Source organism: uncultured Lawsonella sp., assembly GCF_947252745.1.
Classification (GTDB): Bacteria; Actinomycetota; Actinomycetes; order Mycobacteriales; family Mycobacteriaceae; genus Lawsonella.
On record NZ_CAMXWW010000002.1, the window covers coordinates 228,736 to 285,512 of the forward strand.

Annotated in this window: 50 protein-coding genes and 5 tRNA genes (2 of these 55 only partly in view); 22 read left to right on the top strand and 33 right to left on the bottom strand. The window is 60.9% G+C overall.

Annotated features, from left to right (window positions below; all coding sequences use genetic code 11):
- Nucleotides 1-46, top strand: the final stretch of a protein-coding gene (locus Q0X28_RS03190; protein WP_298576490.1) for an SMODS domain-containing nucleotidyltransferase. The gene continues 842 nt to the left of window position 1, outside the view; only the last 46 of its 888 coding nucleotides appear in the window; its start codon lies beyond the left edge, outside the window; the stop codon is at nt 44-46.
- Nucleotides 21-581 (top strand): SLATT domain-containing protein, encoded by a 561-nt coding sequence (locus Q0X28_RS03195; protein ID WP_298576492.1) that lies wholly within the window; start codon nt 21-23, stop codon nt 579-581. The genes Q0X28_RS03190 and Q0X28_RS03195 overlap by 26 nt, the downstream gene beginning before the upstream one ends.
- 196 nt (nt 582-777) lie before the next feature.
- On the opposite strand, the gene Q0X28_RS03200 is transcribed toward Q0X28_RS03195, so the two are convergent.
- Together Q0X28_RS03200 and Q0X28_RS03205 are read right to left on the bottom strand one after the other, a co-directional pair.
- Nucleotides 778-868: transfer RNA gene (locus Q0X28_RS03200), tRNA-Ser, on the bottom strand.
- Between the two features lie 63 nt (nt 869-931).
- A complete protein-coding gene (locus tag Q0X28_RS03205; RefSeq protein ID WP_298576494.1) occupies nt 932-3,421 on the bottom strand; it encodes a TIM-barrel domain-containing protein in 2,490 nt (829 codons plus the stop codon).
- A gap of 309 nt (nt 3,422-3,730) precedes the next feature.
- Here Q0X28_RS03205 and Q0X28_RS03210 point away from each other — a divergent pair, with 309 nt between their 5' ends.
- Nucleotides 3,731-4,369: a queuosine precursor transporter gene (locus Q0X28_RS03210; RefSeq protein WP_298576678.1), complete on the top strand. Its 639-nt coding sequence runs from the start codon at nt 3,731-3,733 to the stop codon at nt 4,367-4,369.
- Between the two features lie 106 nt (nt 4,370-4,475).
- On the opposite strand, the gene tgt is transcribed toward Q0X28_RS03210, so the two are convergent.
- Both tgt and Q0X28_RS03220 read right to left on the bottom strand, forming a co-directional pair.
- Nucleotides 4,476-5,774 carry a tRNA guanosine(34) transglycosylase Tgt gene (tgt, locus tag Q0X28_RS03215; protein ID WP_296239430.1) on the bottom strand — a complete coding sequence of 433 codons (1,299 nt, stop codon included), beginning with the start codon at nt 5,772-5,774 and terminating at the stop codon, nt 4,476-4,478.
- A gap of 170 nt (nt 5,775-5,944) precedes the next feature.
- Nucleotides 5,945-6,919 carry an alpha/beta hydrolase family protein gene (locus Q0X28_RS03220; protein WP_298576497.1) on the bottom strand — a complete coding sequence of 325 codons (975 nt, stop codon included), beginning with the start codon at nt 6,917-6,919 and terminating at the stop codon, nt 5,945-5,947.
- A gap of 243 nt (nt 6,920-7,162) precedes the next feature.
- Between Q0X28_RS03220 and Q0X28_RS03225 the strand changes: the two genes are divergently transcribed.
- Nucleotides 7,163-7,642, top strand: coding sequence for an META domain-containing protein (locus Q0X28_RS03225; protein ID WP_296239432.1), 480 nt, complete (start codon nt 7,163-7,165; stop codon nt 7,640-7,642).
- Nucleotides 7,643-7,781: 139 nt separating this feature from the next.
- On the opposite strand, the gene Q0X28_RS03230 is transcribed toward Q0X28_RS03225, so the two are convergent.
- The 3 genes from Q0X28_RS03230 to Q0X28_RS03240 all read right to left on the bottom strand — a co-directional run bounded on the left by Q0X28_RS03230 (nt 7,782) and on the right by Q0X28_RS03240 (nt 9,019).
- Nucleotides 7,782-7,868: transfer RNA gene (locus Q0X28_RS03230), tRNA-Ser, on the bottom strand.
- Between the two features lie 66 nt (nt 7,869-7,934).
- Entirely contained in the window at nt 7,935-8,453 is a 519-nt protein-coding gene (locus Q0X28_RS03235; protein ID WP_298576499.1) for a nucleoside deaminase, read from the bottom strand.
- Nucleotides 8,453-9,019 (bottom strand): tRNA adenosine deaminase-associated protein, encoded by a 567-nt coding sequence (locus Q0X28_RS03240; protein WP_298576501.1) that lies wholly within the window; start codon nt 9,017-9,019, stop codon nt 8,453-8,455. Before Q0X28_RS03240 ends, Q0X28_RS03235 begins: the two co-directional genes overlap by 1 nt.
- Nucleotides 9,020-9,037: 18 nt before the next feature.
- Between Q0X28_RS03240 and Q0X28_RS03245 the strand changes: the two genes are divergently transcribed.
- Complete coding sequence (locus Q0X28_RS03245) at nt 9,038-9,937, top strand: prephenate dehydrogenase (protein ID WP_298576503.1); 900 nt, start codon at nt 9,038-9,040, stop codon at nt 9,935-9,937.
- 6 nt (nt 9,938-9,943) lie between these two features.
- On the opposite strand, the gene Q0X28_RS03250 is transcribed toward Q0X28_RS03245, so the two are convergent.
- The 4 genes from Q0X28_RS03250 to Q0X28_RS03265 all read right to left on the bottom strand — a co-directional run bounded on the left by Q0X28_RS03250 (nt 9,944) and on the right by Q0X28_RS03265 (nt 14,220).
- The gene (locus tag Q0X28_RS03250; protein ID WP_296239436.1) at nt 9,944-11,749 is read right to left on the bottom strand and encodes an MDR family MFS transporter; all 1,806 of its coding nucleotides are present in this window, start codon (nt 11,747-11,749) and stop codon (nt 9,944-9,946) included.
- A 136-nt stretch (nt 11,750-11,885) separates the two neighbouring features.
- Nucleotides 11,886-12,437: a MarR family winged helix-turn-helix transcriptional regulator gene (locus Q0X28_RS03255; RefSeq protein ID WP_296239437.1), complete on the bottom strand. Its 552-nt coding sequence runs from the start codon at nt 12,435-12,437 to the stop codon at nt 11,886-11,888.
- A gap of 768 nt (nt 12,438-13,205) precedes the next feature.
- On the bottom strand, nt 13,206-13,982 hold the full coding sequence (locus tag Q0X28_RS03260; protein WP_296239438.1) for a DUF732 domain-containing protein: 777 nt from the start codon (nt 13,980-13,982) through the stop codon (nt 13,206-13,208).
- Between the two features lie 165 nt (nt 13,983-14,147).
- Nucleotides 14,148-14,220: transfer RNA gene (locus Q0X28_RS03265), tRNA-Arg, on the bottom strand.
- A gap of 203 nt (nt 14,221-14,423) precedes the next feature.
- On the opposite strand from Q0X28_RS03265, the gene Q0X28_RS03270 reads away from it, so the two are divergent.
- Nucleotides 14,424-16,187, top strand: a complete 1,764-nt coding sequence (locus Q0X28_RS03270; protein WP_298576506.1) for a TIGR03767 family metallophosphoesterase — start codon at nt 14,424-14,426, stop codon at nt 16,185-16,187.
- A 135-nt stretch (nt 16,188-16,322) separates the two neighbouring features.
- Here the strand turns inward: Q0X28_RS03270 and Q0X28_RS03275 are convergent.
- The 5 genes from Q0X28_RS03275 to Q0X28_RS03295 form a co-directional block, all read right to left on the bottom strand.
- Nucleotides 16,323-16,409 (bottom strand) — tRNA-Ser (locus Q0X28_RS03275).
- A gap of 91 nt (nt 16,410-16,500) precedes the next feature.
- Nucleotides 16,501-17,460, bottom strand: a complete 960-nt coding sequence (locus Q0X28_RS03280; RefSeq protein ID WP_298576508.1) for a metal ABC transporter permease — start codon at nt 17,458-17,460, stop codon at nt 16,501-16,503.
- Nucleotides 17,457-18,263, bottom strand: a complete 807-nt coding sequence (locus Q0X28_RS03285) for a metal ABC transporter permease (RefSeq protein WP_298576681.1) — start codon at nt 18,261-18,263, stop codon at nt 17,457-17,459. The genes Q0X28_RS03280 and Q0X28_RS03285 overlap by 4 nt, the downstream gene beginning before the upstream one ends.
- Before the next feature lie 91 nt (nt 18,264-18,354).
- Nucleotides 18,355-19,176: a metal ABC transporter ATP-binding protein gene (locus Q0X28_RS03290; protein WP_298576510.1), complete on the bottom strand. Its 822-nt coding sequence runs from the start codon at nt 19,174-19,176 to the stop codon at nt 18,355-18,357.
- 98 nt (nt 19,177-19,274) lie between these two features.
- Nucleotides 19,275-20,363 (bottom strand): metal ABC transporter substrate-binding protein, encoded by a 1,089-nt coding sequence (locus Q0X28_RS03295; RefSeq protein WP_298576512.1) that lies wholly within the window; start codon nt 20,361-20,363, stop codon nt 19,275-19,277.
- Nucleotides 20,364-20,496: 133 nt separating this feature from the next.
- Here Q0X28_RS03295 and hisC point away from each other — a divergent pair, with 133 nt between their 5' ends.
- From hisC to Q0X28_RS03310, 3 genes are all read left to right on the top strand, one after another.
- Entirely contained in the window at nt 20,497-21,591 is a 1,095-nt protein-coding gene (gene hisC, locus Q0X28_RS03300; protein WP_298576514.1) for a histidinol-phosphate transaminase, read from the top strand.
- 59 nt (nt 21,592-21,650) lie between these two features.
- Nucleotides 21,651-22,436, top strand: coding sequence for a thioredoxin domain-containing protein (locus tag Q0X28_RS03305; RefSeq protein WP_298576516.1), 786 nt, complete (start codon nt 21,651-21,653; stop codon nt 22,434-22,436).
- A 103-nt stretch (nt 22,437-22,539) separates the two neighbouring features.
- A complete protein-coding gene (locus Q0X28_RS03310) occupies nt 22,540-23,523 on the top strand; it encodes a cytochrome c biogenesis CcdA family protein (RefSeq protein WP_296239494.1) in 984 nt (327 codons plus the stop codon).
- A gap of 86 nt (nt 23,524-23,609) precedes the next feature.
- Here Q0X28_RS03310 and Q0X28_RS03315 read toward each other — a convergent pair whose 3' ends face one another.
- The gene (locus Q0X28_RS03315) at nt 23,610-24,302 is read right to left on the bottom strand and encodes a hypothetical protein (protein WP_296239495.1); all 693 of its coding nucleotides are present in this window, start codon (nt 24,300-24,302) and stop codon (nt 23,610-23,612) included.
- A 323-nt stretch (nt 24,303-24,625) separates the two neighbouring features.
- Here Q0X28_RS03315 and Q0X28_RS03320 point away from each other — a divergent pair, with 323 nt between their 5' ends.
- The 3 genes from Q0X28_RS03320 to Q0X28_RS03330 all read left to right on the top strand — a co-directional run bounded on the left by Q0X28_RS03320 (nt 24,626) and on the right by Q0X28_RS03330 (nt 25,891).
- Nucleotides 24,626-25,114, top strand: coding sequence for a glutathione peroxidase (locus tag Q0X28_RS03320; RefSeq protein ID WP_296239496.1), 489 nt, complete (start codon nt 24,626-24,628; stop codon nt 25,112-25,114).
- A 176-nt stretch (nt 25,115-25,290) separates the two neighbouring features.
- Complete coding sequence (locus Q0X28_RS03325) at nt 25,291-25,551, top strand: maltose acetyltransferase domain-containing protein (RefSeq protein ID WP_298576519.1); 261 nt, start codon at nt 25,291-25,293, stop codon at nt 25,549-25,551.
- Entirely contained in the window at nt 25,541-25,891 is a 351-nt protein-coding gene (locus Q0X28_RS03330) for a DapH/DapD/GlmU-related protein (protein ID WP_298576521.1), read from the top strand. Before Q0X28_RS03325 ends, Q0X28_RS03330 begins: the two co-directional genes overlap by 11 nt.
- A 24-nt stretch (nt 25,892-25,915) precedes the next feature.
- Here Q0X28_RS03330 and Q0X28_RS03335 read toward each other — a convergent pair whose 3' ends face one another.
- From Q0X28_RS03335 to Q0X28_RS03350, 4 genes are all read right to left on the bottom strand, one after another.
- Nucleotides 25,916-26,410, bottom strand: a complete 495-nt coding sequence (locus Q0X28_RS03335; RefSeq protein ID WP_296239498.1) for a hypothetical protein — start codon at nt 26,408-26,410, stop codon at nt 25,916-25,918.
- Between the two features lie 8 nt (nt 26,411-26,418).
- Nucleotides 26,419-27,495: a hypothetical protein gene (locus tag Q0X28_RS03340; RefSeq protein ID WP_298576524.1), complete on the bottom strand. Its 1,077-nt coding sequence runs from the start codon at nt 27,493-27,495 to the stop codon at nt 26,419-26,421.
- Nucleotides 27,495-29,114: a hypothetical protein gene (locus Q0X28_RS03345; protein ID WP_298576526.1), complete on the bottom strand. Its 1,620-nt coding sequence runs from the start codon at nt 29,112-29,114 to the stop codon at nt 27,495-27,497. The genes Q0X28_RS03340 and Q0X28_RS03345 overlap by 1 nt, the downstream gene beginning before the upstream one ends.
- Before the next feature lie 247 nt (nt 29,115-29,361).
- A complete protein-coding gene (locus tag Q0X28_RS03350; RefSeq protein WP_298576528.1) occupies nt 29,362-29,895 on the bottom strand; it encodes a hypothetical protein in 534 nt (177 codons plus the stop codon).
- Between the two features lie 176 nt (nt 29,896-30,071).
- On the opposite strand from Q0X28_RS03350, the gene Q0X28_RS03355 reads away from it, so the two are divergent.
- The 3 genes from Q0X28_RS03355 (at nt 30,072) to Q0X28_RS03365 (ending at nt 32,553) form a co-directional block, all read left to right on the top strand.
- A complete protein-coding gene (locus tag Q0X28_RS03355) occupies nt 30,072-30,467 on the top strand; it encodes a GntR family transcriptional regulator (RefSeq protein ID WP_298576529.1) in 396 nt (131 codons plus the stop codon).
- A 2-nt stretch (nt 30,468-30,469) separates the two neighbouring features.
- Complete coding sequence (locus Q0X28_RS03360; RefSeq protein WP_298576530.1) at nt 30,470-31,564, top strand: DUF5808 domain-containing protein; 1,095 nt, start codon at nt 30,470-30,472, stop codon at nt 31,562-31,564.
- Between the two features lie 236 nt (nt 31,565-31,800).
- Nucleotides 31,801-32,553 (top strand): DNA alkylation repair protein, encoded by a 753-nt coding sequence (locus tag Q0X28_RS03365; RefSeq protein WP_298576531.1) that lies wholly within the window; start codon nt 31,801-31,803, stop codon nt 32,551-32,553.
- A gap of 46 nt (nt 32,554-32,599) precedes the next feature.
- Here the strand turns inward: Q0X28_RS03365 and Q0X28_RS03370 are convergent, their stop codons facing one another.
- The 6 genes from Q0X28_RS03370 to Q0X28_RS03395 all read right to left on the bottom strand — a co-directional run bounded on the left by Q0X28_RS03370 (nt 32,600) and on the right by Q0X28_RS03395 (nt 38,823).
- Entirely contained in the window at nt 32,600-34,213 is a 1,614-nt protein-coding gene (locus Q0X28_RS03370; protein WP_298576532.1) for a hypothetical protein, read from the bottom strand.
- Between the two features lie 177 nt (nt 34,214-34,390).
- Nucleotides 34,391-35,080: a hypothetical protein gene (locus Q0X28_RS03375; RefSeq protein ID WP_298576533.1), complete on the bottom strand. Its 690-nt coding sequence runs from the start codon at nt 35,078-35,080 to the stop codon at nt 34,391-34,393.
- 69 nt (nt 35,081-35,149) lie between these two features.
- Nucleotides 35,150-35,848 (bottom strand): hypothetical protein, encoded by a 699-nt coding sequence (locus tag Q0X28_RS03380; RefSeq protein ID WP_298576534.1) that lies wholly within the window; start codon nt 35,846-35,848, stop codon nt 35,150-35,152.
- A gap of 264 nt (nt 35,849-36,112) precedes the next feature.
- A complete protein-coding gene (locus Q0X28_RS03385) occupies nt 36,113-37,210 on the bottom strand; it encodes a GDSL-type esterase/lipase family protein (protein ID WP_298576535.1) in 1,098 nt (365 codons plus the stop codon).
- Between the two features lie 170 nt (nt 37,211-37,380).
- A tRNA-Ser gene (locus tag Q0X28_RS03390) sits at nt 37,381-37,467 on the bottom strand.
- A gap of 291 nt (nt 37,468-37,758) precedes the next feature.
- The gene (locus Q0X28_RS03395; protein WP_298576536.1) at nt 37,759-38,823 is read right to left on the bottom strand and encodes a triacylglycerol lipase; all 1,065 of its coding nucleotides are present in this window, start codon (nt 38,821-38,823) and stop codon (nt 37,759-37,761) included.
- Nucleotides 38,824-39,305: 482 nt separating this feature from the next.
- Between Q0X28_RS03395 and Q0X28_RS03400 the strand changes: the two genes are divergently transcribed.
- The 4 genes from Q0X28_RS03400 (at nt 39,306) to Q0X28_RS03415 (ending at nt 43,324) form a co-directional block, all read left to right on the top strand.
- Complete coding sequence (locus tag Q0X28_RS03400) at nt 39,306-40,310, top strand: NAD(P)H-quinone oxidoreductase (RefSeq protein ID WP_298576537.1); 1,005 nt, start codon at nt 39,306-39,308, stop codon at nt 40,308-40,310.
- A gap of 159 nt (nt 40,311-40,469) precedes the next feature.
- Entirely contained in the window at nt 40,470-41,318 is an 849-nt protein-coding gene (locus Q0X28_RS03405; RefSeq protein ID WP_296239531.1) for an ABC transporter permease, read from the top strand.
- Between the two features lie 148 nt (nt 41,319-41,466).
- Nucleotides 41,467-42,393 (top strand): ABC transporter ATP-binding protein, encoded by a 927-nt coding sequence (locus Q0X28_RS03410; RefSeq protein ID WP_298576683.1) that lies wholly within the window; start codon nt 41,467-41,469, stop codon nt 42,391-42,393.
- 1 nt (nt 42,394) lies between these two features.
- Entirely contained in the window at nt 42,395-43,324 is a 930-nt protein-coding gene (locus Q0X28_RS03415) for a glycosyltransferase (RefSeq protein ID WP_298576686.1), read from the top strand.
- 124 nt (nt 43,325-43,448) lie between these two features.
- Here the strand turns inward: Q0X28_RS03415 and Q0X28_RS03420 are convergent, their stop codons facing one another.
- The 3 genes from Q0X28_RS03420 to Q0X28_RS03430 form a co-directional block, all read right to left on the bottom strand.
- Nucleotides 43,449-45,218, bottom strand: a complete 1,770-nt coding sequence (locus Q0X28_RS03420) for a hypothetical protein (protein WP_298576538.1) — start codon at nt 45,216-45,218, stop codon at nt 43,449-43,451.
- Nucleotides 45,219-45,320: 102 nt separating this feature from the next.
- The gene (locus Q0X28_RS03425; RefSeq protein ID WP_298576539.1) at nt 45,321-46,841 is read right to left on the bottom strand and encodes a polysaccharide pyruvyl transferase family protein; all 1,521 of its coding nucleotides are present in this window, start codon (nt 46,839-46,841) and stop codon (nt 45,321-45,323) included.
- A gap of 126 nt (nt 46,842-46,967) precedes the next feature.
- Nucleotides 46,968-47,507 (bottom strand): GtrA family protein, encoded by a 540-nt coding sequence (locus tag Q0X28_RS03430; RefSeq protein ID WP_298576540.1) that lies wholly within the window; start codon nt 47,505-47,507, stop codon nt 46,968-46,970.
- A gap of 91 nt (nt 47,508-47,598) precedes the next feature.
- Here Q0X28_RS03430 and Q0X28_RS03435 point away from each other — a divergent pair, with 91 nt between their 5' ends.
- Nucleotides 47,599-48,615, top strand: a complete 1,017-nt coding sequence (locus tag Q0X28_RS03435; RefSeq protein WP_298576541.1) for a hypothetical protein — start codon at nt 47,599-47,601, stop codon at nt 48,613-48,615.
- Here Q0X28_RS03435 and Q0X28_RS03440 read toward each other — a convergent pair.
- The 3 genes from Q0X28_RS03440 to Q0X28_RS03450 form a co-directional block, all read right to left on the bottom strand.
- Nucleotides 48,612-50,501 (bottom strand): glycosyltransferase, encoded by a 1,890-nt coding sequence (locus Q0X28_RS03440; RefSeq protein ID WP_298576542.1) that lies wholly within the window; start codon nt 50,499-50,501, stop codon nt 48,612-48,614. The two genes, Q0X28_RS03435 and Q0X28_RS03440, sit on opposite strands and share 4 nt — an antisense overlap.
- A gap of 145 nt (nt 50,502-50,646) precedes the next feature.
- Entirely contained in the window at nt 50,647-52,281 is a 1,635-nt protein-coding gene (locus tag Q0X28_RS03445) for an FAD-binding protein (RefSeq protein WP_298576543.1), read from the bottom strand.
- A 76-nt stretch (nt 52,282-52,357) separates the two neighbouring features.
- A complete protein-coding gene (locus Q0X28_RS03450) occupies nt 52,358-53,794 on the bottom strand; it encodes an NAD(P)-dependent oxidoreductase (protein WP_296239516.1) in 1,437 nt (478 codons plus the stop codon).
- 718 nt (nt 53,795-54,512) lie between these two features.
- On the opposite strand from Q0X28_RS03450, the gene Q0X28_RS03455 reads away from it, so the two are divergent.
- Together Q0X28_RS03455 and Q0X28_RS03460 are read left to right on the top strand one after the other, a co-directional pair.
- Nucleotides 54,513-55,613 carry a hypothetical protein gene (locus Q0X28_RS03455; protein ID WP_298576544.1) on the top strand — a complete coding sequence of 367 codons (1,101 nt, stop codon included), beginning with the start codon at nt 54,513-54,515 and terminating at the stop codon, nt 55,611-55,613.
- 229 nt (nt 55,614-55,842) lie between these two features.
- On the top strand, nt 55,843-56,777 hold the 5' portion of the coding sequence (locus tag Q0X28_RS03460; protein ID WP_298576545.1) for a hypothetical protein. 97 nt of this gene lie beyond the right edge of the window; the window shows 935 of its 1,032 coding nt (coding positions 1-935); it begins with the start codon at nt 55,843-55,845; its stop codon lies off the right edge, out of view.

Below are 56,777 nucleotides of genomic sequence, written 5' to 3' on the forward strand. Positions count from 1 at the left end.
GCAGATATGGAGGTCGATTTATGGTGACAAATTCCCAGCAGCATGAACGCGACGTACTCTACTCACAAATTGAGAACGAATACGGTAACGTGGTCTACTCCCACGCTGCACAAGAAGAGCAACGCACACGGCTCACTCGAACCGAACACCGTATCAAAGTGGCTCAAATTGTGCTATCCGCACTTTCAACCGCTGGACTGGTAGGAGTGTTCTTTACCCAGCAGATTTGGATAACCTCCATCACTGCGGTTATTACCTTCCTTCTACTGTTCCTCAACTCATACAGCTTCCGTCTCGAAATCGGAGCTAAGGCTGCACTACACCGTAAAGCTGGTGATCAACTGTGGCTTCTCATACGAAAGTACTTATCCCTTCTGGTTGATTTCCCGGAACTTGACCTCGCTGAAGCTCGGAAGCGTCGTGACGCGCTGATCGCAGAGACCGCTGAGACCTACTGCAACGTGGAACGCACAGACGATAAGAGTTTCAGTATCGCCCAAAAACGTTTGAAAGAGGACGGACTGAAAGAGTTCACCAGAGAAGAACTCAACAGGCTTTTACCGGAGGCCCTTCAGAAATAACCCCCTCACGCTGAACTCACCAACGCAAGGAACAAATCGCATCCCATGTCGGTTAGGGATACTCTCCTCCACTACCGAATGACGCCCTCAAGCCAAACTAAATCGCGATAACACAGAACAATAGGGCCACACAGTAAGAGCCAGAATCACATAGATGAAAAGATCCCCAGTTGTGAAAACTGGGGATCTTCCTGACTGGCGGAGGATGCGGGATTTGAACCCGCGAGGGGCTATAAACCCCAACCCGCGTTCCAGGCGAGCGCCATAGGCCACTAGGCGAATCCTCCGGGAAGAAGTTTACCTAAAGGTTGTCTCTTCGCCAAAATACGTTCCCAACAGCAGGGACGGCGCTACGACACCTGCACCAACCCACCCCCAGAACCCGTCACCGCCACCTGCACATGCACCACACCCCGCAGTGCGTCATACCAGTAAAAGTGGGCGGGATCCTGCTGATACTGCTGCGGTGAACCACGGCGCACCACCCGCCCATTCACCCGCACCGAACTCGCCTCCGGCACCTGCAGCTCCACCCGGTACGTGAACCGGCTTGGCATCCCCTGGTAGCCGCCGGTAGACGGCCCAATACGGAACTCGGCGGACACGCCCGACGCAGCCCGCGGATTCGGCACCGTCACCACCCGCAGAGGAGTCCGCAACACCTGGCCGCGGGTATACGCCAACGACTGCCCATCATCCTGATAGTGAACAACCCGCCGATCCACACCTGGGGTGGACGCATTCACCCGCACACCCACAATGCTCTTATCGGACCGCAGCCAATTCTTCCCGTCCTGGGAAGCCTGGCCACCCGAGGTGCGTAGCATGCCGCCCTCCCGCAGGAACACCGGCATGGTGTCCCAGGTGGTCGTCACCCGGTGCATCCCCGGCCCCTGGTAGGTAGTGCCGGTGAAGTAGTCCACCCAGCGGCCCGCCGGGAAATACACCTGCTGGGTAGTGCGCTTGCCCGGGATACTCACCGGGGCCACTAGCACATCCTCCCCCAGCATGTACTGGTCCGGGTGGGTGTAGGCGGCAGGGTCCTGCGGGTACTCCAGGTAGAGAGGCCGCACCAGGGGAATGCCCGCGAGGTGTGCCTCCCAAGCAAGGTCATACAGATAGGGCACCAGTTCTTCCCGCAGTTTCAGGAACTTCACCCCGGCCCGGCGCGCTTGGGGGGAATACTCCCAGGGGAGGCGGGCAGCGTGGTCCCCGTGAGGGCGGTTGATGGGCTGGAATACTCCGAACTGGGTCCACCGCACATAGAGGTCATCCGGCAGAGTCTTCCCTTTGTGGCCGCCAATATCGTGCGACACGTAGGGCAGGCCTAGGGCGGCCGCTTCGGCGGCGGTGAACTCGGACTCGAAGCGGAGGGTGGTCCAGGAGGCCCATGTGTCCCCAGTGAAGTGCACAGTGTTGCGGCGCTCTGCCCACTGGCCGCGTTGGCGGGCCAGCATGAACCCGCGTTTGCCTTTATCGCGGAGCCGCTGCACATACAGGTAGCTCTGCCACTGTTCCGCGTTGAGGCCGGGAATGGTCACTCCGTTGACGCCAGTGGAGGGCAGGGTGTTTTCGTAGCCTTTCTCGGTGGGGAGGCCTTCTTCGAGGGGGATACCGCAGCCGTAGTCAAGCCAGAAGAAGTCCATGCCGGCTGCCTCAAAGTCCTTGTGGAGGTTGAAGAATTCCCGCACATGGCTGGGTTTGGAGACGTCCATGGCCCAGGTGAAGCCGGTGATGTCCCACCAGTGGCCGCGCCCGTTGGGGATGAGCCCATGGTGGAGGCGCTGTTGGACGCCGGGGAGTTTCGGGTCGTCGTGGTTGATGCCGTCGTGGATGTTGAAGCCGAGTTTTACGCCCAGGTTGTGGAGCCACGAGACTTCCTGGGCGGGGTGGGGCCAGAGTTCCTTGTTCCAGTTCCAGCCGTTCCAGTGGCTGGGGGATTTGAAATCGGTGTCGACGATGAGGACGCTGAGGGGTACCCCGTAGCGGCGGAAGGTGCCGAGGATGCGGCCATAGTCCTGCTGGGTGAACGCGGAGTAGTTGGAGTACCAGTTACCGAAGGCCCATTCGGGCAGCACGGGGCTGGGCCCGGTGAGGGTAGCCAGGTCGCGGAGGCCCTGCTTGTAGTTGAGCCCATACCCGAAGAGATATCCGTCCTGGTAGGCGTAGCGGCGGGGTAAGTGACGGGTGGCTGCGGCTTCGGTGAAGGCCCGTGGGTTGCCGGCTTCTACGGCAGTGCTCTGTTGTGCGAAATGTTTGCGGACGCGGGGCCAGCTGCCGGGTGCCCATAGGGCGGTGTCGGTGTCGACGACGAGCTGCCAGCCGTCCCGGCTGAGGAGCCCCGGTTTGAGGGGGATGCGGCCCATGTTGGCGCGCAGGTCCCGCTGCCATCCGCCTAGTTGGTTGTGGGGAACGACCAGGTTGTCTCCGGTGATGTTCCAGGAGGGGTGGGCGACGGTGCGCCGGCTGCCGGTGGTGAGGGTGAGGCTGAGGTTACGGGGTGTGAACCGGCCGCTCTTCTGCTGGTAGGTGAGCAGTATGCGGCTGGTTTTGAGGTAGCGGATGCCGTTGGCCACCCAAGTGGTGTAGGGGGTGATGCGGGGTCGGTGTTGGACGTTGATGGTAGTGCCGTCTTCGAAGCGCTGCCCGTCGGCGTATTCGACGCGGATAAGAGTGGGGCTGAGGACTTGGAAGCGGGCGTTACCGTCCACCACCGAGGGTTGTTGTGGTGGGGTGGTGGCGGAGTGTGCGGCTGCCGGCGTGGCAGTGAGCAGCGGCAGGGTGAGGCTGGCGGCAGCGAGGCAGGTCAGGAACCGGCGGTGGAGATGATAGGTCACCATGATGTGTCTCCCAACAAGTCGCATGTTCAGTTGTTACGTTACTGCTGGTGACAGCGTGTCGTCGGCTTTCGGTGCTGCAGGTTTAGGGCGCGGTGGGGCTGCCGGGGATAGTGTTCTTTCCCTAAAAGCGGGATGGCAGGCGATAATGGCAGGGTGACACCATCTTCTTCGCCATCGTCCCCCGAGCCGGGCTTGGCCTCCGAGCAGGCAGCGGGGCCGGAGCTGCGGGCATCCTCGCCAGCTGATGCCTCGTCTCCCGAGTCGCCGTCACCTAAAGCCGTATTCGCCCGCACCACCAGTAGTTATGTGATGCCGCTGGCGGTGTTTTTTGTGGCGGTCATGATGATCTCCACCCTCACCGGCACGAAGGGCGTACAGCTGGGCCCCCTCAATACCGATGGGGCGTTCTACCTGTTCCCGTTGGCCTACGTGCTGGGTGACGTCATCAGCGAGGTGTACGGTTTCCACACTATGCGGCGTGTGGTGTGGGTGGGGTTCGCAGCACTCATCCTGATGAGCCTCTGCATGTGGATCACCATTGAGTTGCCCGCCGCCAGTTTCTACACACACCAGGATGCGTTTGTGGCGGTGGCGGGTGTGGTGCCGCAGATTCTGGGCGCCAGCCTAGCTGGCTACCTGGTGGGGGAGATTATGAACTCGTGGGTGCTGGTCAAGATCAAGGAGCGCACTGGGGAGAAGAGCCTGTGGGCTCGTCTTATTGGTTCCACTATGGTGGGAGAACTGGCGGATACGCTGATCTTTTGCAGTATTGCGGCGTCCGCTATTGGCATTAGCACTGGCCGGGACTTCCTCAACTATGTGGTGGTGGGGTACTTGTGGAAGACCTGCGCGGAGATTGTCGTTATGCCGCTCACTTATCAGGTTGTGAAGTGGATTAAGCGCCGCGAGCCCAGCTACCAGGCTGCCCTCGAAGAGTTGCCCAGCTAGCGGGCGTTCGCGCGCGTTGGCAGCAGTGGCAGCAGTAGCAGCAGTAGCAGCCTCTCCCCTTCTCTTCTCCGACACTCCCTCCGACGCGCCCGTGAGAGAGCAGCTACTAACGGGCACCGCCGTAGTAGCGGCCCAGCACTTCCGCCTTGTACTCCCAGTAGGTGCCGTTCTCCATGGCCTCCCGGATGCCGTCCACCAGCTGCACAATAAAGAACAGGTTGTGGATGGTGCAGAGGGTTTGGCCCAGCTTCTCCCCCGATTTCAGTAGGTGGCGCAGGTAGGCGCGGCTGTAATTCTGTGAGGTGTAGGAGGCCAACTCCGGGTCAATGGGGCGGAAGTCCCGCTTGAACTTGGCGGCCACCAGGTTCATCCGGCCATCTCTGGTGTAGACACCACCGTGGCGGCCCAACCGGCTGGGTGCTACGCAGTCGAAGGTGTCGGCACCGTTTTCCACGGCAGTAAAAATATCATCCGGTTCGGAGATACCCAGCAGGTGGCGCGGCTTGTCCTCGGGAAGTTCTTGGTTGCACCAGCCCACAATGGTGCCCAGGTTTTCCTTCTGGAGGGCACCGCCGATGCCGAAGCCGCCGAAGCCTACCCCACCCCGTTCTTCTGATTCGACGGAGAGTTGTTGGAGGTCGCGGCAGGCTTTCCGGCGGAGGTCTTCATATTGTGCGCCTTGGATAACACCCCAGAGGGCCTGCGGGGGGCGGTGGGTGCGTTCTGCCGTCAAGCGGCTGTGTTCCACCAGGCAGCGTTCCGCCCACAGGCGTGTGCGTTCCAGGGCCTCCTCCTGATAGCCGCGGGAGTTGAGGAGCGTCGTCAGCTCGTCGAAGGCGAAGATGATGTCTGCGCCCAGGTGGTGCTGGATCTGCATGGACACTTCGGGGGTGAAGCGGTGCAGGGAGCCGTCGAGGTGGGAGCGGAAGGTGACGCCGTCGTCGTCCACATTGGCCATGCGTTCTTTGCCTTTGCGGACTTCACCGTCGCGGTCGGTGCCGGCAAATTCGGCGGCCAGCACTTTTTTGAAGCCGGAGCCGAGGGAAAGAACCTGGAAGCCGCCGGAGTCGGTGTAGGTGGGGCCGTCCCAGTTCATGAAGGAAGCGATGCCGCCGGCCTCGTCCACAATGTCGGGGCCGGGTTGGAGGTAGAGGTGGTAGGCGTTGCCGAGGACGGCCTGTGCGCCGGTGGAGCGGATCTGCTCGGGGGTGAGGGTTTTGACGGTGGCGCGGGTGCCGACGGGGATGAAGGCGGGGGTGTGAATGTCCCCGTGGGGGGTGTGAATGGTGCCGGTGCGGCCGAGTGGTTCCCCTGTGCGGCGGCGGGTGATGGGTTCACCGCTGGTGGGTTCGCTGAGGTAGGTGCCCAGGGTGAAGGGGGTACGCGGCTGCTGGTCGACTGTCATGCAAACATTGTATATAAGAGACACCACCGCCCCGGCTTTGTGGCCTTGCGCGATAAGCACAGCTGGTTACCGCAGTCGGTTAGCACTGTCTGTTAACGCAGTCAGTTGACGCGGCCGGTAAGCACGGAGCGGTGGGGGTGTGAAGTTGTGACGGACGATGGTCGAGCGACTTAGCGGGTGTGCAGCGCACGGGCGATCATCGGCCAGCTCTTGCGCATAGCCTGGCCAAACTGGCCGAAGCTGTGGGCACCGTAGGGCTGGTTGAAGTACTCGTACTTGACGCCAGCAGCGTTAGCCATGCCGCGGAAGAGACCAGTGCACAGATAGGCACCGAATTCGACCATGGACTTGTCGGGCTGCTTGCGCATGTCGTGGTCGTCCGGTGGCATCTTGGGCTTGCCGAGGGAGGCCGACAGGAAGATCGGCTTACCGCGCAGCTTGTCCAGGTGCAGGGCCGGGTCGTAGTGGTACCAGGCGGGGGAGATGAAGCCAGCGTAGGCGTTCAGCGGGTTCACGCCGGGGGTGTTGAGAATCATGGAGTTCATGATGACAAGCTGGCTGAGCGGGTTCGCGGAGACGGGGCAGCCGGAGTAGGAGGCGCCAGCGTCGTAGAGCTTACCGTGGTGAGCCAGCAAGGCCAGGGCGGTGCCGGCGGACATGGAGTAGCCGGCGATGGCGTTACGACCGGTGGTCTTGAAAGCGCGCGCAATGGCAGGGGGAAGTTCCTGGGTGAGGTAGGTTTCCCACATCGGCTTGTAGCCCAGGGTGCGGTCCTCACGATACCAATCCGTGTAGTAGGTGGACGGAGCACCGAGGGGGTTGACCACGTAGACGTTCTTATTACGGAAGAACTTGCGGGCCCCGGAGGCAGGGTGGGACCACTGGTCGCCGTTGCCGCCGTACATGCCGGAGAGGAGGTAGAAGACGGGAGCCCACCCCATATTCGGAGGGGTCATCACTTGGTTGGTAATGGTGCGCTTCATGGAGGGGCTGTACACCTTGACTTCCATGAGCTGGTTTCCGATCCAGCGCTTGCTCACAAGCTTTCCCGTGGGGGCTGCCTCTGCAGGAGCGGCGTTAAGCCCGAAACCTACCGCGAGGGCGGTGATCGCTGCGACCAGTGTCTTAGCGAAATGTCGACGCATACGCTTCTCTTTCCTATATATGGTGATAGTGAGGAAATACCAACCTAGTCTACACAGCTACAACGACGAGTCCACAACTAATTATTTACCCTTTGACCTGGTAAGGGTTATTTTATGGGAAGAAACACGGTCATCAGGTTGTTATAATCAGAGAATCTCAACGTTTTAGACGATTGACCTACTTCACTGCATCACGCATCACATTCGTAACTTAAGTTTCATTTTCTTGTTGAGGAGGATGATATGAAACGCTTCCCCATCCGCACCCTGCGCGCCCCCCTCGCCGGCGCCCTCGCCCTCATCGCCAGTACCGCGCTCTCCACCGGTATCGCCTCCGCCTGTCTCCCCCAGTCCACACCCATCATCGAAGGCATCGACTGGCACTACCTCAGCCCCGACGGCGGCCACCTAAAACTTGAGAACGGCAAGGTATCTGGAAGCGACTCCTGCAATTTGGTGTTCGGCGACTACACCATTACCCGCTCTCCTGCTGGCAACGTCCTCACCTTCGGACCTATTGCCACCACCAGCCGCTACTGCTACCAAGGGCACGCCACCCAGCAGGCCTTCACCGCACTCTTTAGCCGCCCCAACGGATACAAGGTCGTCACCCTCCCGGGCGGAGAACAACACCTCTCCCTCTACCCGGCCGGAACCAAAGGTGTCCTCTCCACCAACACCATGGTGTTCAGCAACCGCAACACCCACCCCGAGAAGCAGTAGCACTGCGCACACAGCTCGCCTGTGCAGCGCTGTCCTGCAACACTGTGCTGTAACGCTGCCGTCACAGCAACCCGACAGATAGAATATAAAGTTCAGCCCCGCACCGGATTTCCCATATGCGGGGCTGAACTATTCACCGCGGTGGCGGCGGGATTTGAACCCGCGGTTGGGGTTAACCAACACTCGCTTTCGAGGCGAGCACCTTCGGCCGCTCAGACACGCCACCGGGGAAAACTATACGTGAATTGTGCGAAAAGAGGAAAGTGAACGTGACAGACCATCCACCCCACCCCTAGCGCTTAGCGCGGAAAAACCTCTCTAACACCGCCGCACAGGGCCCTTCCCACACTCCCCCCACCACTTCCGGCACAAACATTGCACCCGGCGCCCGCGGAATGTCCATCAACGAGCCACACCCACCCGTCTTGGGCTCCCACGCCCCAAAGACAATCCGCTGCACCCGCGCCCCCACTGCAGCACCCGCACACATCGCGCAGGGTTCCAACGTCACTACCAGAGTGCACCCTTCCAGGCGCCACCCGTCCCTCACCACTTTCGCGGCCGCCCGCAGCGCCAGCACTTCCGCATGCGCCGTGGGGTCCCCGTCGGCTTCCCGCCGGTTGATGGCCTCCGCTACGACCTTCCCTTGCGGGTCCACCACCAGGGCGGCCACCGGCACATCGGCCTGGCAGTCTGCGGGCCGCACATCGTCGCCGGCGTCGTCAACGAGCAGCGCTAATGCCCGGCGCACCAGCGCTTCATCGGTGGCCGTTTGGGAGGGTTGCGGAAGGCCCATCCCGATGAGGGCCACTAGAGGCCTACCGCCCGATCCAGTTCCTCGTCAAAACCGAGTGTCTCTGCGATCTCCATAATCTGGTCGTCGGCCCAGCTTTCGTCGTCGTCCACAATGACGCTCAGGACGGATTCGGGCAGGCCGAGGTCTTCCAGGATGTTGAAGTCGCCGATGCCCCAGGAACCTTCCCAGTTTTCGTCGATCTCAGTCTCGTAGCCGCGGTCTTCCAAGGCATCGATAACGAAGCCGTCGTCGAGTGCGGCGTCGAGGTCGCTGACGAAGAGTTTGGTGCCGTTGGGCCCGGGGCGGACGATGATGAAGTATTCGCAGGCGCGGTTGAGGATGCCGAAGTTGACCCCCTCGGCTCGGATATTGCGCACTGCTTCTTCGAAGAAGCGGTAGTTTTCGAAAGCGTCGGCAGGCAGACGGGTGACGCGCCAGATGTTATCCGGTCGGGCAACCGCTAGACCGTATGACGGCGCAACGTTGGTGTCCTCCGGGGGGTTCGCACCGGTGGGTCGCACGTTCGACAAGTCCTCATAATCATTCTGTAAACGGTCGTTCTGCGGGTAATTCTTTGCCATATGACATACGGTAGCGATATGAACTCGAATTGTCAGTCCCCTCGGGAGAAGTCTCCTTCACAGTCTGTCTGCGTGCTGGGTTTGGGCCTCATTGGTGGCTCCCTGCTTCGGCGGCTGACGGCGTGTGGCTATCCGGCGTTCGGCTGGAACCGTAGTACCGCGACCGTCGAGCAGGCGGCAGCCGACGGAATGGACGTGTCCGGGGACTTGCCCGCCACGTTGCAGCGTGCCGCCCGGGAGGACGCGTTACTGGTAGTGGCGGTGCCGTTGTTCGCGGTGCCAGAGTTGCTGGCGCAGATTGCCGAGTATGCCCCGCAGTGTCCGCTGACCGATGTGGTGTCGGTGAAGGTGCAGGTGCTGCGGGCAGTGCAGGAGGCGGGGTTGGCCGCCACCTATGTGGGCTCGCATCCGATGGCGGGGACGGAGAATTCTGGCTGGGGTGCGACGGATCCCTCGCTGTTCGAGAACGCCACGTGGGTGGTGATGACGGGTGGGGCGGAGTCCGTCACCGCCCGCGTGCGGGAGATTTCGGAAGCGGCCGGCGCTGTGGTGGTGGAGACGGATCCGGTGTCGCATGACGGCGCGGTGGCCTGTATTTCGCATGTGCCGCATTTGGTGGCGGAGGCGCTGTCGGTGGCGGCGGTGACGGAGCAGGTGGGTGGCGGCGATACTGCGTTGCGGTTGTCTGCGGGGTCATTCCGCGATGGGACGCGGGTGGCGGGGTCCGCCCCGGCGCTGGTACGGGCGATGTGTGAGGGGAATCGTGAGGCGGTGCTGCCGGTGTTGGCGGAGACGATTGCGCTGCTACAGCAGAGCTATGACGAGTTGTCCCAGCAGGGGACATGCGAAACGCTGGTGGAGGCAGGGTATGCCGCGCACCAGCGTTATCGCACCATGATGAAGGAGTTGGGCCGCTAGCGGGGGTTAGGCGTCGACCGGTTCGGGGGTGTGGTCGTCGGTGTTGTGCCGCGGGCCGGTGCCGGGGCTGTAGACGCGTTGCAGGCGGACGTTGTCGCCCAGGTCCCACACTTCGCCCAGGTCCATGGGCTGGAGGTCGTCGCGGTCGGCAGTGCGGAGGAGGGGCACTCCGTGGTTGGCGGTGTCGGCCAGTCCGGCTACGCTCTTGCCTTTGCTCTTGCCTGTGGTCCTGCTGGCGGCAGCACCGGCGGCGGTGTTCTTGGAGTCGTATTCGGAGGGTTCCAGGTCGATGGAGTCGCGCAGCACGGTGGAGCGCATGCAGAGCACGCCGATGAAGGCGAGGACGGACACGATGCCGATGCAGATAAAGATGACGTTGATGGAGTTGCCGTAGGCGTTCATCACCATCTCGGCAACTTTATCCCCTGAGGACAGTACGGAGAGGTCTTTGACGTGGGAGAGTTCGGAGAGCTGTTTGGCGTTGGCGCCTTGTTTCATGAGTTCGTGGGCGCCGGCGGTGACGTTATTGGTAAGGTTCCTGTTGAAGAAGGCACCCAGTACTTGCAGTCCGACGGTACCGCCCATGGAGCGGGAGAAGGTGACGACGGCGGTGGAGGCGCCGATGTCCTTGTATGCGACGGTGTTCTGGACGGCGAGCACGAGGTTCTGCATGGAGGCACCTTGGCCGATGCCGATGAGGGAGAGGCCGAGGGCGATGAACCAGTAGGGGGTGTTGGCGTCGCAGAAGCTCATCATGATGGTGCCGAGCATCATGATGCCGATGCCGAAGGTGACGGAGGGCTTCCATTTACCGCGGGCGGACACGATGAAGCCGGAGACGGTGGAGGCGACGAGGGAGCCGAGCACGATGGGGAGGAGGGCGAGACCGGAGTGGGTGGGGGTGTAGCCGCGGCCCATCTGGAAGTACTGACCCATGAAGACGCCGACGGAGTTCTGGGAGATGCCCAGGACGATGGAGACGGCGATGGCGAGTTTGGTGATACGGCTGTTGAGAACCTTGTAGGGGATGATCGGTTCGGCGGCTTTGCGCTCCCAGAAGGCGAATCCGATACCGATGATGATGGCGACGACGAGCGGTACCCAGAATTGCCAGGTGGAGAACGTGGCCTTCTTTGAGGCTTCGGACATCCACAGCATGAAGGCGGTGACGCTGAGGGTGATGAGGACGGCACCTAGGTAGTCGACTTTCGGCTTGCGTTTGGGGGCGGGCGGGACGGTGAGTTTGAGTTGGACGACGATCATGGCGATGACGGTGAAGGGGACGCCGATCCAGAAGCACCAGCGCCAGCCCATGAGGTCCACGATGAAGCCGCCGAAGACAGGGCCAGCCACGGTGGCGACGGCGATGACGGCACCGAGGTAGCCGTTGTATTGGCCGCGTTCACGGGGGCTGGTGACGGTGGCGATGACCGCCTGGGAGAGGGATATTTGCAGGCCGAGGCCCAAGCCTTGGATGATGCGGAAGCCGATGAGGGCTCCGGTGTTCCAGGCGAAGCCGGAGAGTAGGGAGCCGAGGGCGAAGATGACGAAGCCGGCCATCAGTAGATGCTTTTTGTGGAATTGGTCGGCGAGTTTGCCGGCGATGATGGTGGCAATAGTGGAGGAGAGCATGCTGGCGGTGATGACCCACGTGTAGGCGGTCTGGGAGCCGTGCAGTTCCTTAATCATGGTGGGTAGGGAGGTGCCCACGATGGTTAGTGAGGTCATGGCGACGAACATGCCGACCATGACGCCGACGAGTGCTTGGAGCACTTCGCGCCGGCGCGTCTTCTTTCCTTGCTTGTCGTTCACTACTGTCCTTTGTTCGTCTTGTCGTTCTTCGTTGCGTTTGTGCTGCGTATGATGTGTGTGGCGCGGGACGCCGGGGTGTGGGGGACGCTGTGGCCCGCTTGGCTTCTGCCTGCTGGTGGGGCGTCTGATGGTGGGGTTAGGGGTTCTCTCGGAGTTTTTTTCGTATGTCCGCGCTGAGGCGTTCGAGTGTCTGGGTGACGTGTTCGATGTCGTCGTCAGACCAGGTTTCGAGGGCTTGTTTGGCGAAAATGGAGTGTTGCTCGGTGACGTCTTTGAGGGTGGTTCGGCCTTTGTCACTCAAGGTGATGAGGGTGGCGCGGGCGTCTTGGGGGTCGGAGGTGCGGGAGATGAGACCGCGTTCTTCCATGCTGGCCACTTGTCGGGAGATGACGGATTGGCTGAGGTGGAGAATCTTGGCGATGTCGTTGATGCGGATGCCGCCTTGTGTGCTGCCGGAGTTGCCGTTAGGGCAGTCGTCGATGTGGGGTCCGGCGATGGTGCCTTTTTCTTGGGCGTGGGCGTAGAAGTCCTCTTCGAGTTTGAGGTGCCAGAGGATGCCAAATTCGGTGTGGCTGAGGCCTGATGAGGCGCCGATGGCGATGGTGACGCGCCGGTAGGTACGGTTCAGCCGGGCGATCTCGGCGACAAGATTCGCGATGGGCTGGCGGTTCTCCGGGGTTTCACTCATGACCTCCACTATAAACTTGTATTCGGAATGAATACAAATTATGGGCGTTCCTGTGCTGCGCGTACTGAATCGTGGAAGATAGGAATCGACAAGGCAGTAGCTATCTGGATGCTAGGTGTGAGAGAATCCGTGAGCACATAAAGAAAGAGGCCGAGAAACGACTACTAATTGCTCCCATGTAAATCGTTTCTTGGCCTCTTCAAGTAAGTGACTGCACACAATACCGGCGCTCTCTCTCTTGCACTGACGGTCTCCCATCCGTCAGGCAACGCCACAGTCACTTAGCCGCCTCAATCGCTCAAAAGGCGGCAGTCTTTGAGGACTATCAACACTATTCGTTTTTGTCCTGCCTTCAGTGTACATATCTTCTACCCGCTTGCCTAGCCAGTTGACCAAGTTTCCATTTACACATATGAAAAATCGCTCTGAGCAAACTTTCCACTATGTCCGCTGATCTTAAAATGTGGAGAACACTGTAAAACTGTAACTCGTGCAGATAGAAGTCCTAGTTTGACCAATTAACACTGGTAAAACACTATTTTTAAACCGTGGAAAATCTTCTTCCAGAAAGAAATTTGTTACTTTGTAAACCGTTGTCTCATGTAGACAAACTCGCGTTACACAAAAAAACGGTTGAACAAATCACTATTCAGATGTCCAATTCATACAGATCCGGGACGGAAACTTTGGCAACTATTTGCCCTAATTACCCGCCCACGCGACTCATCACCGCCCCAACACACAGACTCCACCCCTCCCCCACGCGCTCTACTTCTCCGACACTCCCGCATGCAGAGCAGCCTGATGCTGTGGACACCACCAGCTCACAGACACCCCAATAAACTGGCCCTTCTGCTCCGCCGTCATGCCATTGTCAACAAGAAGCAACGCCATAGCGATCTGGTCGAAGGAATAACCCTTATCAAACTGCCGGCACACCGACTTCGCCGCAGCCACCTCATCCGCCTGCGTCCCCTTAATCCCCACCGTCACAAGATAATTATGGAACAACGGCGCCTTCTGCTCCTCTGACATCGACGCCAGCGCATCCCCCGCCTGGTTACTAGCACCCCCATGGTTATCCCGCCAGGCTCGCACCCCCAACGCCAGCGCAGCCGTCACCACCGCCACCAGCAACACCGTCAACAAGGTCTTCCCCCACACCCGCCGCTGGTGCAACTGCGCAAACGTCTCCATATCCACCGGCTGCTGCCACGTGTCGTCCGGCCGCGTATGCGCAACAGCGTCCTGCAGCCCCTCCACAAAAGCCACATTGGTACGTGTGGTGACGGCCTCCACCCGGCCCACCTGCATCTGCTTCGGCAGGTCCCGCGGAGGGTTACGGAACGTGAACACCACCGTACCGGGCTTCTCCTTGCCCTCCTGCGGGGTCCGTTGCCACGCCACACTCCGCAATGCGCCCACCGGAATCTCCAACGGCTCGCCCTGATTCTTGCGGGGATCCTCATGCGTCACGGTGACGGTGTTCGTCCGGCTATCGAAAGTCGCTCTGGCCTGCTTGCCGTCTAGATTGGAGATGCTCATAGGGCTAAACCTACCGGCACAGCCAAATGAAAAACCACCATTATGAAAATGGTTACTGGGCGGGCGTCAGTAGGCCGGCAATAATGCAGGTCAGGGCAATGCGGTGAAAATACGAAAAACCCTGGCGGAAAGCTCAAAAAGCTTATTTACCAGGGATTTTAACCGTGCGCTCGAAGGGATTCGAACCCCCAACCTTCTGATCCGTAGTCAGATGCTCTATCCGTTGAGCTACGAGCGCCCGCTGTTAAGTTCAGCAAAAAGAAGTATATGCGTTTTTGTGGCGGAAACAAAATTGTCCAACCGTTCCCCCAAGTGAGCACTGTCTTTAAACTGGAATTTGCCCCCGAGACAACTGAATTTAACCAACCGGAACGTCACCACGCTCACCCCCCGACGTCTCCCCTCCGGCACCACCCACTCTTCACCCGTGAAGGAGAACCCATGTCGGACGGCATGTCCCGTCGCGCGTTCCTCGGCTACACCGCACTCGCCGCCGGAGCCCTCGCCACCTCACACCTCAACATTGCCAGCCCCACCGCCTGGGCAGCCCCCGCCACCCCACCCACACGCCCCTACCTCAGCAACGTACGCATCCAAGCCACCGCCCTCGAATTCATCACCGTCCAACGCAAAGAAGGCAAAACCTGGTCCCCCGCCATCGCCGGAAAACCCTTCCCCCTGGTCACCCGCACCGACCTGGCCAAGCGACACAGTCTCCGCCCCACCCACCCCCTACTGGCCTTCGCACAACTCTCCGACCTCCACGTCACCGACGCACAATCCCCCTCCCGCATGGAGTTCGCTCACGCCCGCGTCCGCTCCGCTTACCGCCCCCACGAACCCCTCATCCCCTTCGGCGTCAACGCCGCCGTCAAACGCATCAACCGCTACCCCTACGGACCCATCACCGGCCGCCACCTAGACTTTGTCGTCATGGGCGGCGACGCCACCGACAACCACGAAAAAGTCGAACTGGACTGGGTGATGCGGATCCTCAACGGCGGCTCCTTCATCGCCAACACCGGCCACCCCCACAAGTGGGAAGGCGTCGGCGCCACCGGCGACCCCTACTACTGGCAGCCCAGCAGCTCCGCCGCCGACGTCTACAAAAACCGCGGCTTCCCCACCATCCGCGACTTCTGGCACACCCTACTCCGCACCCCCGTCCAGTGCCCGGGACTCAAAGTGCCCTGGTACGCCGTCCAAGGAAACCACGACAACTGCTTCATCGGCGCCTTCCCCGACAGCCCCATCGTGAACCAGTTCTATGTGGGCGCGAAGAAGCTCATGAACCTCGACCTCGACGACCTGCTGGGCAACACCTACCCCGAACTCGACAAAGACACCAACCCGCTGGCGGACATCATCACCGGGAAGAAAGAATTCCTCACCACCGTCACCCCCGACAAACGACGCGCCCCCTTCACCGTCACCGAATACGTCAACGAACACTTCAAACCCGAAAACCTGGGCCCCGGCCCCCGCGGCCACGGCTTCACCGGCACCAACACCCGCCCCTACTACCTCTTCGAAATGGTACCTGGCGTGGCCGGCATCGTACTGGACACCAACAAACCCGACGGCGGCCCCGACGGCTGGCTCGGCGGCCGACAAATGGCATGGCTAGAACAACAGCTAAAGCGACTCAACTCCCGCTACTTTGACACCGACGGCACACTCCACCGCACCGGTGTCAAAGACAAGCTAGTGTTCCTCTTCACCCACCACCCCTCCACCAACATCAACAGTCGCGGCAAAGCCACCCCGCGAGACGGCGAAGACTGCCCCTCCAGCCACAGCGCCGCAGAGATCGTCACCCTCCTACAACGCTTCCCCAGCGTGGTGGCGTGGGTGAACGGGCACACACACGGCAGCTGCATCACCCCCCACAAACACAGCAACCCGCTGCGCAGCTTCTGGGAGATCAATACGCCGAGCTTCGTGGACTGGCCCCACATGGGCCGCATGATTGAACTGGCCGACAACCATGACGGCACACTCTCCCTCTTCACCACCCTCTTCGAGCCAGACATTCCTCACAACCCCGGCGCCGCCGCAAATGCACAGGACCGGCTGGCCTCCCTCTACCGCGAGCTGGCGTTGAACGACTTCGAGAATGACTGGAAGTCGCTGATTGGGACGGTGCGTGATGGCAATACTGAGCTGGTGCTCACCAATCCGCTGACCAACCGGCTGGGCCACTAGACAGCCCCGGCAGAGCAGCCCCGGCAGACTGCCTGTGCGGCGTGGACTGTACGGAGTGGGCTGCCTGTGCCGCGTGAATAATGAGAACACGACGAACCCCCGACTGCTGATGCAATCGGGGGTCCGTCACAACTGCGGAGGCGAGAGGATTTGAACCTCCGGACCCCGCAAGGGGTCAACTCCTTAGCAGGGAGCCCCATTCGGCCGCTCTGGCACGCCTCCAGGTGAAGTTATGTGAACCGCGGCGAACCACGTGAACACTGGGTGCAAGTTTATTAGGCCACGGGTGAAAAAAGCAACACAGCCTAGGCATTTAGCCACGCACCCGGCGCACCACCCGCTGCACAAGCATCATGACAAGGTAGAAGAGCCCGGCCATAACAGCAATCATGCCGCCCGCCGACAACTCAAAGAGCACACTCACCACCACACCCAGCAGCGCAATGCCCACACCCGCCAGCGGCGCCACCACAAGCAGAGTCCGCCAGGACTTCACCAATGGTGTCAATCCGGCAGCCGGAGCCGCCACCAACGCCACCGGCAGAATAGTTCCCACCGCGGGAATGAGCACCACAATGGTCGCCACAATAAGCATCAAAATAATGCCCTCGGCACGTGCCCCAGACAGCCCCGCCGCCCGGAACCCAGACCCATCAAAGGCATAAAACACCAGCTTGTTCCCCACCGCCAGCGCCACCACAACCGCCACCAGGAGAACCACCGCAGCAGCCACCACATCCGCCGGCCGCACATTCAAAATGGAGCCGGTAAGGAAACTTTCGATGCGCAACGGCAGCGGCTGGAACCACTTCAGCAGGAAGTAGCCCAGCGCAAAACCTAGGGTGAGCACAATTCCGGCGGCCGCCTGCGAGGACTGGCCGGGAATGCGCGCCAGCCGGTGCATCAGCCAGGCCATCGGTATACACATGAGGGCCGCCCCGGCGAAGAGGCACAAGGACAGCACCATGTGGCGTTGCATAGTGGACAAACCGGCAGCCAGCGGCACCGCGCACACCACCCCCAGTACAGCGCCGGGGAAAGTAGCGTGGGTGACAGACTCGGTGAAGAAAATGCGCTGGTGGAGGACGGCCAAGCAGCCTACCAGGCCACCAAGTGCCCCCACCAGGATGGCCTCCAGGAGGGGCAGGCGGAGAATCTGCCAGCCGGACACGCTGGCTACATCTACGGCAGCAGCGGAGATACTGGCGGTGACAGTAGACGTACTAACGGCAGCGGCGGAGCTGCCAGCGGCAGCAAGGGTAAGGAAACTCATGCCCCGGCACCCCGCTTCCGCATCACATAGCCCACCGGCAGCAACAGGGCAAACAGTGCCAACACCGACAAGGCGACAGCAGCCTGCGGGGAAATGGGGTGTGGGGAGTCCACCGTCATCAACCACATACCGAACCAACCGCCAGCCACACCCACCAGAATGGCCACCGGTACCATGGTGGAAATGCGGTGCGTCACTAGGCGGGCAGCCGCACCCGGCACCACCAGGTAGCCGATCACCAGCAACACCCCCACCGCCGAACTAGATGCCACCACCACCGCGGCAATAGCGGCATTGGCCAAGAAATCCACAGCCGTAGCACTCATACCGGAGGCCATGGCCCCGTCCCGGTCGAAGGCGCGGAACACTTGGGCGCGCCACGACACCCCAATGGCTACCAGAGCGATGAGGCAAACGAGGATGGACTGCACCAGGCGGGCGTCGGAGACCTCCAGGAGGCGGCCGAACATGAGAGCCTCCAGCTGGCCAGACATGTCCCCTTTGTAGAGGGAGAGCACCACGCCGAAGCCGAAGAAGCTAGTGAGGACGATGGCGGTGCCGGCTTCGTTGATGCGGCGGGAACGCCCCAGCCAGGTGAGGGCGACCGCAACGATAACCGCCACTACGGCGGCACCCGGCACGATATTGTCGATACCCCAATAGAGGGCGCCCGCAACAATGCCAGGAAACACAGAGTGCACCATGGCTTCTGCGTTGAATTCCAGGCAGCGTAAGTTGACGATAACCCCCACCAGGCCAGCAGCAATGCCAAGGAACATCAGCATGATGAAGGGGCGGAACATATAGGGAGCGGAGGTGACGGCCGCTAGCCCCGGCACACCCTGCAGAGCGAGGCGGAGATGTTCGAGGGCCGACATGACCGCCGCGACGACGCTATCCATTGTTGTCCGGCTCCTGAGGGGTAGGAATGGTGGGGGTAGCAGCGTGGTACTCCTCCGGTAGGTGCCCGCCGTAGGCCTCCGCCACCAACTCGGGCACCAGCACCTCTTCCTTCGGGCCGAAGCCCACCTGCCGATTGGCCAGCAGCAGCACCTTCTCGCAGGTTTCCTTCGCCAGCACAATGTCGTGGGTGGAGACCACTACGGCCACCCCCTCCGCCTTCACGGAGTGGATGAGGTCCAGGAGTTTCACCCGGTTCGGCTCATCCAGCCCGTTGAACGGCTCATCCAGGAGGATGAGTTCCGGGCGAGCAACGATGGAGCGAGCCAGCAGGACACGCTGCTTTTGGCCGCCGGAGAGGCCCCCGAAGCGACGCCCGGCGCGCCCCAACATGTCGACCCGTTCCAGCGCCTGGTCGACGCGGGTGCGGCGTTCTTTGGTGATATGTCCCAGCCAGCCGACTTCACCGTAAAGACCCATTTCGACAACCTGCCGGACGGTGACGGGGAAGGTAGGGTCGAGGTCGGCCACCTGCGGCACGTAACCGATGGCGCCTTTGCGGACTTTGCTGACGGGTCCACCAAGGACTTCCATGTCTCCGGTGACGGTGACGGTGCGGAGGATGCCGTAGAGGAGGGTGGTTTTGCCGGAACCATTGGGGCCGATGAGGGCTAGGGCTTCACCGGGGTAGAGGCTGCCGGTGACGCCGGTGAGCACGGGTGGGCCGCCATAGGAGAAGGCGGCGTCGCGAAATTCCAATGCGGGGGCGGGGGGAACCGCGGTGGGGGACGAAGGGTAGGCTGCGGTGGTGCTCATAGGGGTCCTTGTGGATGATTAGCCTAGGGGTGGCAGATAGCAAAGTGGCACCCCAGCCCCTTACCGAGGCGTGGGACGTCACCAGCCGTACTCTGCAGTTACTTCAGTTCTTCCGGAAGAGCCGGGACAGTGCCGTCCCACGCCTCGGTGAGGGTGGTGACGTTGTGAACAATGGATTTAATGTAGGTCTCGCCAGCCGACCCGTCCGAGCCGAGGGAATCCCCATAGAGGGCATCGTCACCAATAACAGCCTTCACCCCAGCAGCCCGGGCGATAGCTTCAATGGACTTGGAGTTGTTGGAGTTCTCGGCGAAAAGCGCCACAGCACCCGACTTCTTCACCTCTTCCGCAGAGGCCTTAATGTGGGCAGCAGTGGCATCCGACTGGGCGTTGAAATCCGAGAGGGCCGACCCAATGAACTTCACATCGTAGTCGCGGGAGAAGTAGCCGAATGCGTCATGGGAGGTGAACAGTACCCGCTGGCCAGCCGGCACCGAGTTCATCGCCTCCATCACCCACTTATCGAGGGCATCCAGATTCTTCTCGTAGCTGGCCACCATCGTGCCGAACTGCTGAGCGTTGGCCGGGTCCGCCTTCTTCAGAGCCTCGCTAATGTTGTGTACCTGCACCTTGGCGTTCTTAGGGGAGGTCCATACGTGCGGGTCGTACTCGAACTCGGCCTTCTCACCCGGTTCGGGGGCGAACGGCCAGGGGGCCACGTTCACCTTCTGGTCGCCGCGGTACACCTTGTACGGTTTACCCTTGTCATTCCGGGCGGCGGCGGACGGGTCCTTTACCTCATTGGCGGTGAGAATACCGGTCGTCACTACCATGGTGCCCTTGAAGCCGGAGGCCTCCACCGCAGAGTCCAAGAAGTGCTCCAGATCCACCCCGTTCACCAGGAAGAGCTTCGCGTTGGAGAGCGCGTTCATCTCCTTCGGAGTCATCTCGTGGTCGTGGGCGGAGGCGTTGGGGGCCAGCAAGCAGGTGAGGTTGATGTCCTTGCTGCCGGAGGCGATCTGCTTCACATAGTCGCAGATTTGGGTGGTGGTGGCGACGACACCGATGCCATCACCAGCAGAAGAAGACGTGGAGGAATTGCAGCCCGAAAGAAGAGGGGCAGCGAGGAGCGCGGCGGCTGCGGCGGCAGCCAGAAAACGCTGAGAGCGGCGTGGAGCGTGCTTCATGAAAGACTCTTTCGTATGTGGGCCGCGGGCAGGCGAACGAGTTCTGCGGGGCGGGCAGAAAGTGCACTGTTAAGTTACGCGCTCTGAACAATAGTCTACTCTCCCACCCCACGTTCCCTCTACGATGGAAGACATGACCTCGTTATTCCGTGAAGATCTCTCCTCCATCCCCGCCTACGTTCCAGGACGCACCATCCCCGGTGCCATCAAAATCGCGAGCAACGAAGTAACTGACGGCCCCGGCCAGGTCGTCCTCGATGCGGTGACGGCAGCCGTCAGCGGCTGCAACCGCTACCCGGACACCTCCTCCGCGGAACTACGAGTTGCCATCGCCAACGCCCTCAACCGAGACCTCCAAGCCCAAAACATGAGCACCGACAGCCACATCACTCCCGCCCAGATTGTGGTCGGCAACGGCTCCGTCTCCCTACTCCAACACCTCATCCAAGCCACCTGCCCCGCCGGCGCCAATGTGGTCATGGCGTGGCGCAGCTTCGAGGCCTACCCCATCATGGGCCATGTGGCCCAAGCGAACCTAGTACAGGTTCCCAACCTGCCCGACGGCAAGCATGACCTGGACACCATGGCGGAAGCCGCCCAAGACCCCAACACCGGCATTGTGCTGCTGTGCAACCCCAACAACCCCACCGGGGAAACCTTCAGCCACATTGACCTGGTGGAATTCCTACAAAAAGTCCCCAGTACCGTCCTGGTGGCACTTGACGAGGCCTACTACCACTACAACCGGCTGGGCACCTTCCCCCACAGTGTGGAACTGCTCTCCGCCTACCCCAACCTGGTGGTGCTGCGCACCTTCTCCAAGGCGTACGGGCTGGCTGGCCTACGCGTGGGCTATCTGGTGGGTTCCGAGGAGACCTGCCGGGAACTAAGCAAAGTAGTGATACCCTTCGCTACCGGCCTGGCCGCACAAGCTGCCGCCGTGGCTGCCCTCACCCTCCGCGACCAGCTGCTGGCCCGCACCGACACCATCGTGGAGGAACGGCAGCGCGTCACCCAGGCACTCCGCACTATGGGCTTTGAGGTGCACAATTCGGAGGCCAACTTTGTGTGGCTGCCCCGCACCGACGCCCAGCAGCTGACCGACTACCTGACCGAGCAGAAAATACTGGTACGCGGATTCGTGGGTGACGGTATACGCGTCACCATCTCCACCCCCGCCGAAAACGACCAGTTCCTGGACGCTATCGCAGGCTACCCGGCCATTTAACGCAAAGCCCGATAGGCTAGCTGGTGAGCAAACCACACGACGATGAAGGATACGACGCTATGACCAACAAACCCACCGACCCCCGAAAGCGGCGCGCCGCCCAACGCCGCGCCGCGGAACGCCAGCGCAAAGCCGGAATGCTCAACTGGCGCAGCTGGGAACCCTGGGTACTCATCACCATTGTGGTGGCCATCGTCGCCGTCATCGTCACCCTCATCGTCACCACCAACAGCAACAAAAGCAACCTCTCCTCCCCTGAAGCGCAGATCGACCCCGGCCACTTCTCCAGCGACTCCTACGGGCTCGCCCACCGCCGCAACGACGGCCTATCCATCGGAGACCTCAACGCCCCCGTCGTCCTCATCGACTACGGCGACCTCCGCTGCCCCTACTGCGCCAAGTGGATGAAACAGGTAGAACCCGAGCTGGTGGACAAGTATGTGCGCACCGGAAAACTCCGCATTGAATTCCGCAACATGGTGCTATTCGAGCAGCCGTCCCAGCTGGGTGCGCGTGCCGTCATGGCCGCCGCTCAACAAGGCCAAGGCTACGCACTAATGCAGAAGATCTACTCCACCATGCCGCAAAAAGGCCACGGAGAGATCACTGTGTCACTTGTGCGGAAGTGGGCGGAAGAACTGCAGCTGAAAGACATCGACCAGTTCATGAAGGACGCCCAGTCCACCAAGTTCGACGCACAGATTGCGGAAGGTAAGCAGGAGGCACACTCTATGGGCTTCCAGTCTGTGCCGGCGTTCCTCATCAACGGCTACCCGGTGCTGGGGGCCCGCGAGACGCAAACCTACATTGACATCATCGAATCCGCGCTGCTAGCCCTCGACTAGTAGGCGGCCACGGCGGCTGGCGGCTGCGGCGGTTAGCCTGCTATTCCGCCGAATGCGGCCGGCTGGCAAACACACCTACCCCAACGAACGTAAAGGACAACGAGTGAGCACTATCGGTATCCTGGGCGCCTTCCTGGGCGGCATCCTCACCCTCATCAGCCCCTGCTCCGCACTGCTCCTCCCCGCCTTCTTCGCCTACGCCTTCGACGGCTTCGGCAAACTCATCAGCCGCACAGGACTCTTCTACCTGGGCCTCTGCATCACCCTCGTGCCGCTGGGCGCAGGCCTGGGTAAAGTCGGCTCCCTCTTCGACTCCATCCGCCCCAGCATCATGATGTTCGCCGGCATCCTCATCATCATCTTCGGCATCATGACAGTGTTCGGAAAAGGCTTCGCCTTCCAACCCGCCCAAGACGCCGTCGGCAAACTCTCCGGCACCAATGCCGTCAGCGTCCTGCTACTGGGCTGTGTCTACGGCCTTGCCAGCTTCTGCTCCGGCCCCATCCTCGGCAGCATTTTGACGGTCGCAGTTGCCGGCGGCAGCGCCCTCTACGGCATGGTGCTGATGGCCATCTACGCCCTCGGCATGGCCGTGCCACTCTTCATCCTGGCCATCTTGTGGGAACGCTTCGACCTCTCCCACAAGAAGTGGCTGCGCGGCAAAGAACTAAAGTGGGGACCCATCACCACCAACACCACCTCCATCGTGTCCGGAGCGCTATTCATCCTGATCGGCGGGCTTTTCCTGGGCACAGACGGCACCGCCGGACTGAGCGGCATCGCCGGATGGGACAGTCAATTCAATGCGGAACTGTGGGCGACCCGCGTAGGCAACTCCTCCACCGACCTGATTGTGCTGCTGGTAGTCCTGGTGCTGCTGCTCATCGCGCTGGTGGCCTTCATTGTGCGGCGCAAGCGCGGCGGTGACGATGCGGAACCGCTGGCCGAGCAGATGGATGCCAGCGAAGTAGCCGACAAGCTGGACCAACTAGAAGCCAGCGCGGCAGGAAGTAGCTCGGTGGACGTAAGCGTAGCGGATGCCAGCGCAGCCCCGTCCGGCGACGAGACCACTCCCTCGCGCGACTAGCCGGTGGCTAGCTTGCGGTGCACGCCGAATGTGTTAGCTGGTTGCCCTAGCTGACCAACCTAGCTGACCAACCTAGCCGACTTGTCCTAGCCGACGGTGCAGGAAGAGACGATCACGCCGTCCACCGTCAGCGACGCCGTCCACATATTCGTCTGGAATGCCGGGGAAATATCCGGCGGAATCTCCACCCACAGGATCATCCCATCCGCCGTCGGCTCCATGCGCGTCCATCCACGGTACTGGTACTCACCCTTCACCTTCGGAGTGGAAGACTGCGCCACCACCGCCGAGTTACGGGCGATCACCCCATTCCGCACCCCCACCAGACGCTGATTCTTCCCCTGGTTGGTAGCGAAGGTAAAAAGCGACAGTTTAGACGAATCCAACTGGCCCGCCAGCACATACTTGACGAGCAGGCCCCCACGGGAACTCGTAAACACCGCTGCTGCCTTCCCCCGTGGCAACGAGTGCTGAGACGGGGCATTGCAGCGAGACAGTCGGCGCTCCGGCGCACCCAGGCGACGATTCAACCCCAGGTCCTCCGTCACCTCCAACGAGGCACGGCTCTTCGCCGTAGTAGCAGACGAACTACCGGAGCTAGCGGACTTGTCACCCTGCTGCGTGGACCTCTGCTGCCCAGTGCTCTGCGCACTGGAACTGGCGGTGGATTGGCTCGTGGCGGTGCCCTCTACTTCCGAGCCGCAGCCGGCCACAGTAAGGGCCAGAAAGACGGCAGCCGCCGGTGCGATAAGGCGGGTTGCGAGGCTGCGGGGCTGCATGATTCTCCTAGGCAGGGGTGGCCGAATAAGTTCTCTCCCCCAGGCTACCGGCAGACGAGCGCGCTGCCGTATCGATGCGGGAATAATCATCAAACAATTTTGTTGTTACTATCAGGTGGATAGTTTTTCACGGGTATGATCGCCAAACGACCGGGCTATCCGTCCACTAGGTTGCAAGGTCGTCGAGCTGCTGAGCTGGTGGGCCGCCAGGCAGTGGTCCACCGGGCCCTCGGCCCAGCAGTGCCAACCGGCACAATCCACACAAAGATAACTACAACAGCTGGCTCCCACTAAACCCATACCGCACTACACAAGGAGATATTGTGAGCGGGTTTTACAACCAGAATTTCCAGGTCCAAACCACTGCCGGAGACACCATCAACCTTGACGACTTTTCCGGCAAGGTACTGCTAGTGGTCAACACAGCCTCCAAGTGTGGATTCACCCCACAGTTTGATGGTCTGGAGAACCTCTACCAGGAATACAAGGACCGCGGCTTCTACATTATTGGCTTCCCCTGCAACCAATTTGCCCAGCAGGATCCCGGCACCAACCAGGAGATTAGCGAATTCTGCCGCCTCAACTACGGCGTCAGCTTCCCCATGATGGCCAAAGTAGACGTAAACGGCGACAACGAATCTCCCGTCTACACCTACCTGAAGTCCCAGCAGAAGGGTGTGCTGGCCAGCAAGATCAAGTGGAACTTCACCAAGTTCCTCATTGGTCGCGACGGCACCGTCCTGAAGCGCTACTCCCCCACCACCGAGCCCTCCAAGATCGCTTCCGACATTGAGGCGGCACTGGCTAAGTAGCATCGGTAGCCTGCCTCCGAGCGAGGCAGCCAGCGGCGCGGATAGGTTACACGCCTACCGCGCCGCTTTTTTCTGCCCACAGGACGGGGCAGGTTCAGTCGGGGCAGGTTCGGTCGGAACAAATACGGCGGAGGCAAGTTACCTGCACGCCGGGCCTGTTTTGGCAGAATGAGGGTATGGGTTTGCACTTAGAACGCATGGTGGCCGGCGAATGGTACAACCCCGCCGAGGATCCAGATTTGGCGGAGGCGTATGCAAAGTGTCAGCGGGAGCTGGCGCGGTTTAACGCTACACGCGTGGAAGAGGATGCGCTGCGGGCGGAGATTCTGCGTGGCCTGTGGGGGGAGTTTGGGGAGGGATCGGTGGTGCGGGCAGCCACTGGTGTGCGAGTTTGGGTTCAATATCCGTGTGGGGCGGGACTGTTTTGTGAATTTTGATGCGCTGTTTTTGGATACGAATACGGTGACGTTGGGGGATAGTGTGCAGGTGGGGTCCCGGGTGCAGTTTGTGACGCCAATTCACCCGATTGATGATGTGGAGATGCGGGCTGCTGGGTGGGAGCGATCCGCGCCGATTGTGGTGGGCGACAATGTGTGGATTGCGGCTGGGGTGACGGTGTGTGCGGGGGTGACGATTGGGGAGAACAGTGTGATTGGGTCGGGCAGTGTGGTGACGCGCGATATTCCGGCGAATGTGCTGGCGGTGGGTACGCCGTGTCGGCCGGTACGGGTGTTGCACCAGCCGGAGGAGCCGGGGAATCCGACGTTGGGTGCCTAGCCTAGCTGGGGTTTCTGTAGGCGCTTAGCTGGGGTTGCTGCGTTCGGTGCGGACGACGTAGTCGGTTATTTCGGCGAATTGGCTGAAGGTGCGGAACCAGGGGTCCCGGCCGAAGCGTTTGGGGGTGGGGCGGCGGAAGTCCCATTGGGGGAGGTCTGCGATGTCTTTAGTGGGGAAGTCTTCGTGGTAGTCGAGGCGCTGGATGGGGGCGTTGCCGACGACTCCGCGGAGGTGGACGATGCTTTCGTTGAGGTCCAGGGTGGGTTCGGCACTGCAGGGGCGGATGAGGATGCCACCTATGCGGAGGTGGGGGATGCCGGCGAGGTATTGGACGATGCTGATGCTTTGCTGCATGGGGTGGTAGACGCCCATGATGATGGGGACGATCCAGGGGCTACCTTTGGCGGGGAGGGGTGAATCGAGGGGACGTTCGTCTGCGCTATCCCCCCACAGGTGGGCGAGAGTAGTGACGCCGCAGCCGGGGTAGGTGCCGACGAGGTGGATGAGTGGGATGGCCATGGTGTTACCTAGTTTCGGGCAGGCGGGGGTGTGGGCTGAGGGGCGGGTACGCCGTGGGGCAAGGTACCGTTGGGTGGAGGAGTACCGTTAGGCTGGGTGCCGGGTTTCTTCCCGGCTTTTTCATTTGCGGCTTGTGCTGCAGCTTCTTTAGCTGCTTTTTCGGCGGCTTTTTTGGCTTCTTCTTTTTTGCGGAGTTCCTCGACGACTTTGAGGTTGGGCCGCATTCCGGTGATACGGAGGCCTACGCCGGGGAGGTTTTGGACGTGGTAGTCCCCTACCCAGGTTTTGTTGTGGTGTTCGTCACCTTTGGGGCGCCAGTCGACGATGACGGTGTACCAGCCTGGTTCTGCGGGACGGATGGTGGTGCACCATTCGAGTGGTTGTTGGGGAAGTGAGTCGATGGTGCTGGTGACGGTTTGAGTGTCTACCCAGTCGCCGCTGATGAGGGCCATGACGCCGGGGGCGGAGCGGGTGCCGAAGTATTGCTGCTCCATGGTGGCGAGGAGCCCTTCGGGAGTTATGATGGTGCCGCCGGCGTTGGAGATGTAGGGGTTGGCGGACTGGGGGATGCACCATTGTGTGGTAGAGGGGGCGGCGGTTGTGGTGGTGGGAGCCGCCTGGGTGCCCTTGGTGGTGTGGCTGTGGGTGAGTCCGAGCCCTAGCCCGAGGGCGAGGATGAGTGTGGGGGTGAGGAGTGCTCCCGCGTAGATGAGGCGTTTTTTTATGAGTTCGGGTGTGCCACTGCGGGTTGCGGGGATTTTGGGTTCTTGTTGTTTTTTGGGTGCCTGGGGTTCTTTCCGGGTGTTGGGTGCTTTCCGGGATTGAGGATTTTGGGAGCCCTTGGAGGATTTTGTGGGGGCGGTGGTGCTGGCCGGGATGGCGGCGAGGGCGTCGTCGAGGCTGAGGAGTGGGCCGGCGGTGGTGGAGGCGTATCGCGGGTTGGGAGCGCCAGCGGTGCCAGGAGTGCCGGCGGTTGCCTCGGTGGTGGTTGGGCGGTTGGGGAATCCGGTGGGGCGGTTTCCTGTCGTCGCTCCGTTGGCGTCCCACTGGCTGAGCCAGTCCCGCCAGTCGCTATCAAAAAGCACTACTTGTTGTCCTTTTTGGGAGTGTGGAAGGCCTTGTCGAGCTTCTTCTGGAACTGCTTGGCGTCCTTGTTAAGGTCACTCTTGTTTGGCTTCTTCATCGGTTTGTCGGTGGGGAGCTTCCCTACCTGGCCAGCTTTTCCAGCCTTCTTGCTGACTTTGTAGACCTTTCCGACTTTGCCGAGCTTCCCTACTTTGTCCAGCTTTCCGGACTTGCCGAGCTTGCCGGTCTTGTCGCGCTTCAGCCCGGCCTTATTAGCACGCTGCTTGATCAGGGTGGGGATCTCCTTGATGTCCTGGAAAGTGGCCTTCACGTTCTCCGGCACGCTGGAGTAGTCCAGCGGGTAACGGTCGGCATCGACGGGGACATAGTTGTCCCGTGCGCGGGCAGAGTTCTCCAGGGAGACGACGGCCGCCGTCACTCCGGAGACAGCTGCGTGGGCTACGCCGCCAACGACTGTCGCACCGAAAAGTGCTCCGGCGGTTCCGGCGAGAGTTCCTCCGGCGAGTGCCCCGGTTGCCAGTCCGACGGGTGCTCCCAGTAGTAGGCCGGCGCCGAGGCCAAGGCCGGTGAGTGCAGCAGTTCCTGCCACGGTGATGGCGACGCCTGTGGCTGCACCAGCTAGTGCGCCGCCGACGAAACCAAGGGCTGCGCCGGGGATAACAAGTACGGCACCTGCTGAGCCAAGTACGGCACCGACGGCCGATCCGCCCCCGATACCGACGGCACCTCCGACGACTGCGCCAACACCGGCCACGACAGCTGCACAGGGAATACCGATGACGGCGCCAACTCCGGCAAGAGCAGCGCCGACAGCTGCACAGATTCCTCCTGCTGCGGCACCTGCGGCACCGCCGACTCCGGCTGCACCCACCGTGCCAACAACGGCAAGGCCGACGAGTGCACCGGCAGCTGCACCACCGACTCCGCCGCCCACGAATGCGGCTCCGCCAAGGAGGGCTGTGCCGCTCATTGCTCCAGCGACTGTGAGCGCAACGGTGAGGGCGGTACCTGCGGTGAGACCGAGTACTGCGCCACCGATCACGGTGGCGATGGGCAGGGTGGATGCGCCGATGAGTGTTCCAGCTGCGCCGCCCACGACAGCTCCGGCGGCGGCGGCCGGTACGCCAACGAGTATGGCACCGGCGGCCGGGAATGCTATGGCAGCGGCTGTTTTCTTGAGAATCTGGGGATCATTTTTCAGTGCCTGTGGGTCGCGGAGCAGGATCGCGGGGATCCGCGGAAGGTAAGTGGGTGCGGTGAAGCCGTTGACGGCGTGTTCTGCACCACTCTTCGCTGCCGCTTTAAGGGCTTTCTTGTCGGCGACGGTGGCTTTGAATGTCTCCCCTTTGTTGACGAGGTAGAGGCCCTTGTAGGGTTTCGGCGCCGGTTTACTGGGTTTGGGTGCGGGTGCGGCGGGGTAGGTGGGGTATACGGGGTAATACTCTGGGGGCTGGTTGTAGGTGTTGCCGGTTCCCTGGTTGGGGTTCTGGTTTTGGCTTTCGGAGGGGGCTTTGTCGGGGCCGAACTGGGGGGTGGTGTCGACGTCGGCGTGGGCTAGTCCGAGGCCAAGGGTGGCGGTGAGTGCGAGGGCTACAGGGAGCGAGTGAGTTTTCTTCATGCGCTCAATTCCAACGGTGTGTTTGAATGGGTCGCGCAGCAGTGTAGTTGGGGGTGTGGATGCGGTGGGGACCTACTTTTGGGTTTCTGTGGGGTTGTGTGTTCCTTTTTTACGTTTGAACTGGGGTTTTGTTGGTTTTAGGGACGTTGTTTTTTGGTGGGAAAGTTTTTTGGGCTACATAGCTAAATAGGCTGCACCCCACGCTGAGTGTGCGTGGGGTGCAGTGTGGAGTTCTCGGAGAAAGCGTTTATTTGTCGGAGGAGGTGGGGGGTTCGATGGGGCCGTCTTTCTTGGTGTGATTGTCGGGTTCTGCAGGGTGTGCTGGGCCTGTGGGGCCGTCGGTGGGGGCGGCGAAGTACGGGCCAGGGTAGGGGAAGGTGTTATTGAAGGACGGGCCGGGGTTGTGCGGGTAGACGGGGTTGCTGAAGGGTGCTGCACCGTTGGGGGTTCCGGCGGGGTTGTCGCCGGTGGGGTTGATGGGTGCGTAGTACTTGTGTCCGTCGTAGTAGAGGCCGTTGGCGGCGGCTTCTTTTTGTTTCTTCTCGTGGTAGTAAGACAGCACGATGAAGACGATTTGTCCGATGTTTCCGGTGATAAGGACGATGAGCAGCCAGGCGACCCAGGGGAGGCCGGCGACGTCGACGTTGCGGAGTTGGATGACGCGGACGATGGCCCAGATGAAGATGGCGATTCCGAAGAGGCCGACGATGCCGCTCAGGATGACGGCAGTGACAGAAATGCCGTATTCGAGTTCGTTTGCAGCGAGAAGCATGGTGTTCATGGTGGTTCTTCCCCGATTGGTGGTGTTGTCATTATGTAGAACGGACGAGCGTCTGGAAATGTTCCATCCATTTTGGTGATGGTGTTTTGTCGATTTGTTCTTGCACCGAACACACACCCTTGTGTTACTATTACTAATACAAGGGATACAAGATGGACCTTGTGTAAGGATACACCATGATCATCACCATCAACCCACATTCTGAGATACCCATTTTCCAGCAAATTCACGACCGCATCGTAGAGGCGATCGCCCAAGGCACTATCCGCCCCGGCGAACAACTAGCCCCAGTGCGTTCGCTAGCTACGGATTTCGGTATCAATCCCGCCACCGTAAAGAAAGCCTATGACCTACTGAAAGCAGAAGGCATCATCACCACATCAATGCGGGAAGGAAGCGTGGTAGTGGAGAATACCACTCCACACCCAGACCATGTTGCACAGTTCCAAACCGAGTTAACAACCCTATTGGCGAAGGCTCACTGCCAAGGTGTTACTCCAGACGATATAAGCACACAGGTCAACACGGTCTTGGAATCTTTTACAACGACGACAGAAGAGAAGGGCGTGTAGCCATGTCCATTGCATTGTCTGCGCTACTATTCGCGATTGTTCCCCTACTATGGCTCAGTCTGCCAGCACTGGTCCCCCACAACAGCCCACTAGGTGTGAGCGTGCCGGTGGCACACCGAAATGATCCCGTTATTGGTGCCGGCTGGCGCCGCTTCCATATCACGAACGCTGTGGTGGCCGTGGCGCTTGCTGCGATTGTTATCGTGTGCGGGCTTGTTTTACCGGAGCAGCAGGCTGCTGTGGTGTTGTCCGTGTTCATAATGCTACAGGTCCTGTCACTGATGCCTACCTGGTGGTGGGCTGGCCAGATCATCCGCCAGAAAAAGGCAGAAGAGCGCTGGTTTGACGATACCCGCGTGGAGGTTGCCGGCTCAGTAACGCCAGGCACCCCCGCCAATGCGATGCCGCGAGTACCAGTTCCGTGGCCACTCTATGTAGGAGCGTATGTGGTGGCCGCCCTTACCGCGCTGGTGTTGTGGCTGCGGTGGGACGCAATTCCATCTTCGATACCCGACCCCAATAGCTCTGCTGGCGATATGGTGGCGAAAAATGTGGGCACTGTATTTGGTCCCGTCTTTTTTACCCTCGGACTAGTGACCATATTGCTGCTGGCGGCCTTACTTGTGGCGTTTAACCCTGGGCGATTCCGCACTGCCACCTCACGATCCGCACGACTACGCGCAGGACTGCTGTTTGAAGCAATGCAGCAGGATTTGGGGTGGGTAACGGTGTGCTACTCCCTCGGGTTGAGTGCGCTGGCATTGTCGGTAATGCCGCCGTTTGCGGATGCGACGAAGGCGGTAACGTTTGTTGGCGTTGCACTACTCCTAGTACCCATTGTGGCGATGCTGGCACATATGGTGCGGGTAGGCCGCTCTGTTCCAGTAGACCCAGATGATGCGGATGGCCGTAACCAGGATGAGTTCTACCGGTTGGGCCTGTTTTACGTGAACAAGGACGATCCGGCAATGTTCGTGGATCGGCGTGCAGGCGTTGGCATAGATGTCAACTGGGGCAACCCGCGCGGTGTACTGCTAGCACTGGGTATGCTCGTAGCAGTAGCAGCGCTGATCTGCGTACCGGCCTTCATCTGGTAGACGTAAACACGTAGTGACATCATGTGAAGTACCCCGGGTTGTGTTCCTCACCAGCGTCAACGGTTCCTTGCAGAACATTCGACAGGCCTTCACCGGTAATCTCACCGATACTTTGTAGAGAAGTAAACCCCTCACTGACGGGAGATCGCCCGCCAGTGAGGGGTCAACCCATCCGCAAGAAACCCACGTTAGGCCCGGAACGTGGCCGTCACCACACAACACAAAGGAGAAGCGGCATGGGCGAGCACATCACCATCCAGGCCAGCAGCGTGAGGGAACTCTGCGCACAGCTGGAGGAACTGGGCGAACCATCCCTGCGGGATTTCAACGCGCGACTCGTCCCCACAGAATCCGCCGACACGCTACTGGGCATCCGCATCCCCACCCTGCGACAGCTCGCTCAAGAACTTTGGCGGCACAACCGACCCCTGGCGGACGCCTTCCTGGCCGACCTCCCCCACCGCTACCTGGAAGAAAACCTTCTGCACATGCTGCTACTCAACCAGCTGCGGGAGGCTGACAGCTACACTGCTGCGCTGGAACCCTTCCTGCCGCACATCACCAACTGGATGGTGAGCGACGCAGCTGGGCCGAAGTTCACCATGGGGGAACTCCAACGGCTCGAACCACACCTGCACATTTGGCTGGCAGATCCCCACACTTACACATCCCGGGTGGGCGGGGTGCTGCTGATGGCCAACTATCTGCGGGACCTCTTCCGGACCGAACACCTGCAGTGGATCGCCCGCATCCCCAGCCAGGACTACTACAGCCATATGCTGCAAGGCTGGTATCTGGCGACTGCGCTTGCCACTCAACCCGACGCCATCTGGCCTGTCCTGCGGGACCCCGAGACTGCCGGGGTGCCGTTGAGTGTGGAGGCGCGGCTGAAGGCGATACAGAAAAGTATCGAGTCCCGGCGGATTAGTGCCGACGACAAAACCGAACTGCGCGCCTTGCGGGCATCTATCCGCAGCGGGCACGCTTGAGTTAAAGGCCTGTGCTAGCGGTTGCAACCGGCTCCGACGGCTGGTTTTATCTGCCGGTGCCATAGAGGGGGTCGTCGGGGTGGCGGATGATGCCGCGGGGGAGGTTGCCGGGTTGGGGGAGGATGCGTTCGGTATTTTCTGCAGAGCGGCGGGGGCGGCGGCGTTTGCTCTTGTTGGTGGTGCCTTGGCTGGCTGCTGCGCCTGGTGCGCCGGGCATGCCGCCCATGCCAGGGCGGCCCGCGCCGGTACCGGGAGTGCCAGCACCCTTGACGGAAGAACCAGCGTTTGTGGGGGTCTTCGCACTAGAACCGGTGGGGGTGTTGGGGTTCGTACTAGCAATGCCAGCACCTTTCGCACCCATACCAGACGCGATTCCCGAGGTTCCCGGCATCGAGCCTGTACGTCCGACAGATCCAGCGCCTAAACCAGCTCCAAAAGCGCCACCACCGACGAGAACACTCGTGTTGGGGCGCGACTCCCGGTTGTCGCCTGTGCCGTGGTTGGGGTTGGTCCAGCGGCCGGGATATCCGCCCATATAACCAGCATTGGGTTGTGGGGTTTGCATCCCCGCAGGGCCCGCAGCCGCCGCGTTGGTTCCAGCAGGGGCTACAGGGGAAGGTGCACCGCCGGGTGTCATGCCGGTGGGGCCACCAACCGACCCGATGGTGCTCCCCTGCCCTGGCGATAGTGGGCCAACCATGTTTGGTGTGGTTTCTGCCGGCGGCATCCCCTCCCGCGGAGTCACCTTGCGAATATCCTTGGTGTCCGGGGGCGGGGCGACCGGCTGGGTGGGAGCAGACATCACACCATCAAGGTTGGCCGCGATGGGAGGCAGGTCACACACACTAACGGGTGCTGCTGGGGCAGGCTTGGGAGGAGCGGGAAGACGCACCATGTCATCACGGTGGAACGCCCGGATCGGCACCGGAACCTCAATGTTTCTCGTATCCGCGTGGACAAGCTCAGGATTGTAATGATCCCGCAGAACAGCACTCGCCTTCTCCATATAGACCGCAGGATCATAGGGACGCTCCTCGGTCGCGTTACGTTTCGCCCGATCCGACTCATCAGCCACCGCATTCACCTCGATGCGGGCATAGTCGTAGTTTTTAGCAAACGTATCGATCCGTGTGCTGACCGTGTGAGCTTGCTTACCGAGTTGGCGTAGTGATGACGCCCAGCGGCGCATGCCACTGCCTGCCTCGTGGGTGTATGCATCGTTCGATCCTGCACCCTCAACATCATTAGCGATCTTCTGAAGGTCGTCGGCAAGTGTGACGAGCGTTTCGCTAGCTGTCTGCCAAGCACCTGCACACTCATAAAAAACACTTGAATCGAACTTCGCGAACTCTGCTGCGAGCCTGTCGACGTCTTGTCCCAACGGCTCTTCTGTTAGCGGGATGCCGCGGCTGGAGAAGCTCCGCATTAGACGCCCGTCAGGAAGTTTCACGCCATGCCCAAGGCCGCCCATATCCTGCGGCAGACAGGCTTTGTGTTTCTGCTTTGAGGCGAGATTGTCATAAGTCCCGTTGAGATCCCCTTGCGTTGACGTATCCGTGAGACAAATCGCGCGGCATTGGTTTTTCAATGCGGTAGAAACACACCGGCCTTCTTCGAGATGCCATTTCACCAGTTTTTTTAGCCCATGGTGTCCTGTCACGAGTTCATTTATTTGGTCAAAGAAGCTTTGTACAGACGCAAGTCCAGAAAATAGCCCAGTGAATTCACAACGGTCAGTAATGGTTAGATTCGTGTTTTCGAAAAGGTGGTTGAGCTGGGTACAGAGATTGCGAAGCTCGTCGTTATCAACCTGCATAACAGTGTCTTCCCCTGTCGATTAGCGGCGTGGAGCCATCATTGCCATCAAGTCATCGCAGGCTTGATCAGCTGTTTTGGGGTCTTTGCCATTGAAAGAAGCGACGTAACCGACACCGTCACGGTCAAACGTAAGTGAACAGGTGAACGCCTGTGCAATTGTTCCCTCTCCTGTGTATTCCACATGCCCCAAGTAGTAGGTCTCTCCATTGCGCTTCACCGCACGCAAATACTCAAATTTAGGATTAGACCGTACCGTTTCCGACGAATCGATCCGGCCAAAATACAACGCTAACCGGCCATTATCTCTAAACCAGTAGCAGTTATATTTCTCTGCACCCCCATGTCGTCTATCGAGGTCTTTCTGCGGATCAAACCCCACCCGCCTAAGAGCAGGAACATTCACCTGATTACAGACAGCCAGCCAATCGGGGGTCTGCTTGAGCCCCCACTTGCGTAATAGGGCTCTATAGTCGTCAACTTCTTGATGTGACTTGAAGCCACGAATCCCGGCGTCTGGATCCACACCTTCAGTATGGTTCGCATAAATACGGTCGGGATCCCGCTGGCTGCTGCTCGATGAACTAGCACTAGTGCTGGTGCTGAGTACCGACTGGTTGTTACAGCCCGACAGCCCAACAAGCACAGTGCAGACCAGAGCAACAGCAGTGAGTTTCCTCCCCTGGAGAGGAGGGCACAAATAGGAGGTCATCAGGTAAAACCTTTCAACAGTGAGCACTATGCGCAGCATTAAACCACACACGCCAAGCCCGTGGGGAAGTTACTTTCGCGGAGCCATCATTGCCATCAAGTCATCGCAGGCTTGATCAGCTGTTATGGGGTCTTTGCCATTAAAGGAAGCAACGTAACCGACACCGTCACGGTCGAATGTGAGTGAACAGGTGAACGTCTGTGCAATTGTTCCCTCTCCTGTGTATTCCACATGCCCCAAGTAGTAGGTCTCTCCATTGCGCTTCACCGCACGCAAATACTCAAATTTAGGATTAGACCGTACCGTTTCCGACGAATCGATCCGGCCAAAATACAACGCTAACCGGCCATTATCTCTAAACCAGTAGCAGTTATATTTCTCTGCACCCCCATGTCGTCTATCGAGGTCTTTCTGCGGATCAAACCCCACCCGCCTAAGAGCAGGAACATTCACCTGATTACAGACAGCCAGCCAATCGGGGATCTGCTTGATCCCCCACTGGCGTATTAGAGCTCTATAGTCGTAATACTCTTGTTCAGACTTGAAGCCATGAACTCCAACGTTCGGGTCAGCACCGTGATCATGGTTGGCATGAATCCGATCAGGATCACTTTGCACCGGAACTCCCGCTGCGGCGGTACTCGCGCTGATGCCTTCGGAGTACACCGACTGTCTACCGCATCCGACGAGGCAGAGGATAAGTCCGATGAACACCACCACGTAGATAGCGCGTTCGAGATAGCAGGATGCAGTGCTGCGGGTGTTCATGAGGCTGCTGTCCTTCAGCGGTGTGGTAGAAACCGCGCTGTGGTGCTGCGGTGAGTACCAGGAAATTACAGCATGGCTCGCCCGCGCGCAGGGGAGCTACATTCCCACACAGGCGCAACAAATGCGCCCTCACCTACGGGAACAGAAAAAGAAATTAGGTGTGTGCGGGCTGCAACCTATGGGAGGGATGAAACGTTGGGGAGGGCTGCGGCCTATGAGAGGGCGGCACACGTAGGGGCATATCCGCAACCTACGGGCAGGCCGCTACAGTTTGGCGGATTGCTTCTCCCACAGCTTCGCTTCCGCCTGGTAGCGCTCCACCACTGCCTTGGCCACATACTGCAGGCCAGGAACGGTGTAGTGGTAGCGAGCACCCACATTCTCGTGGTTGAGGATGAACCGATCGGGGTCGGCTGCGCAGAGGGTGTGGCCGGTGACGCCGCTGAACGGTATGTTGAATACGCCGCTACTATCCACCTCCACGCCGCGGTTACGCATCATTTCGGTGCTGTATTCGGCCGTCCGGGCGGTTGCGTTGGTAAGAGATTCGTCTGCCTCCCGCCGCAAGTCCTCTACTCGCTTCATCTCCAGGGGGGTCATGTTGGGCAGGTTCTTGCAGGCAACACCTTCCACCAGTGGCAGGTAGCCGACGGTGACGATCATTGCCTTGGGTGCCAGGGCACGAATGTCCTGCAGTACTTCCACCAGGTCCTGCTCTACCTCGCTCTGTTCCGCATGCGGCAGGTAGGGGCCTGTGCCGGGGAAGGCGTTGTCGCTGACCAGCTGGTTCTGTACGCGTAGGTCGTTGGAGCCGAAGCTCAACAGCACCAGCCGGGTGGTGGGACCCACATACTTCTTGGCGTTGAGTTTCCAATAGAGGCCGGAGCGTGCGCCCGCACAGGAGAGGTCCGCCATGGGCAGCTCCAGTTTAGCGGAGACAAGCTGCGGCCAGGCACCCTCGTAGTGCTTGCACTTGCTCACCGGGTTTTTTACCTGCTTCTTGGTGGGTGCCAGAGACATGGTGGAGTCTCCGAACACCACCATCGGGTAGCCGTCCGGGTAGGGGGTGGGGATGGGCAGCTCGATCTCACCGCTGGGGGTGGCGGTCTTCGTTGTTGCCGTCTTCTTAGGCCGCTTTTTTGCCGTGGAAGTGTCGGGGGTGCCCTTCTCGGAGTTATGTGCGGTGGGTGACGGCTGGTGGGTAGCGACCTGCGGATTCTGGGTGGAGGCGATAATTGCTTCCTCATGGGAGGTAAATAGTCCGCCCGTCGCCAGCTGGGATATGGCCAGGATGAGGGTGGCTACTAGGGTTCCTGCCACTATGCCCATGCGCTGCGTGTGAGAGAGGTCTTTACGCTGCATGGAACTCCCAACTTCTTGAACAACTAACTTCGTATTCTATTCTGCCCCGCATACTGGTCACTGGGCGCCGGCAGCTAGTCGCGAGCCACTCGCTGCTGGCCAGTTAGCAGGTGAAAAGGAAAACCCCAGACTCGATCCGGAATCCGGCCTCATCTGGAGTGTCCCGAAGGCGGAAGTGAAGGGATTTGAACCCCTGGTCCGCGCTAACGGACGCTCGCTTTCAAGGCGAGTGCATTCGGCCGCTCTGCCACACTTCCCTACGCCATCACTGGCGACCCCACCATGGTACCGACAAGTTGTGAAACCCGAAAGCAGAGCAGGCCACACTGTATATAAAAGGCCTACAGGGTGATAGTTCTTACAGGTACGTGACCTTCACCTAGCTTCCAGTGTGGACTGTGGCGTCGTCGATACTGGGATGCACATGTGGTGGCCTTCTGCTCCCTCAGCCAGGCGGAGCAGAAGGCCACCACATGTATACCTATATATTTGGGTGTACACGCCACTTTATCGTGGCGGGCACCTCTAGAAAGAGGACTTGCTCTTCCTTAGAAGCCAGTAGCGATCATCGGGTGGGTAGTGACGCAGCGCGGGGTGACACCCTTGGTACCCAGACCAATGAGGGTGTAGTCCCAGGCACGCGGATCGAAGACGATGGCGTGGTGGTCTGAATGGTTATTCGGGCAGCCCTTCTGCAGGTTCACGTTGGTGACGGTAGCACCGGGAACAGCCTTCATCCAGGTGTTCTCAATCGGAGTGATCATGGTGTCGTACTCGGAGGAGATGATGGTGTAGTTAACGCCGGGGAGGGTATCACCACGGGCAAGCATATCCGCTACCAATACAGAGTTGGGAAGCATTGGGAATGCAGCTTTGCCAGCTAGATCATCGAGGACTTTACGGAGAGGAGCTTCTGCACCCGGAATGTCACTTACCTTGGCAAGAGCAGCACCCGCGCCACTCAAAGTGGAACCGTGGTGTGCACCGGCGATGCTGACAAAGTGACCCACCTTGTTCTTTGCGGGATTCTTGGCGTCGGCTCCGCCAAAGTAGTGCAAGTAGGTATCAACGATAAGTCCACCCTGGGACCAGCTCACCAGGTCAACCTTCTTGGCACCAGTGGCTTCACGAACGGCGTCAACGTACTGTCCAATCTGCATGGCAGAGGTGAAGGTTTCGCCCATGCCATCGAAGCCGGGAACGTAGCCAGCCAGCGACTTATTCTTCTCCGTGCCGTAGGCCGCACCGAATACACAAAAACCGTGGTCCTTGAGGAAGGGAGCGAGTCCAGACCATGCGACATAGGGGTTAGAGGCGTAGCCGTGTAACAGGATCACCGGGTTGGGGTGCTCGGCGGTGGGCTTGCAGCTCCAATCGTTGGCGCCCTTGGGAGCACGGCGCTTCACCTGGTCGTCCATGCGGAGGGTGGACTGGATGTAATTATTGGGCACGTAGTCCGAGTTACCGTGCGTCTGCTCCTTGGGAGGCGTCATGACGGTGTTGGAGTCCGGAGTGGTGGGAACAACGACCGCAGCGTTAGCGGTGGCGGCAGTTCCGAGAAGACAGAGAGCAGCAGACGCGGCAAGCGCTGCAGTTGCGATGTGACGATTCACGAAAATCACAACTTTCGAATGAGGAGATGACAAAAATGGGAATGGGAGAGAAAAGAAGACTGAAGGCAAAGGGCAGGAGGCTCCCTTCCTCATCCTCGTAGGCTAGTGGCAACGGCCCAGGACATTGTGAAGATTTGGCAACACTCCAGGTGTAGATGGAAACACAAAATAACTGAATCGTAACAGAAATTGTTAACAATAATTTACCGGGCAGTCACCATCTCGGCTTTCTGTCGTCCACTTTTAGTGGGTGGGACTGGGTGCACATTTTCTTGATTAGAACGGGTGCGAACACAGCTCCTAGAGCTTGTCTAAGAATTCCCAAATCTACAGAAATAAGAATTCCCACATCTGCAAAAAGAGGGCTTCCATGGCCCACCCCCGATCGACAGTTTCACCACAACTGAACATATGCTTTAAGTGCCACTCCACGATGTGTACACATGTCCAAGGTGGCACTTCGTTAGCTACCATTAGGAATCATGTACGCGCACGCCCTACCCGTCTGCCGCGGCCCCCGATCCCTCACCTGGAAACACGTACCGGACCCCACACCCGGCCCCGGAGAAGTCCTCCTGCAGGTGGCCGCTGTCGCCGTCAACCGCATGGACCTCGCCCAAACCCAAGGCCGCTACCAGCCGCCCGCCGGCGTTGCACCCTACCCCGGCATCGAATGCTCCGGCAGGATCGTCGCCCTGGGCCCAGACCAACCAGAAGGCTCACTCTGGCAGGTGGGGGATGAATGCTGTGCCCTCCTCAACGGGGGTGGCTACGCCGAGCTGGCGATTGCACCCACACTGCAACTTCTCCCCATCCCGCGGGGGATAACCCTGGTCGATGCCGCCGCACTTCCGGAGGCTGCCTGCGTCGCCTGGTCCACCCTCGTCATGGAAGGCCACCTGACTCCTGGCAACACCGCCCTCATCGAAGGCGGATCGGGCGGCATGGGATCCTTCGCTATTCAGTTAGCCAAAGCCCTCGATGCGGGAGTGGTCGCGATGGCCGGCACCGACCAAGGGGTTAACCTATGCTGGGACTTGGGTGCAGATGTCGCCCTCAACTATCACGACGAAGACCCCGTCATGTCACTCCGCGCACTCGGCGGCGCCAACGTCATCTTCGACCTGTTGGGCGCATCGCATTTGGCCCAACACATTGAAAGCCTTGCCCCCGGGGGCAGAATTGTCACAGTCTCCCTACAAGGAAAACTAGACAACCCTGTCGACATGGGCGTTCTCATGCCACGACTAATGGGAAAACGCGGCTCCATCATCACCACCAGCATGCGCAGCCGTCCCGCCACCGGCCCCGGCTCCAAAGCAGAGGTCATCCGGCAGGTCACCCAGCATGTATGGCCCCTCCTTGCCACCGACCTCATTAGGCCCGTCATCCAGCGTCGCGTCCCCATCCGCTCAGCCCACGACGTCCTCACCGACGTCCAGAACCGCACCACCCTCGGAAAGTCCATCCTGCGCGTCGGCCACTAGCCACACCGTCACCCCATATCACCCCTTTTCGCCATCCCGAGGTGTATTGGTGACGCGTCCAGTACCTAACTTTTCTTACCAGGAAGGTAGGCTCAAAGAGTGCACAAAGTAGAACGAACTGCTGGTGTGATCCCCGATCACGACCACACCGGCCTCGGTATTCTCGCGAAAACCTTTGAAGGCGAACCGCCCAAGTCGGACTCCTTCACGTTCAAGCGCGCCTTCGACGACCTCGTGGACGGCTGGAAATCCGACCAACTGTGGCTCCAATTGGGCTGGCAGGACATCAAGCAGCGCTACCGCCGCTCTACCCTCGGCCCCTTCTGGATCACCATCGCCACCGGCGTGATGGCCGTCGCCCTCGGCCTCCTCTACTCCCTGCTCTTCAAAGAGGAACTCTCCTACTTCCTCCCCCACGTCACCCTCGGCCTCATCCTGTGGGGCTTCATCGCCGGGTGTATCCAAGACGGCGCCCAGGTGTTCATCGCCAACGAGGGCCTCATTAAACAGCTGCCCGCCCCACTCAGTGTGCACGTCTACCGGCTGGTGTGGCGGCAAACGCTTTTCCTGGCCCACAACATGATCATTTACATCATCATGTTGATCATCTTCCGCCCCCACCTGGGATGGGATGCTCTCCTCTTCTTCCCCGCTCTGCTCCTCTTCCTGCTGAACGGCGTATGGGTGGCTATGTTCTTTGGCATTATCTCCACCCGTTTCCGCGACGTAGCCCCGCTGGTCGATTCGCTGGTGCAGCTGTGCTTCTACATGACGCCGATCGTGTGGACCACACATACTCTCTACGCTAATGAGACCATGTCCCAGCGCGCCCGCCTGGCCGAGATCAACCCCCTCTACCACTATCTGGAAATCATCCGGTCACCCCTCATGGGCATTGACGTTCCCGCCTACCACTGGTACATCGTCCTCGGGTTCACCGTCGTCGGCTGGGGCCTGATGCTCCTCGTCATGAAGAAGGCACGCGGCCGCGTGTCCTACTGGGTATAAGGGAGGAGACAGCACCACCATGAGCCGCAAAGAAAACCGTGCCGAAGCAGCCGCCGCCCGCGCCGCTAAACGAGCCGCCCGCCGCGCCGCCCACGTCAGCCTCTCCGACCGCCTCCACCGGCCCGCCCCCCGCACCACCGACGTCTCCATCGACACCTACGATGCCTGCGTCGACTTCCCCATCTTCGACGCCCGCACCCGCTCCCTGAAACAAACCTTCCTGGGAGCCGCCGGCGGCGCCATCGGGCGCAACAACAGCAACGTCGTCGTGGTGGAAGCCCTCAAAAACATCAACCTGCACCTGCGGGAAGGCGACCGGGTTGGCCTGGTCGGCCACAACGGTGCCGGTAAATCCACGCTTCTGCGCCTCCTCTCCGGCATCTACGAGCCCACCCGCGGCTCTGCCGACGTTCGCGGACGCGTCGCCCCCGTCTTCGACCTGGGCATCGGCATGGACCCAGAAATTTCCGGCTACGAAAACATCATCATCCGCGGCCTCTTCCTGGGGCAGACCCGCCAGCAAATGAAAGAGAAAATGGAGGAGATCGCCGAGTTCACCGAGCTGGGCGAATACCTGGACATGCCGCTGCGCACCTACTCCAGCGGTATGCGCATCCGCCTCGCCCTGGGCGTCGTCACCTCCATTGACCCCGAGATTCTGCTGCTGGATGAAGGCCTGGGTGCGGTGGATGCCGCGTTCATGCGGAAAGCCCGCTACCGCCTGAAGGACATGGTGCAGCGCTCCGGCCTGCTGGTGTTCGCCAGCCACTCCAACGAGTTCCTGGCGCAGCTGTGCGACAAGGCCATCTGGATTGACCACGGTGAGGCCGTGCTTGCCGGGTCCGTGGAGGAAGTGGTGCGCGCCTACGAAGGCAATGAGGCTGGCGACCACGTGGCCGGCATTATTGCGCAGATGGAGCGTGAGGACCGGGAACGCGGTGTCGACTCGCGCCGGCTGATTCTGCCGCAGGGTGTTGAGCAGCCAGGTACTGGTGACGGCACTGTGGCTGGCGACGGTGGCGCTGCAGCTGATGACGGCGCTAGTGCCGCTGGCGAACCGGGCGAAGGAGCATAGCATGCAGGTTGTCGGCGTCGTCGTCACCTACAACCGGGCGGACGTCCTCGGCCGCTCCTTGGACATCCTCGCCCACCAAAGCCGCCCCCTCGACCACCTCATCGTCGTCGACAACGGCAACGACCCAACCGTCAAAACACTGCTGGAGAACGCCGGCGCCACCGCCAACAACGGCACCGGCATGGCCGTCACCTACGTGCCCTCCCAGCACAACCTCGGCGGGGCAGGTGGTTTCGCCCTCGGCATGCTGCACGCCCTCGCCCTGGGTGCCGACTGGGTATGGTGCGCCGACGACGACGGCCACCCCGATGGGCCCGACGTCCTCCGCACCCTCCTCGACTGCGCCGAACGCTACCAGCTGGACCAGGTGTCGCCCGTGGTCTGCACCATCGACGACCCCAACACCCTCGCCTTCCCGCTGCGCCGAGGCCTGGTCTGGCGGCGCAAACGCGATGAACTTTTCGACGACGATGACCCCCAGCACCAGAACATTCTGCTACCCGGCATCGCCTCCCTAATGAACGGCGCCCTCTTCAGCGCCCGCTGCCTAGACACGGTTGGCGTCCCCGACCTGCGGCTGTTCATGCGGGGTGACGAAGTGGAACTGCACCGGCGGCTGGAACGCAGCGGCCTAAAATTCGGCACCTGCCTGGCCACCGCGTACCTGCACCCCAACGGGGCCGACGAGTTCAAACCCATTCTGGGTGGGCGGATGCACGCCCAGTACCCGGATAGCCCCGCCAAGCGCTACTACACCTACCGTAACCGCGGCTTCCTGATGGCCATGCCCGGCAAACGCAGCCTGCTCTTCCAGGAATACGCCCGCTTCACCTGGTTCTTCCTGGTGCAGCAGCGGGACCTTGCCGGGTTCCGGGAGTGGCGCCGGCTCCGCAAGCTGGGGCGCGCCGAAAAGCTCTACCGCATGCCGTAAGGCTGCCCTCTGGGTGAGGGCGGTGCAGCGCGTGCGGCGCATTAATACCGCCGGCGCGCACCATTAGCACGGCGGCAGGGGCACGGCGGCGCAGTAGCACGGCAGCTCAGCAGCTTAGCGTCCGCTAGCGCATGTGGAACGCGTCCACATGCATACGATCTGGGCTCACACCCTGCTCCAAGAAATACGTGGAATAGTCGGCGCACAAATCCGTCGGCCCGCACATATGGATGGTGATGTCCTCGCCGTACAGCGGAGCAGCCTCCCCCGCCACCGCCTCCGCACCGGACAACGCCACCGCCCCAGCCGTCGGCATCCCCGCCAACAGTGGCATGGACTCGTCACCCTCCAGCGGGAACGCAATGCGGTGAGCCTGCTGCGGAGTCAACCGCTCCCCACTCTCCGTATCCACCTCCACTAAGGTCAGCCAGCCCCACCCCTGCGCACACTCGCGCACCAGGTTCAGATACGCCGGCTTTTCCGACGGCCGATACGACCACACCAACGTCACATGGCCGGGGAAGTCCTCCCCCGCTGCCAGATTCAAATCCCGCAGCCACGCCACAAACGGGGTAATGCCTATACCACCAGCTACCCACAACTGGCGCACTCCACCATGGGCAGGGTGCGCGCCCCCACGCGGCGTGGACACCGTCACCGGCATCCCCTCGTACAGGTTATCCACCAGCCAACGAGAACCCTTCCCGCCAGCCTTAATGCAATACTCCACCTGGCGGTCCCAGGCCATACCCTGCGTCCGCATTCGCGACCCCACACCAACATGCTGAGTAGGGCCAGTACGGCCCACCACATTCGGAATAGACGTCATCGTAAACGGGTGGGGGCCATCCTTCTGCCCCGGTACACCCAGGTAGGAATACTGCCCAGCGGTATACCAGTAACTTACTGGGCGGCCTCGGTGCAGCCGCGGTTCCAACTCCACGTTCACAATGACCGTATCCGGGTTGGGGTAGGCCAACTTCACCACCGTGCCCGGGTAGAGGCGGTCCGTGCGGAACTGCTGCACCAACATCACCCGCAGTACCACCAGCGCGGCGGCAATCACCACCAGGCAGTAGGCCGACAGGAGACACGGCAGACCGGACGCACCAGCGTTCTCCGGTATGGACTGGTTGAGCACTGACGTCTCCCACATCTGCCATGCCAACACCGCCCACAGCACCACCGTCGCCGCATTAAACACCGGGTAGATGACGTCAAACGGAATGCGGGCAATCCACGCCCCCGGCCCCCGCCGCGGCGCCCGGCGCATATTCGGCCCCACATACCGCAGTACCGCCAGCACCGTCACCAGCACCAATATCACTAGCAGCACCGTGTCCGACACATGCTTGTCCACCGTATTATGGGTGCTTCCCAGGGCAGCGCGGCGCATCACGTACGCCAGCCACTCCACCGCCAAGCCCAGCAGTGTGGCGATCTTATTCCAGCGCAGCATCCCCTCCGCGCCATTAAAGGACTTGTTGACGCGTGGCATAGCGTCTAGCGCCCCAATGCCCGTCACCATCAACCACAGGCCCACCAGCTGCAGCACCACCACATGGAAGTCGTAGACGGCCTGCAATTCCACTCCACCCAGTTGGTCACCGTAGGCCAGCAGCACCAGCAGTACCGCGGCTAGGCAGGAGAGGAACATGCCGGAGTTCGCTTTCAGCACCTTAATGGTGGCGGAGACGAAGTAGCGGATTTTCTGCCCGGTGCTGGTGTGGGCTTCCGGGCTGCGCGGTGCGGCAATGCGGCGGGGCGCGGAGGTGGAGCTAGCATTGGTGACGGCGGCAGCGGCGCCGGACGCGTCTGCATTCTCGGCGGCAGAATTGGCGTCGGTGGGGTTGACGTCGATAGAGCTGGCGTCGGTGGGGCGTGGGGAAGTCATAGTGTTTAGAGTAGTCTTCTGGAACCTGGTTCCACGTATTGGTGGGCTGGTGACGGCGCTGATCCGCGTCCGGCGAGCAGGGTGTAACGTCTGTCCGGCGTGTTAACGATAAATGTCTTCGGCGAGCTCCAACGCCTGCCGCACACTAGTTTCACGGCGTGAAACATCACAGCTGTGGTGGGGTGGATGCGCCGGCACCCCCACCGGATGCACTACTGGCCACAGCGACCCAGCCGCCTGCACACTCTCATGCTTCACCGCATAATAGCCTTCCCCACGCGCGTCCACCGCCACGCCCTCACAGCCGGCAGCCGATGCTAACAAATGCGGGTGGAACCGCGTGGACAACCACCGCACCTGCTCCCCCACCGGCAGGCCCTCCCGCCACAACCGCGCAAACGGCACAAACTCCGCCCCCGGGAAAAACTCCTGCACCACATGCTGCCAAACGGCGTAATCCCCATAAGGAATACACTCCACCACCAGCAAATCCGGCCCCGTCACCTGCCACTCCGTCAACGTCTCCCGCACCCAGGACCACAGCGCCTCCTTATCCCCCACTAGATCCGACTGCACGCACAGTACTGTGGACCGGCCATGCGGCACCGGGTGGTACGGGAAACGGCCATGAGTATCTGCGCAGGACAGATGCTTCAACCCCCACTCCAACAACGGCAGGTCCGAAGTGGTGGCGGCGCCCGGCTCCGCGTTCTTCGCCAGGCTCGGATTCTTCGGCTGCCGCAATTTCTCCACCCAGCGCTCCCACGCCGGGCGAGCCGCCGCAGCGGCCTCCGCCGTAGCTCGCTCTTCCTCCTGACGCTGGTGGGCCTCCTCCAGAATTCCCAAGGCCACAGCCACCCACGTATCGTCCCCCACCAGGAAGAACTCCGCCCGCGGCAGCGGCTGGTGGGGCTGGCGCGTGCCCTCCTCCTCCAGCCGGGCCAAGCCATCCACCGCATGCTGCAACACGGCCGCACTGGCCGCATCACGCACCGTCACCACATCCGCCTGCAACAAGTAAGGCAGGATGATTCCCTGACGCTGCGGCATTAATCCAGCACCGGTTGCCACGAACAGTGGGCGCGGCTCCCCCTCCGGGCGCTCACGCTCCGCTACCGCCGCCACCGCGCCGACAATCGCCGCGTGGTGCGGCCACATGTCGTTCAGGTAGCCGCCCCCTACCACGTGCAGCACATCCGCATTGCCCACCAGGTCCAGGTTGGAGGCTAAGTCTGCCTGCGCCCCACCGTCCAGCACCCAGGAGCGGGTGAGCTCGCACAGTTCCACCAACTGGTCGATGTTGACCTCATCTGCGGTGACGGCCGTGTCGCCCTGCGGGAAAATCTGCCGGCCGGCCCGCTCCACCAGGTCCCACAGCGTATTGGTGACCACCAGGTTGGGGTGGAGGCCGCGCAGCAGGACGGCGGCTTTGCCGGGACTGTGGCAGTCCACGACGACGGTGGCGTCGGGTTGGGTGCGGGTGAGGTAGCGCAGCCAGGTGGCGACGATGAGTTCGTCACCCCAGTTGGGGACGCCGGCGGGGGCGACCAGGTAGATGGTACGGGGACGCTCCGCCTGCCAGGTGCGGCGGGGATGGTTCCGGAGGACGGACGAAACACTCACCTTTTCAGGCTAGCTAACTCGCCGCCGGGGTGCAGCGGAATCCCCGGCCGCACAGCGGATTGCTACCAAGCTGTTACCGCGCGGGAGCTAGCCGGCAGGCAACAGAGTTACCGGCAGGCAGCGGGGTTAGCGGACGCGGAAGATGACGGTGCGCTGCACGACGAAGTTCACAATCGTTGCCACAGCCTGGCCGATGACAAATCCAATCGTCTTCGCCCACAGGTGGCCCAGCGGCAGCGCCGCCTCATACACCACATGGAAAATTCCGACGTTCAAGCCGAAGGTGACGGCGTAGAGCAGACACACTGCCAACAGTCGCTTCGTCGAGTGGGCGGCCTGGAAGGTCCAGCGGCGGTTAATCATGTAGGCGGTGGTGGTGCCGCAAATGAAGGAGATAGCCTTCGCCACGGTGGGGTCTAGGCCCAGGTGGGAGAGCAGGAGGAGCAGGCCAAAGTCCACTACGGCAGACAGGCATCCGGTGATGAAAAAGCGGATGATCTGCGTTTTTAGGCTGGTGGTGCGGGGGGTCTCCCCTTCCAGCGGGACAGCCGTTACGTTGGTTGCGGCCATCATGGCCTCATCGGCATCGGCGATAAAGTCCTCGTCGCCCAGGGGTGGGTTATCCTGCTCAAACTGCTGCACGTTCCCTAGAGTAAACCCAATCATCTACCCACGCCACTCGGGCCGCTGCGCAAAAGCCCAGTTCTAGGCCTAAAATAGAGAGATCCCTAGCGCCCCTCGGAGAGTGAGGACCACTATGCTCCGCCGTGAACCCGTCACTTACCGCAGTTCCGACCGCAGTTCTATCTCAGGCCGCAGTTCCATCCCCCACGGCCGCTCCATCACTCATGGCCGTTCTACCACCAACCGTCACACCGCCAGTCGGATCGGCGGCACTCTCCTCAGCCTAGGGCTCATTACATCACTCTTGGCAGGCTGCACCATCCCCACCGCGGAGGAGCGGGCAGCTGGGACACAGGGCACCGCCGGCAGTTCCGCTACCCAGCTCCCCAAAGCCGGTGTGCCGAAGGGGCAAGGCCCCGCCACCATTAGCGACCAGCAGGCCAATGCGTTGCAGCAGCAGTGGCAGCGTTTCATCGCCCAGTACCCGGATGCCAGCCTCAGCATGACGCTGCTTCCAGTGGGCGCCCAGCGCGGCACTGCTCCCCTGGAGCTTGGGTTTGCCCCCAGTGTGGCAGCGGCGGAAACTTTGCGCGTACCCATTTCTCTTGCGGCAGTTCAGAAGTCGGGTGGTGACGGTGATGTGGGCGGGGACCTGATTACTGCCCTCAACGCGAACGATGCGAAAGCGGCGGCCCGTCTGTGGGCGTCGTTGGGCAATGACGCCCAGGCGGCGAAGGCCACCACGGAGGCTTTGCGGCAGGCCGGAGACACGGTAACGAAGGTGCAGAAGGCGGAGCCGCTGCGCAGCGAGTGGCTGCCCGCGAACCAGGTGCGGTTTGCGGCCGGTTTGGCGTGTCTCCCGGCGGCGGAGTACATCCGCTCCGCAATGGCGGCCGCAAACCCGGACCAGCAGTTCGGTTTTGCGAATTACGACCAGGCTCAATTGAGCAGCGGCTGGGTAACGGTGAAGGGCGCCACCACTGTGCGACAGATGGTGATCCTGGATGTGGGCGGGCCCGGCTTCGTGACGCTGTCGGTGACGGCGCGCGCGAAGGACGGAAAGAAGGAGTCTGCGCAGGTGCTACTCACACGGATGGCGAAGTGGTTGATGCACCAGCTGCGGAATGTGCCCGCGGGCCGCTGTCCCTAGTTTTTACCGTAGAGGCGTTCCCAGTTGGCGCGGGAGGTCAACTCCCCAAAGGCATCCTGGTACTGCTTGGCCACGTCATTTGCTTCCCGCTTGAATCGGCGGATCAGCGCATCCAACTCGTGGGTCTGCTGGCGGTGCAAGTCCCGCTTGAAGGCGCGCCGGCGCACGACTGCCTGGGAGGCGTCGGTCACATACACATCCTGGTACAGGGAGGTGTTCCACCAGGCGGCGTCCTCGTAGGGGACGATGGTGGGGCCGGGGATACGCTTGTTGAACATTGCCTTCAGGATACGCTTCAGCATGACAGCCTTTTCCCAGCGGGCGGCCGGCGGCGGGGCGGTGCGGCCAACGCGGGCTACCGGGGGTACGTCATCCAGGTTGGTGGGGCGGGTCTCCGGGAATTCGGCGCGATCCCTATTGATGCGGGCGACGGCATCCTGGCCGCCGTCGTGGAGTCCTTCGGGGCCGCGGAGGAACCCGCGCACGGCTGCCATGTGGGTGTAGGCCAGACCGTACTGCATTCCGAGGATTTCGCGGCGAATGTCTGCCAGGGTGTTTTTTGCGAGGGCTTTGGGGTCGAATCCGGGTTCCAGGGCGGCGGTAATGAGGCCGTTGCGCATGGAGAAAAAGTGGCCGAACCCGTCGACGTCTTTCCAGTAGAAGTCGGCGTGCCAGACGGCGGCGCCGGGGAGGGTGACGGTGGGGATGTTGTGGCGGCGGCCGCGGAGCGAGTATTCGACGTCATCCCACTGGAAGAAGAAGGGCATGGGGAGGCCCATGCGGTGGACGGCTTCGGAGGGGATGAGGCAGGACCACCAGCCGTTGTATTCGGCGTCGAGGCGGCGTTCCGGTAGTTCCCCGTCCACCATGCTGGTGTTGGTGATGCCGTGCGGGTCGGTGAGGGTGCCGCGGCGGAGGGAGCGGAGGTCGACGCCTTCGGCGGAGGCGAGGAGGAAGTCCGGGTTGAAGAGGAACATCATTTGCGCGCCGACGATGGTGGGTGTGCGGGTGAGGGCCGCGAAGGAGCGCATGCGGACGACGGTTTCAGGCTCGACGCGGACGTCGTCATCCATGAGGAGGACGTCGACGGGGGTGTCGTGTTCGGTGGCTTCGAAGATGCCGCGGGTGAAGCCGCCGGCGCCGCCCAGATTGGGTTGTTGGATGTAGTGGAGGATGCTGCCGAAGGTTTCGGCAGCTTCCTGGAATTTGGTCTGTTCGCAGACGTGTTGGGTGCCTTGGTCGGTGACGTAGAGTTCGTCGATGAGGGTGCGGACGAGGCTGTCGTTGGCGAGGGCGGAGAGGGTGGCGGCGCAGTCGACGGGCCGGTTGAAGGTGCAGACGGCGATGGCGAAACGGCGGCCAGTGTAGGTGCTGTTGGCGACGGCGTCTTGGGAGTTTTCGTCTCCGGTGGCCCCGGCGGCTACTTCGGCGTTGCTGCCGGTGGCGGGGGCGAGGGTGAGGGAGTGCCATTCGACGTCGCTGATGCGGGATTTACCTTCGCGGGCGGTGAATTCGAGCCAGAGGGAGCCGCCGTCGTGGAAGCTGTTAAGGGGGACGGTGAGGGAGAAGGTGTCAGAGCCTTCGTGGATGGCTTCGCCGATGGTGCGTTCGTGGCCGCCGATGTCGGAGGCGCGGACGAGGATGGTGGTGTGGACGTTGGGGTCTGCGGAGATGGTGCCGGTGACTTCGACGGCGGTGACGCGGGTCCAGCGTTGCCAGTAGGAGGCGGCGAAGCGGCCGAAGTAGGTGTTGGTGGTGAGTGCTGCCCCGCCGTCGATGGTGACGTGGTGGCGGGCGCGGAGCGCGTTGCCGGAGCAGTTTCGAGCGTAGAGGTCTTGGTTCACCCAGGCGCGGGGCCCGGTGAAGAGAGTGCGCTGTAGCAGCATGCCTTGGCACCTTCCCGATGCGGCAAAAAGAGGGGGTTACCCACTCACATTAGCCTATATATGAGGTGTCGCCCCAAGCCAGGCGGCTTGGGGCGACAATCTTAAGGTATGTACCTCAGTAATTAGTTGAGATGAGCCAACGGAATTACTTCTTGGATGCTTCCTTGGCGGCGGCGGCGGCGTTGCGGCCGGCGCGACGACCGGAGAAGAAGCAGTCAGCAATGGACAGACCAGAGACGTAGGAGTTGGAGCAGACACCGACGGCGTTGCGGCCAGCGGCGTACAGGCCCGGGATGTCCTCGCCCTTGTCGTTCACGACGTTACCGGTCTTCTCGTTTACCTGGAGGCCACCGAGGGTGAGGCCGGGTGCCGGGTACATGAGGCCATTCAGAATGTTGTTCGGAATGTTGGAGATGTCGACGGCGTAGAACGGAGCCTTAAGAACAGGGCTCGTCAGGTTCGGAGCCTTGTGGTAAGGATCGCCGGTGCCATCGGCAATGCCCTTGTTGTACTCGTCAATGGTCTTGCGCAGGCCTGCGGGATCCACACCGGTCTTCTTGGCGAGCTCTTCGAGGGTGTTCGCCTTCTTGTGGCCGAGGGTGTAGATGTAGAGGGCCATTGCCCAGTGGAAGATCTGAGACTGGGAAGGAACCTGCTTCAGAGCCTTGATCCACTGGTTGTGGTCGAGGATGAGGCGGCAGTTAGCGCCGTACTCACGGACCATAACGTTGGAGTGGGTTGCACCGTAGAGGTCTTCGTTGGTAACACGGTGGCCGTTGGTACCAACAGAAACGCCCTCGATGAAGGCCTCCGGCGGGGAGATGAAGCGCCAAGAGGTAGCCTTGTCCATCTGAGCGATGGCGCCACCGGCGCTCTGGCCTAGCATGATGCCCTTGCCGCTATCGCCGCCAGTTCCCAGCGGGGTGATCTTGGCGTAAGGACCGGTGTACTTCTCCATCCACGGGGTGTTGTAGGCGAAGCCACCAGCGGAGAGAATCACAGCGTCGCAATGGACGGTGTAGTCTTCCTTGCCAGCCTTCCAGATGGCATCGGTGAGCTTGTCAGCCGGGCGGCCGATCTGATCGGGGAAGAAGTTGCCAAGCTTGGCGGTCAGTTTGGTGACAACCCAGTGCAGCTTCATAAGCTTCTCGCTGTTAAGCGCGGAGAACTTCACGCCGACAACCTTGCCGTTTTCGATAACCAGATCGGAAACGCGGGCGACGGGGAGGAAGGTGACACCCTTCTTCAGAGCGGAGTCCTTGAGGCTGTTGTACAGTACCTTGCCGGACTTCAGGCCGGAGGCCTTGGCACGGTGGCCGCGGGGGGCCGGGTAGGCGTGCTCGTTGTAGGGGTAGGCCTTCTCGTTACCGGAGTAGTACAGGTAGTGCTTGTCGGTGGGGTAGGAAGCCTTGTAGGGGCACAGCGAGGAGTCGAAGCCCACGCCGTTTTCCTTCAGCCACTCGATCATGCCGGGGGACTGTTCGCAGAAATCGCGGAGGGTGTCGTCGGAGACAACGCCCTGAGCTTCCTGCTTGATGTAGTTGAACATGTTCTCGACGGTGTCCTCGACGCCAGCACCCTTCTGAACAGAGGTGCCGCCGCCGGCATAGACGATGCCGCCGGAGAGACGGGTTGCGCCACCGCCAATGGAGAGGTCGAGAGCGAGGACACGGGCACCATTGTCTGCAGCCTCGATAGCTGCAGCGGCACCAGCGCCACCGAAACCAACGACGACTACGTCGAAGGAATCGTCGGGGATGAGTTTCTTCTTAGAAGACAACTTATTTCCTCCTAATTAATTTTATGGGGAATTGAAGGCCCTCCGCCTATCAAGCGGAGAACGATCAGGGGAAAGATCAGAGTTCGAGCTGCGCCAGGAACGGGCTGCGCTCGGCGATGACGTCGTAGTTCCAAACGTTGCGGACTTCCTTCGGGCACCAGTGGCCGGCCTTGAGGACGGCGAATGGGCTGGCGTCGAATTCGTAGCCCATAGCACCTTCCCAACGAAGAGCCTCGTAGGGATCGCCGCTGTACTTCTTGGACAGCAGCTTGCCGCCGCGGAACTTGGCAGCTTCCTGCAGTTCCTTGACAGTGAGGTCCTTGATTTCCTTGCTCTCGTCGTAGCCGTGATCGAGGTAGGTAACTTCCTTCGAGGGGCTCGGCGGAACGAAGGAGTCCCAGTCACCGATCTTCTTCCACTCGTCGTAGCCACCGAAGTAGGCGGACATGCCCTTAGGATCCTTGTGCTTGATGAAGCGCAGCATGCCGCGATCTTCATTGAGGATCGGCTTCATCACAAAGTTCTTAATGATGGGGCCGGGGACGTAGCCAGCGAGCTTGAAGGTTGCCGGGGCGGCGTTGACCATACGGTCAATAGCCTTCTGCGGGTCAGCACCGGAACGGAAGGGAACGAGTTCCTCCAGGTAATCGGAGTCTGCGTACCACTGACCGTGGAAGTTGCGGTTGGCGTACCAGTTGAAGTCGTACCACTTGCGCATGTCGGCGCCGAAGGCGGCAACCATGCGGGAGTAGATCTCGTAGTTGGTGAAGCGCCAGGGTTCGCCGGAACCGAGGTTGTATACGCCACGCCAGAACTTGGGGTTGACGTTGTCGTTGGTGACGATCTGACGGACCAGTCGAGCAGCGTCCTCAACGAGGATCCATTCGAGCACACCGTTCATGGCGGTGTGGGTCATAATCGGGTCCTGAATGAGCACAACGCCCGGGTGGAAGATGCCGGAGGAGCGGAGCCAGGCCCACTTCTTCAGACCGGAGTGAATGAGCATCTTCTCGGCGATGATCTTGGACTGTGCGTACTCTTCGAACTTGGAGGGCCACAGCGGGTCGCCAACGCGGCCCCAGTGGTGCGGAGGGTTACGGTCGCCGGTCTGGGCAACAGAGCCAATGCCTATAACGCCGATCTCATCCGGGTTCGGCTGAGCCTTGACAGCCTTGATGATGTTACGAACGGCACCAACGTTGACCTTATGGGTAAGGGCGTGGTTAGCGTCAGCAACCGGGGAGACCATGCCACCGAGGTGGATCACATAGTCAGCACCGTCGACGCAGCGCTTGACGGCCTCGTAGTCAGTGAGGTCACCAATAACGATTTCCAGGTTGTCCTGGGCCTCGAATTCCTTGCGGAGATCGGGATTCTTGTCGTAGTCGGTGGGGAGAATGAGGGCAACAACGTCTACCTTGTTTGCCACTTCAGCCAGTGACCGGAGAGCGAAGCGCCCCCAGTTACCGAAGCCACCAGTCAGAAAAACTTTCGTTTTCTTGTTCTGAGCCATTTAGGACTTCTCCTAGTTGTGGGGTGTAACGGCCATGTCGTTTACTAGTCTAGGTTTACACCAATTCTTTTGGCTCGGTTTACGCAACTATTGACAAACGTCCCCGGCGAAAACGCTGTGAGCGGCGAAAATATAAAGTGGCCGAGGCCAGTTTTCGGAATTGTTGTGACCGAAATTCCAATGTGAAAATGCCAAAACTTTCCATTGCTGACATCTCCTGTCATGTCGTTTTTACCTGGCCTCTGCCCACGTTTAACGACCGTGAGGGGCATTTTTGGGCTTATCCACAGTTTCTTCCGTCATTCTTTACCCTTCCTACCAGCACTATTAAGGGTCACCTAACTATAGTTGAGACAGAATTGCGCCATTATAGGAGAATTACGATCGAATTTGGTCAGATTTTCGATTAATTAATGTCACACCACTTAATGGCAACACCCCCTTTGGCCTCCACGGCTATTTGATTACCTTTTCTAAACACTCTTTAGGCATTAAAAACTCGTTACAGATGATGGTGAAATGTAGTGTAGCTACCCCCTGTGAACACTCTGCCCCGCCCGGCATGAGAGGGTATTCTCACCCCCTCCCACAGGACTCATCACCCTCTTAGAGACCTCTTATATATAGGGAAATTGACAGATCCGCTAAAATTCGCTCCTAGCTGCAACAATCTCTGAGCGGCTACCCATTGTGATTTAGGTAACATAAGATGAGAACCATGTCAGGTGAGTATTTCCTCAAGAAACTGTTTGCGGGCGCTGCCACCATCGCCCTCGGAACAAGCTTCGCGAGCATCGGAGCACCGCAGGCCCACGCCGCCACCGCCACCAAGACGGCACCCCTCTCCTGCCGCACCAACGGAGCCCCGATGGGATACAACGTCACCCGCGACATGCACACACGCCTCGTCGTCAGCGGCCCCGACAGCGTCAAGGCCGGCGACAAAGCCACCGTCCGCGTGGAATACCTGCCCGACGCCACCCCTGGCACCGAGTCCATCGCCACCATGGAAACCATGCAGGACATCGTCGTCCGCTTTACCCTCAACGACCCCAGCAGTTTCGTCACCGCCCGCGCCGTAAGCGCCGGCAAAAACCTTGCCAAACAACCCCAGATCAGTCTGGTCGGCGGCAACACCCTGGTACTGTCCGGCGTGGCCGTCAACGTCAACGGCCACGCCACCCACTGGGCCCCACCCGCCCTGGAACTCACCTTCACTGCCCCCAGCGACGGTGACCCCCTGAAAACCCTGCATCTGGCTGTCGAAGGTGCTGCCGGCAAATTCAACAACCCCGCCAACGCCATGACCATGCGCGCCCGGACCCGCAGCGAGCTGGGCGAAACCACCGTCCAAATGAACTGCCAAGCCCGGTCCGACGCCAGCAGCGTCCTCACCATCCCGGTGACTGACGCCAAAGACAGCAGCTCCACCCCCGTCTCCGACAGTATTGCGGGCACCTCCCACAAGGGTGACGGCACTGCCACCGGCAAAGACGGCAACAACAGTAGCGACCACGGCGCCACCAGCAAGAACGGCGGCAAGGGAACCGCAAACACTCACGCCACCACTGGCAGCAAAGGTGACGGCACCGGCACTGGGAACACGGAGGGCCACGGCGCTGGAAACACAGACGGCACTACCACGACACCTGACGGCCTCCAGCGTTTGGACAGCGACGTGTACGCCGAAGACGTCACACCCGTGAGCAACAAAGCCCCCACCTGGCTGACCGCCCTCATTAGTGTGTTGGCCGTGGGCGCGGTGGGCGCCGTAGCGTACAAGCTCTACCAGAACTACCGCGACCGCGACGACGACTAGCAACGCGCGGCTACGGGATTCCGTCTTGTACGGCACCTACAGCCGCCCCCTCACCGCCGCTGTACAGAGCCGCGCGCGGCTATAGGTTTCCGCTTACCACGGCACGCACCGGGCGTGGTGCGCTCCTCGTGTGAGATGCGTTACACGAACCCGTCACCTCCCAGAAAACCAGTGATAAAGGGGTAAATTTTCGCATTACAGCCCCTGCTCACCGCCCTACAATGAGGGCATGCCCAAAAACCACCTGTTCACAAAATTGGCCGCAGCTACGCTCGTGGCTGGCCTCGCAGCAAGCTTCGCAGTACTCGGCGCCCCCGCCGCCCACGCTGCGACCGTCACCAAATCGGTGAAACTATCCTGCCGCACCAACGGCGCCCCCATGAAATACAACGTCACCCGCCCCATGAACGCTGACATTGTCATCACCACCCCCGACAACGTCAAAGCCGGCGAAAACACCGTGGTCCGCGTGCAATACGTGCCAGAGTTGACCCCTGGTAAAGAATCCATCGCCACCATGAAACAACTGAAGGACATCGTCGTCCGCTTCACTCTGGACGACCCCAGCGCCTTCGTCACCGCCCAAGCCGTCGGCCCCGGCAAATTCATGATGAACCCCGCCACCGTCAGCCTGGTCGGCGGCAATATGCTGGTGATGTCGGGAATGAACGCCGCCGTGAACGGCAAGGACACCGCCTGGCAGCCGCCCGCCCTGGACATCACCATGAAAGCCCCCAAAGACGGCAACGTGCTGAAAACCGTCCACCTGACAGTGGAGGGCCCCTCCGGCGAATTCAACAACCCGGCCAACGCCATGACCATGAAAACCGTCACCGACAGCATCCTGGGCGAACTGACCATCCAGCTCAACTGCCAAGCCCAAAGCGGGCCGGAAACATACGCCACCGTTCCCGTCGTGAACAGCGGCACCAATGCCCCCGGCTCACAACCGGCCCTCGGCAAGCCGGGCGCCTCCGGCAAGGCCAACTCTGCCTCCAATGCCACCGGCCACGGAAAGAAAGGCCCCAACTCCGCCCAACAGAACGGAAGCGTCACCAACAACGAGTCCAACCCAACGGTCGCAACTGACGCCAACGGACTCCAACGCGTAGACCAAGACATCTACGCCGAAGAGTTTAAGGGCGGTGGAACCCCCGGCTGGTT

Excerpts from the sequence above, each read along its gene's own strand:
- Q0X28_RS03195 (WP_298576492.1), top strand. The coding sequence starts at position 21 with ATGGTGACAAATTCCCAGCAGCATGAACGCGACGTACTCTACTCACAA.
- Q0X28_RS03205 (WP_298576494.1), bottom strand. The coding sequence starts at position 3,421 with ATGGTGACCTATCATCTCCACCGCCGGTTCCTGACCTGCCTCGCTGCC.
- Q0X28_RS03210 (WP_298576678.1), top strand. The coding sequence starts at position 3,731 with ATGCCGCTGGCGGTGTTTTTTGTGGCGGTCATGATGATCTCCACCCTC.
- tgt (WP_296239430.1), bottom strand. The coding sequence starts at position 5,774 with ATGACAGTCGACCAGCAGCCGCGTACCCCCTTCACCCTGGGCACCTAC.
- Q0X28_RS03220 (WP_298576497.1), bottom strand. The coding sequence starts at position 6,919 with ATGCGTCGACATTTCGCTAAGACACTGGTCGCAGCGATCACCGCCCTC.
- Q0X28_RS03225 (WP_296239432.1), top strand. The coding sequence starts at position 7,163 with ATGAAACGCTTCCCCATCCGCACCCTGCGCGCCCCCCTCGCCGGCGCC.
- Q0X28_RS03240 (WP_298576501.1), bottom strand. The coding sequence starts at position 9,019 with ATGGCAAAGAATTACCCGCAGAACGACCGTTTACAGAATGATTATGAG.
- Q0X28_RS03245 (WP_298576503.1), top strand. The coding sequence starts at position 9,038 with ATGAACTCGAATTGTCAGTCCCCTCGGGAGAAGTCTCCTTCACAGTCT.
- Q0X28_RS03255 (WP_296239437.1), bottom strand. The coding sequence starts at position 12,437 with ATGAGTGAAACCCCGGAGAACCGCCAGCCCATCGCGAATCTTGTCGCC.
- Q0X28_RS03260 (WP_296239438.1), bottom strand. The coding sequence starts at position 13,982 with ATGAGCATCTCCAATCTAGACGGCAAGCAGGCCAGAGCGACTTTCGAT.
- Q0X28_RS03270 (WP_298576506.1), top strand. The coding sequence starts at position 14,424 with ATGTCGGACGGCATGTCCCGTCGCGCGTTCCTCGGCTACACCGCACTC.
- Q0X28_RS03280 (WP_298576508.1), bottom strand. The coding sequence starts at position 17,460 with ATGAGTTTCCTTACCCTTGCTGCCGCTGGCAGCTCCGCCGCTGCCGTT.
- Q0X28_RS03285 (WP_298576681.1), bottom strand. The coding sequence starts at position 18,263 with ATGTTCCGCCCCTTCATCATGCTGATGTTCCTTGGCATTGCTGCTGGC.
- Q0X28_RS03290 (WP_298576510.1), bottom strand. The coding sequence starts at position 19,176 with ATGAGCACCACCGCAGCCTACCCTTCGTCCCCCACCGCGGTTCCCCCC.
- Q0X28_RS03295 (WP_298576512.1), bottom strand. The coding sequence starts at position 20,363 with ATGAAGCACGCTCCACGCCGCTCTCAGCGTTTTCTGGCTGCCGCCGCA.
- hisC (WP_298576514.1), top strand. The coding sequence starts at position 20,497 with ATGACCTCGTTATTCCGTGAAGATCTCTCCTCCATCCCCGCCTACGTT.
- Q0X28_RS03305 (WP_298576516.1), top strand. The coding sequence starts at position 21,651 with ATGACCAACAAACCCACCGACCCCCGAAAGCGGCGCGCCGCCCAACGC.
- Q0X28_RS03315 (WP_296239495.1), bottom strand. The coding sequence starts at position 24,302 with ATGCAGCCCCGCAGCCTCGCAACCCGCCTTATCGCACCGGCGGCTGCC.
- Q0X28_RS03325 (WP_298576519.1), top strand. The coding sequence starts at position 25,291 with ATGGGTTTGCACTTAGAACGCATGGTGGCCGGCGAATGGTACAACCCC.
- Q0X28_RS03335 (WP_296239498.1), bottom strand. The coding sequence starts at position 26,410 with ATGGCCATCCCACTCATCCACCTCGTCGGCACCTACCCCGGCTGCGGC.
- Q0X28_RS03345 (WP_298576526.1), bottom strand. The coding sequence starts at position 29,114 with ATGAAGAAAACTCACTCGCTCCCTGTAGCCCTCGCACTCACCGCCACC.
- Q0X28_RS03350 (WP_298576528.1), bottom strand. The coding sequence starts at position 29,895 with ATGAACACCATGCTTCTCGCTGCAAACGAACTCGAATACGGCATTTCT.
- Q0X28_RS03355 (WP_298576529.1), top strand. The coding sequence starts at position 30,072 with ATGATCATCACCATCAACCCACATTCTGAGATACCCATTTTCCAGCAA.
- Q0X28_RS03360 (WP_298576530.1), top strand. The coding sequence starts at position 30,470 with ATGTCCATTGCATTGTCTGCGCTACTATTCGCGATTGTTCCCCTACTA.
- Q0X28_RS03365 (WP_298576531.1), top strand. The coding sequence starts at position 31,801 with ATGGGCGAGCACATCACCATCCAGGCCAGCAGCGTGAGGGAACTCTGC.
- Q0X28_RS03375 (WP_298576533.1), bottom strand. The coding sequence starts at position 35,080 with ATGACCTCCTATTTGTGCCCTCCTCTCCAGGGGAGGAAACTCACTGCT.
- Q0X28_RS03380 (WP_298576534.1), bottom strand. The coding sequence starts at position 35,848 with ATGAACACCCGCAGCACTGCATCCTGCTATCTCGAACGCGCTATCTAC.
- Q0X28_RS03385 (WP_298576535.1), bottom strand. The coding sequence starts at position 37,210 with ATGCAGCGTAAAGACCTCTCTCACACGCAGCGCATGGGCATAGTGGCA.
- Q0X28_RS03400 (WP_298576537.1), top strand. The coding sequence starts at position 39,306 with ATGTACGCGCACGCCCTACCCGTCTGCCGCGGCCCCCGATCCCTCACC.
- Q0X28_RS03415 (WP_298576686.1), top strand. The coding sequence starts at position 42,395 with ATGCAGGTTGTCGGCGTCGTCGTCACCTACAACCGGGCGGACGTCCTC.
- Q0X28_RS03420 (WP_298576538.1), bottom strand. The coding sequence starts at position 45,218 with ATGACTTCCCCACGCCCCACCGACGCCAGCTCTATCGACGTCAACCCC.
- Q0X28_RS03430 (WP_298576540.1), bottom strand. The coding sequence starts at position 47,507 with ATGATTGGGTTTACTCTAGGGAACGTGCAGCAGTTTGAGCAGGATAAC.
- Q0X28_RS03435 (WP_298576541.1), top strand. The coding sequence starts at position 47,599 with ATGCTCCGCCGTGAACCCGTCACTTACCGCAGTTCCGACCGCAGTTCT.
- Q0X28_RS03440 (WP_298576542.1), bottom strand. The coding sequence starts at position 50,501 with ATGCTGCTACAGCGCACTCTCTTCACCGGGCCCCGCGCCTGGGTGAAC.
- Q0X28_RS03450 (WP_296239516.1), bottom strand. The coding sequence starts at position 53,794 with ATGGCTCAGAACAAGAAAACGAAAGTTTTTCTGACTGGTGGCTTCGGT.
- Q0X28_RS03455 (WP_298576544.1), top strand. The coding sequence starts at position 54,513 with ATGTCAGGTGAGTATTTCCTCAAGAAACTGTTTGCGGGCGCTGCCACC.